Here is a 57671-nt window from a genome sequence, read left to right on the forward strand (position 1 = left end):
CCCGGTTACATTCCGAACCCGGAAGCTAAGCCTTACAGCGCCGATGGTACTGCAGGGGGGACCCTGTGGGAGAGTAGGACACCGCCGAACAAATTTTGAAAAGGGTTGGACCCTGAACTTCGGTTCGGGGTCCAACCCTTTTTTGCTGTGCGTCACTTGAAGTTCACGTTGCGGAACCACCATCCCGAGCATGGGTACTGCTGCAATGCTCAGGGCCGCCGGCGTCGGAGTCGGTGACGAGGTCGTCGTACCGGCCTTCGGGAACGCCGAGGTGGCCGAGGCCGTGGTCCTGGCCGGGGCGCTTCCGGTGTTCGCCGATATAGATCCGGTCACGTACTGCCTGGACGCCTCCGCCGTCGAGGCGGTCGTGACCGCACGGACCGCGGCCGTGGTGGTCGTGCACCGCTTCGGGCGGTTCGCCGACATCGCCCGGCTGCACGGGGTGGGGCAGCGGCACGGGCTGCTCGTGCTGGAGCAGGGCGAGTCCGAGGCGCCGTACGACGAGATCGCTCAGCGTCGGCAGCGGGCCGCCTATCTGGACGCGAAGCTGAAAGGCGTGTGCACGCCCGACGGGGGTGACGGGCACACCTATCAGCAGTACGTCGTGCGCGTGCCCGGGAACGGGCGGCCCGACCGGGATGCCTTCGCGCGCGCCGTGCGTGCCCGGGGGGTGGACTGCAAGGTGCCGGTGAAGACGCCCGTGCACCGGCTGCCCGAGTTCCGGCGGTGCGTGTCGTTGCCGGAGACCGAACGTGCCGCCGACGAGACGCTCACACTGCCCGTGGACGCCGCGCTGACCAAGCGGGACATGCAGCGGATCGTCTCCGCGTGCAACGCGCTGGGCGGGTTGCTCCAGCCCGCCGTCTGAGAATTCGAGCCCCAGGGTGGGCGGTTCGAAGCATGCGCGAATTCAGGGTATGATTTAGCTCGTTGCCGCGAGGGAGACCTCGAAGGCAACAGGCCCCTATAGCTCAGTCGGTAGAGCGTCTCCATGGTAAGGAGAAGGTCAACGGTTCGATTCCGTTTGGGGGCTCCTACAGAAAAAGGCCTCCGCCCTTATGGGCGGGGGCCTTTCTCGTATCCCCTGGACGCTCAGTCCGTGTGGAGGCCCGGGACGCGCATCGCGAGGATCGCCATGTCGTCGGACGGGGCGTCCGAGGCGAAGCGTTCCACGGCGCGCATGATGCGGGCGGCGACCGCGCCTGCAGTCAGGCCCGTGCAGGTCGTCAGGACGTCGCTGAGGCCGTCGTCGCCGAGCATGCGGGTTCCCTCGCGGCGCTCGGTGACGCCGTCCGTGACGCACAGCAGGACGTCGCCGGGGTCGAGCGTGACGGTCTGCTCGTAGAGCTCCAGGTCCTCCATCACGCCCAGCAGCGGCTGGGGTTCGGCGGCCGGTTCGACCGTGCCGTCCTGGCGCAGGCGGAGCGGGAGGGGGTGGCCGGCGCAGACCACCTTCAACTCCGCGCTGCCGTCCTCCTGCGGCCGCAGTTCGCCGTAGAGGAGGGTCAGGAAGCGGCTTCGGGCGCCCTCGTCCAGGATCGCGGAGTTGAGGCGCTCCAGGACCGCCGGGCCGCTGAGGCCCTCGCGGGCCAGGAGGCGCAGGGCGTGGCGGGCGAGGCCCGTGACCGCCGCCGCGTTCGGGCCCGTACCGCAGACGTCGCCGATGGCGAAGCCGTAGGCGCCGTCGCTGATCGGGAAGAGGTCGTAGAAGTCGCCGCCGACCTCGTTGCCCTCGCCGGCCGCGCGGTAGATGACCTCGACCTCCACGCCGTCGATCTGGGGGAGTTCGGGCGGCAGGAGGCTGCGCTGGAGGGCCTGGCTGATGGCCGTGCGCTCCGAGTACAGGCGGGCGTTGTCCAGGGCCAGGGCGGCTCGGCGGGAGAGATCCTCGGCCAGCTCCAGGATCTCCTGGCGGAAATGCTCGTCGGTCGGCTTGCCGAGGGTCAGCATGCCGATCACGCGGTTGCGGGCCACCAGGGGCAGTACGACGGTCTCGCCGCCGACCGCCGAGGCCGTGGCGAGCGTCGGACCGATGCCGGAGCTCGCGCGGGGGAGCGGCTCGCCGAGGCCCAGGCTGCGCATGGAGGTGCGCAGGGCGGCCTGGTGGGCGGCCTCCGCGGGAGCGGACCAGATCCGGGCGCCGGGGGTGGGGACCGGGTCGGGCGGGGCGATCTTCGAGAGCAACGACTTGATGCCGTCGATGAGTTCCTCGTCCTCGTGCAGGACGTACGAGAGGTACGGCTCGGAGGCCTGGTCGGCGATCGTGTAGACCGCGCACCACGTGGCCAGCGTCGGGACCGTCATCTGGGCCATCAGGGCGAGGGTCTGGTCGCGGTCCAGGGTGCCGGCGAGCAGGTCGGAGGCCTCGACGAGGAAGCTCAGCGAGCCCCGGCGCAGGCGCTCCAGTTCGCCGAGGCGGGCCGATTCGACGGCCAACGCGATGCGGTCGGCGGCGAATTGGAGCCGTAGCGCCTCTTCGTTGGAGTATCTGCCGGGGGCCTCCGCCGCGACGCCGAGAGAGCCGGTGAGGCGGCCCTCGACCTTCAGGGGGACCGTCACGACCGAGCGCATGCCGGTGCCGCTGAGCAGCGGGACGGCGCCGGGGACGACCGACAGGTCGTCGTGGACGGCGGGCATGCGCGCGGAGCCGTAGCGGCCGGGGCCCGCCTCGACGGGCACGCGCGCGAAGCGCTGGCGGGCGGAGGGCAGGCCGGTGGAGGCGCGGACCTCCAACTCGGTCTCGTCGTCGGTCGCGAGGAGCAGGAAGGCGGAGTCGCCGTCGAGCATGTCGCGGGCGCGCTCCACCGTGCGCTGCAGGAGGCCGTCGAGATCGTCCGGGGCCGGGGAGCCGATGAACACCTCGAAGGGGTCGGTGCTCTGGCCCTCCCCGGAGCCGGCGTCGGAGGACGGCATCCGCAACGGCGTCTGCAGGACCGCGCGTTCGTGGTCCCGGACGAGGAGACAGACCGTGGAGGGCTCGCCGCCGGTGTCGCGGACCCGGAGATGGGAGGCGTAGACCGGGGTGACCCGGCCGTTGGCGCCGCGGATGCCGTAACTGCCCTCCCAGCGGGACAGTTGCAGGGCTTCCGCGATGCCGGTGCTGGTGCCCGGGGTGTGCGGCCAGGCGGCGAGGTCGGTCAGGGGCTTGCCGGTGACCTGCTCGGCGGGGTAGCCGAAGAGTTCCTCGGCGTCCTCGTTCCACGCCGAGATGGCGCCCGTGCGGTCGATCTGGACGACGGCGACGCGGACGCGGGCGTCGGCGATCGGGAGGAGGTCGGTGGGGAGGGCGGGGCCCGCGGCCCGGGTGCCCACCGGGCGTTCGGGAAGATCGAGCTGGAACCAGACCTGCTTGTGCGTGGGCGTGTACTCGACACCCCACCGGCCGGCCAGGGCCGCGCAGAGCTGGAGGCCGCGGCCGCCCTCCCGGTCGGGGTTGCCCATGCTGACGGACGTGCCCTGGAGGGGGATCTCGCGCTCGGGGTAGTGGTCGGCGACCTCGATCCGGACACCGTCGTCGGCGCGCAGGCACAGGACGTCGGCGGAGGTGCCTGCGTGCACGACGGCGTTGGTCACCAGCTCGCTGGTGAGGACCACCGCGTCGTCGACGATGTCGGCGAAGCCCCAGCCCTGGAGGGTGTCGCGGACGAAGGAGCGGGCGCTCGCGACCGACCGCCCGACGGGCTCGAAGCTGGCGGCCGCGCGCGCGGTGATCACTGAACTCCTCGACCGGTTGTCGACATGCAGGGCTCCGTGGCCGGCCGGCTCCTGCCGCTGATGCGGCAGTCCGCCCGTCGGCCGGGGTTCCGAGGGCTGCTCCCCCGGGATCAGTCCGGTGGTCATGTGTGCGGCCGCCCCTCCGTGCCCGCTCGTTTCCGTGCCACCGCCCGAGCCGGACGGACCGGTGCGGCTGGACAGCCGCATGCAAGGTTACTTACCTTCGCCGTCCACGCGGATGCCGGTCCGCAGTGTTTCCGCCCGGAGGGTGTGCGGACGGTGTGCGAAGCTGCCGAACTGTTATGGCCGGGTTCGGCCGGGGTGAAACACTGGGCAAGCTTGAGGTGAAGGTCCGGTCGGGCGGAGTGGCGTCCGCTCACGGCGGGCAGCAGCCCGTGGTGCGGCCCGGCGCATCCGGCGGAGATACCCAGCAGTAACCGGTACGCCGAGCAGGAGTACCGGGAGCACGGCAGTGATGGTCTACCCCTGCGGGAGGGACACAGTGGAGTCTGGCGCAGCGACGCGGGGCACGAAGACGCGCGCGAAAGGCGGACAGCCCCTGATGAGCCAGCGTAAACCGCGCGGTGGGACCACCACGGTGGACACGGCCTCCTTGAACCGGCTGCTGGCGGCCCTCGTCTCGATGCGGGACGGCAACTTCCGCAAGCGGCTCACGGTCTCCGGCGACGGCGTGATGTCCGAGATCGCGGCCGTCTTCAACGAGGTGGCCGACCGCAATCTGCATCTGACCGGTGAGCTGTCCCGGGTACGGCGCATGGTGGGCCGCGAGGGCAAGCTCACGGAGCGGCTGGAGACGGGCGCCTGCGAGGGCTCCTGGGCGGCCGCCGTCGACAACTCCAACGCCCTGGTCGACGACCTCGTACGGCCCGTCTCCGAGGTCGGCCGGGTGCTGTCCGCGGTGGCCGAGGGTGATCTGTCGCCGCGGATGGAGCTGCGGACCCAGGCCCCGGACGGCACCGCGCATCCGCTGCGCGGGGAGTTCCTGAAGGTCGGCCGTACCGTCAACAATCTGGTCGACCAGCTGTCCACGTTCACCGACGAGGTCACGCGGGTGGCCAGCGAGGTGGGCACCGAGGGCAAGCTGGGCGGACAGGCACGCGTGCGGGGCATGTCGGGTTCGTGGAAGGACCTCACCGACTCCGTCAACACGATGGCGTACCGGCTGACCGCGCAGGTGCGGGACATCGCGCTGGTGACCACGGCGGTCGCCAAGGGCGATCTGTCCCGGAAGGTCACGGTCCATGTGGCCGGCGAGATGCTGGAGCTGAAGAACACCGTCAACACGATGGTGGACCAGCTGTCGTCGTTCTCCTCCGAGGTGACCCGGGTCGCGCGCGAGGTGGGTACCGAGGGCGAGCTCGGCGGGCAGGCACAGGTCCCGGGTGTGGCCGGTGTGTGGAAGGACCTCACCGATTCGGTGAACCTGATGGCCGGCAACCTCACGGCCCAGGTGCGAGGTATCTCACAGGTCACCACGGCGGTCGCCAACGGTGATCTGTCGCAGAAGGTGACCGTGTCGGCGCGCGGTGAGGTCGCGCAGCTCGCGGACACCATCAACCAGATGACCGAGACGCTGCGGATCTTCGCGGACGAGGTCACGCGCGTGGCCAACGAGGTCGGCGCCGAGGGACGGCTGGGCGGCCAGGCCAATGTGCCGGGTGCCGCGGGGACGTGGAAGGACCTGACGGACTCCGTCAACACGGTCTTCCGGAACCTGACGATCCAGGTGCGGGACATCGCCGCGGTGACGACGGCCGTGGCCAACGGCGATCTCTCCCAGAAGGTCACCGTCGACGTGGCCGGCGAGATGCTGGAGCTGAAGAACACCGTCAACGGCATGGTGGACCAGCTCTCCTCCTTCGGTTCCGAGGTCACGCGCGTGGCGCGCGAGGTCGGTGTCGAGGGCGAGCTGGGCGGGCAGGCGCAGGTGCCGGGCGCGGCGGGCACGTGGAAGGACCTGACGGACTCCGTCAACACCGCGTTCCGCAACCTCACCGGCCAGGTCCGCAACATCGCCCAGGTGACGACGGCGGTGGCCAACGGCGATCTGTCGCAGAAGGTCACCGTGGACGTCTCCGGCGAGATGCTCCAGCTGAAGAACACCGTGAACACGATGGTGGACCAGCTGTCGGCCTTCGCCGACCAGGTGACGCGGATGGCCCGGGACGTGGGCACGGAGGGCCGCCTGGGCGGTCAGGCGGTCGTGCCGGGGGTGTCCGGGACCTGGAAGGAACTCACCGACTCCGTCAACTTCATGGGCGGCAACCTCACCTCGCAGGTGCGGCAGATCGCCCAGGTGACCACGGCGGTGGCGCGCGGGGACCTCTCGCAGAAGATCGACGTGGACGCGCGCGGGGAGATCCTGGAGCTGAAGAACACCATCAACACGATGGTCGACCAGCTCTCCGGCTTCGCTGAGCAGGTGACCCGGGTGGCCCGTGAGGTGGGCACCGAGGGGCGGCTGGGCGGTCAGGCGCAGGTGCCCGGTGTGGCCGGTGTGTGGCGTGATCTGACCGACTCCGTGAACGGCATGGCCGGCAACTTCACCGCCCAGGTGCGCAACATCGCGCAGGTCGCCACCGCGGTGGCCCGGGGTGACCTGTCCCAGAAGATCACCGTGGACGCGCGCGGGGAGATCCTGGAGCTGAAGAACACCCTGAACACGATGGTCGACCAGCTCTCCTCCTTCGCGGAGGAGGTCACCCGGGTCGCCCGTGAGGTGGGTACGGAGGGCCAGCTCGGCGGGCAGGCCGAGGTGCAGGGGGTCTCCGGCACCTGGAAGGACCTCACCCAGTCCGTGAACTTCATGGCGAACAACCTGACCATTCAGGTGCGCAACATCGCCGAGGTCACGACCGCGGTGGCCAAGGGCGACCTGTCCAAGAAGATCACCGTGGACGCCAAGGGCGAGATCCTGGAGCTCGTCACCACCGTCAACACGATGGTGGACCAGCTGTCCTCCTTCGCCGAGCAGGTGACCCGGGTGGCCCGTGAGGTGGGCACCGAGGGCATCCTGGGCGGCCAGGCGCACGTGCCGGGCGTCACCGGCATCTGGAAGGACCTCAGCGACAACGTCAACCTGATGGCCAAGAACCTGACCATGCAGGTGCGGAACATCTCCCAGGTCGCGGCGGCGGTCGCCAACGGTGACCTGACCCGGACGGTGACCATCGAGGCGCGCGGCGAGGTCGCGCAGCTCGCGGACACCTTCAACACCATGGTGAAGACGCTGAGTTCGTTCGCCGACCAGGTCACCAAGGTGGCCCGCGAGGTGGGCACGGACGGCATCCTGGGCGGCCAGGCGCGGGTGCCGGGAGTGGCCGGTACCTGGAAGGACCTCACCGAGTCGGTGAACCAGATGGCGTCCAACCTCACCGGTCAGGTGCGGAACATCGCCATGGTCACCACCGCCATCGCCAAGGGCGATCTGACCAAGAAGATCGACATCGACGCGCGGGGCGAGATCCTCGAACTCAAGACGACCATCAACACCATGGTCGACCAGCTCTCCTCCTTCGCCGAGGAGGTCACCCGCGTCGCCCGTGAGGTGGGCACCGAGGGACAGCTGGGCGGCCAGGCACGCGTGCGTGACGTCGACGGCACCTGGCGGGACCTCACCGAGTCCGTGAACGAGATGGCCGGGAACCTCACCCGGCAGGTGCGGGCCATCGCGCGCGTAGCGACCGCGGTGACCCGTGGTGACCTGAACCTGAAGATCGACGTGGACGCCTCCGGCGAGATCCAGGAACTCCAGGACTACATCAACAAGATGATCGCCAACCTGCGCGACACCACGATCGCCAACAAGGAGCAGGACTGGCTCAAGGGCAACCTCGCCCGGATCTCCGCGCTGATGCAGGGCCGCCGCGATCTTCAGGACGTGGCCTCGCTGATCATGAGCGAGCTGACGCCGGTGGTGTCCGCGCAGCACGGCGCGTTCTTCCTGGCGATGCCCGACGCCCACCAGAGCGACGAGGACCAGTACGAGCTGCGGATGCTCGGCTCGTACGGCTACTCGATGGGCTCCATGCCGACTTCGTTCCGGCCGGGGGAGGCGCTGGTGGGGACGGCGGCCCAGGAGAAGCGCACGATCCTGGTGGAGAACGCGCCCAGCGGCTATCTGAAGATCTCCTCCGGGCTCGGCGAGGCACCGCCCGCCCAGGTGATCGTGTTGCCGGTGCTGTTCGAGGGCCAGGTGCTCGGCGTGATCGAGCTGGCCTCCTTCACGCCGTTCACGCAGATCCAGAAGGACTTCCTGAACCAGATCGCGGAGATGATCGCGACCAGCGTCAACACCATCTCCGTCAACACCAAGACCGAGCAGCTGCTGAAGCAGTCCCAGGAGCTGACCGAGCAACTCCAGGAGCGGTCGGCGGAGTTGGAGAACCGGCAGAAGGCCCTCCAGGCGTCCAACGCCGAACTGGAGGAGAAGGCCGAGCTGCTGGCCCAGCAGAACCGTGACATCGAGGTGAAGAACACCGAGATCGAGGAGGCCCGGCAGGTCCTGGAGGAGCGTGCCGAGCAGCTCGCGGTGTCGATGCGCTACAAGAGCGAGTTCCTCGCCAACATGTCGCACGAGCTGCGCACCCCGCTCAACTCGCTGCTGATCCTGGCCAAGCTGCTCGCCGACAACGCCGAGGGCAACCTCTCCCCGAAGCAGGTGGAGTTCGCCGAGACCATTCACGGCGCCGGTTCCGACCTGCTCCAGCTGATCAACGACATCCTGGACCTGTCCAAGGTCGAGGCGGGCAAGATGGACGTCTCCCCGACGCGCATCGCGCTCGTCCAGCTCGTCGACTACGTGGAGGCCACCTTCCGCCCGCTGACCGCGGAGAAGGGCCTGGACCTGTCGGTGCGGGTGTCGCCGGAGCTGCCCGCCACGCTGCACACCGACGAGCAGCGGCTGCTGCAGGTGCTGCGCAATCTGCTCTCCAACGCGGTGAAGTTCACCGACTCCGGATCGGTCGAGCTGGTCATCCGGCCGGCCGGGGCGGATGTGCCGGTGGCGATCCGGGAGCAGCTGCTGGAGGCGGGTTCGCTGCGGGACGCGGACGCCGATCTGATCGCCTTCTCGGTGACCGACACCGGCATCGGCATCGCGGCCAGCAAGATGCGGGTGATCTTCGAGGCGTTCAAGCAGGCCGACGGCACGACCAGCCGCAAGTACGGCGGTACGGGCCTGGGGCTGTCGATCTCCCGGGAGATCGCGCAGCTCCTCGGCGGCGAGATCCACGCGCAGAGCGAACCGGGACGCGGCTCCACCTTCACGCTGTACCTGCCGCTGCACCCGAGCGAGCTGCCGCCGCAGGGTTACCACCAGCAGCCCATGCCCGCCCTGGAGGCCGGCGACCTGGTGGCGTCGGCCGCGGATCCGTCCGAGCTGTCGGACGTGGAGATCGAGACGCCGGCCGAGGTGAAGTCGTACCAGGAGACGCAGAACGGCGCCGCCGCGCTCTTCCGGCGCCGGCGCCACAGGTCCGCGCCCGAACTGGAGCAGCGGCCGCTCCAGCAGGAGCAGCAGTGGCCGACGCTGGAGCAGCAGGCGGCGCCGCAGGTGCGCCGGGGCATCCGGTTCGGCGGGGAGAAGGTGCTGATCGTCGACGACGACATCCGCAACGTCTTCGCGCTGACCAGCGTCCTGGAGCAGCACGGCCTGTCGGTGCTGTACGCCGAGAACGGCCGGGAGGGCATCGAGGTGCTGGAGCAGCACGACGATGTGGCGGTCGTGCTGATGGACATCATGATGCCCGAGATGGACGGGTACGCGACGACCACGGCGATCCGCCGGATGCCGCAGTTCGCCGGGCTGCCGATCATCGCGCTGACCGCCAAGGCGATGAAGGGCGACCGGGAGAAGGCGATCGAGTCGGGCGCCTCCGACTACGTCACCAAGCCGGTCGACCCCGATCACCTGCTGTCGGTGATGGAGCAGTGGATGCGGGAGGCGTGACGGGACCGGCCGGGCTGCGTACGGGCCCGGTGCGCGGGCGGGAGAAGGGCAGGTCGGGAACGTACGGTGGACACACGGAGTTGCTGACTCAGTGTGCTCGACGCCGTGTAGAGGAACGGGATTCGGGGAACCTTCTGGTCTCCCGCTACGTTTCTGCTACGTGCACAGTGACATCACGGTGACAGGGTGTGGCGACAGGCGGGGTGCGGCTACCATGACCGGCACGAGGACGGGCGGCGCAAGGGAGCCGTCCCCTGGGGCGGCACCTACCGGTGCCGCGTCAAGTCCTGCGGACAGGGGAGGCCCCATGCCGGGGCGAGGAGGGCGGGCCATGGTGCAGAAGGCCAAGATCCTCCTGGTCGATGACCGGCCGGAGAATCTGCTCGCGCTGGAGGCGATCCTCTCTGCGCTCGATCAGACCCTGGTGCGGGCATCGTCCGGGGAGGAAGCGCTCAAAGCACTGCTCACGGACGACTTCGCGGTCATTCTGCTGGACGTCCAGATGCCGGGTATGGACGGTTTCGAGACCGCGGCGCACATCAAGCGCCGGGAGCGGACCCGGGACATCCCGATCATCTTCCTCACGGCGATCAATCACGGTCCCCACCACACCTTCCGCGGCTATGCCGCCGGTGCGGTGGACTACATCTCCAAGCCGTTCGACCCGTGGGTGCTGCGGGCGAAGGTCTCGGTCTTCGTCGAGCTGTACATGAAGAACTGCCAGCTCAGGGAGCAGGCGGCGCTGCTGCGGCTCCAGTTGGAGGGCAGCGGCCGGGCTCCGGGCGCCGAGACGAAGGAACCGGCGGGGCTGCTCGCCGAACTGTCGGCGCGGCTCGCGGCGGTCGAGGAGCAGGCCGAGGCGCTGTCCAAGCAGCTCGACGACGAGTCGGCGGACGCGGCGGCGGTCGCCACGGCGGCTCATCTGGAGCGCAAGCTCACCGGACTGCGGCGCGCGCTGGACGCGTTGGAGCCGGGCGCCGGGAACACCTCCTCGGTTTCCTCGCAGAACTGACGCCCGTCCGGGGCGCGTTGGAGATGACCTTTCTGTGAACATGCGTCAGTTCAGCGCCGTCGTCACGGCGACACGAACGGGTGAAGCAGTGGGCACACGTGTCCGCTGTCGTCTCCCCCGGTAATCTCACACCTATGGCCTCACGTCCCTCCGCAGCCAAGAAGCAGCCCGCGAAGAGGGCTGCCGCTCCCGCGAAGGGCCCGGCGAAGAAGACCGCCGCGAACAAGGCCCCCGCGAAGAAGGCGCCCGCCAAGAAGCCCGCGCCCAGGCCGGCCCCCAGCCCCACCGGGGGCATCTACCGGCTGGTGCGGGCCGTCTGGCTCGGGCTCGCGCACGCCGTCGGCGCCGTGTTCCGCGGCATAGGGCAGGGCGCCAAGAACCTCGACCCGGCCCACCGCAAGGACGGCGTCGCCCTGCTGCTACTAGGTCTCGGGCTGATCGTCGCCGCGGGCACCTGGTCCACGTCGCGCGGTCCCGTCGGCGAGCTGGTCGAGATGCTGGTGACCGGCGCCTTCGGCCGGCTGGACCTGCTGGTGCCGATCCTGCTCGCGGTGATCGCCGTACGGTTCATCCGGCACCCGGAGCAGCCCGAGGCCAACGGCAGGATCGTGATCGGCCTGTCCGCCCTGGTCATCGGCGTCCTCGGCCAGGTGCACATCGCCTGCGGCTCGCCCGCCCGCAGCGCCGGCATGCAGGCGATAAGGGACGCCGGCGGCCTCATCGGCTGGAGTGCGGCGACTCCGCTGACGTTCACGATGGGCGAGGTCCTCGCCGTACCGCTGCTGGTGCTGCTCACCGTCTTCGGGCTGCTGGTCGTCACGGCCACCCCGGTCAACGCCATCCCGCAGCGGCTGCGGCTGCTCGGGGTCAGGCTCGGCATCGTCGACGATCCGCGGGCGGAGGAGTTCTACGACGACGACGAGCGCTACGACGACCAGTGGCGCGAGGCGCTGCCCGCGCGCCCCCGGCGGCGCGGACCGTCGCCCGAGGCCTACGACCCCGAAGGCGCCGAACAGGAGGCCCTCTCGCGGCGTCGCGGGCGGCCCCGGCGGTCCGCGGTGCCCCAGCCCGACATGAGCCGCCCCATGGACGCGGTGGACGTCGCCGCCGCTGCCGCCGCCGCGCTGGACGGGGCCGTCCTGCACGGGATGCCGCCCTCGCCGGTCGTCGCCGACCTCACCCAGGGGGTGAGCGCGGGCGACCGCGAGCAGACCACGCCGGCACCGACACCGACGCCCGTCCCGTCCGCGCGGCCCAAGCAGGAGAAGCTGAAGACCGAGGTCGCCGACCTCACCAAGCCCGCGCCCGAGGCCCCCACCGACCTGCCCCCGCGCGCCGAGCAGCTCCAGCTCTCCGGTGACATCACCTACGCGCTGCCCTCGCTCGACCTCCTCACGCGCGGGGGGCCCGGCAAGTCGCGCAGCGCCGCCAATGACGCGGTCGTCGCCTCGCTCACCAACGTCTTCACCGAGTTCAAGGTCGACGCCGCCGTCACCGGCTTCACGCGCGGGCCGACGGTCACCCGCTACGAGGTCGAGCTGGGCCCGGCGGTGAAGGTCGAGCGGATCACCGCGCTGACCAAGAACATCGCGTACGCCGTGGCCAGCCCGGACGTGCGGATCATCTCGCCGATCCCGGGCAAGTCGGCGGTGGGCATCGAGATCCCCAACACCGACCGGGAGATGGTCAACCTCGGTGACGTGCTGCGGCTCGCGGCCGCCGCGGAGGACGACCACCCGATGCTGGTGGCGCTCGGCAAGGACGTCGAGGGCGGCTATGTCATGGCCAACCTCGCGAAGATGCCGCACGTCCTGGTCGCCGGAGCCACCGGTTCCGGTAAGTCGTCGTGCATCAACTGCCTGATCACCTCGATCATGGTCCGGGCGACCCCCGAGGACGTCCGGATGGTCCTCGTCGACCCCAAGCGGGTCGAGCTGACGGCCTATGAGGGCATCCCGCACCTGATCACGCCGATCATCACCAACCCCAAGCGGGCCGCCGAGGCGCTCCAGTGGGTCGTACGAGAGATGGATCTTCGCTACGACGACCTGGCGGCGTACGGATTCCGGCACATCGACGACTTCAACCAGGCCATAAGGGACGGCAAGGTCAAGCCGCCGGAGGGCAGCGAGCGCGAGCTCCAGCCGTATCCGTATCTGCTGGTGATCGTCGACGAGCTCGCCGACCTGATGATGGTCGCGCCGCGGGACGTCGAGGACGCGATCGTGCGGATCACGCAGCTCGCCCGTGCGGCCGGCATCCATCTGGTGCTCGCCACGCAGCGGCCCTCCGTCGATGTGGTCACCGGCCTGATCAAGGCGAACGTGCCCTCGCGGCTCGCTTTCGCCACTTCCTCGCTCGCCGACTCCCGGGTCATCCTCGACCAGCCCGGTGCCGAGAAGCTCATTGGCAAGGGCGACGGGCTCTTCCTGCCGATGGGCGCCAACAAGCCCACCCGTATGCAGGGCGCCTTCGTCACCGAGGCAGAGGTCGCGGCGGTCGTCCAGCACTGCAAGGACCAGATGGCGCCGGTCTTCCGGGACGACGTCACCGTGGGCACCAAGCAGAAGAAGGAGATCGACGAGGACATCGGCGACGACCTCGACCTGCTCTGCCAGGCGGCGGAACTGGTGGTCTCCACCCAGTTCGGGTCGACCTCCATGCTCCAGCGCAAGCTCCGGGTGGGCTTCGCCAAGGCCGGGCGGCTGATGGACCTGATGGAGTCGCGGAACATCGTCGGGCCGAGCGAGGGCTCCAAGGCACGTGACGTTCTTGTGAAGCCTGACGAGCTGGATGGCGTGCTGGCGCAGATCCGCGGGGAGGCTTGAGAAGAGTCCCCCGCGGGCCGGGCCGTCGATGTCGGATCGTGACTCACCCGTAAGGGATCATTGAGCAACCGTTTCCCTTCGACGTACGTCAAGTTGAGGGAAGCGAAACGCTGCTGCCCCACCATCGGTGTGCCGGGCCATACCGATGGCGTACAAAGTGCCGCCGCCCGGTTGCCCCAGGCTTTCATACCCCCCCTAGACTGAACTTCCAGCACAGGTGGCTATACGCTCGAAAGGCGCCCCCGTGTCCATCGGCAACTCCCCTGAAGACGAGCGTCCGTTCGAAGACGTTTCCGACGAAGCCCGCCTCTCCGTCGGCCGAGCTCTCCAGCAGGCGCGTATCGCTGCCGGACTGACCGTCGACGACGTCAGCAACGCCACCCGGGTCCGCCTGCCCATCGTGCACGCCATCGAGGCGGACGACTTCGCCCCGTGCGGCGGGGACGTGTACGCCCGCGGCCACATCAGGACCCTGGCCAGGGCCGTCGCCCTCGACCCCGGCCCGCTGCTCGCCCAGTACGACGCGGACCACGGCGGGCGGCCCGCGCCGACCCCCGCGGCGCCGCTGTTCGAGGCGGAACGCATCCGGCCGGAGCGGCGGGGGCCGAACTGGACCGCGGCGATGGTCGCCGCGATCGTGGCCGTGGTCGGCTTCGTCGGCTTCACCGCGTTCAAGGGCGAGGACGACGGCGGCTCGGCGGCGGTCGCCGAGGGTGCCACGCCCTCGGCCGGCACCTCCGCCACCACCAAGCCCAAGACCGAGAAGCCCGAGGACCCGAAGCCGGAGCCGTCCGACAGCGCCATCGCCGCCGCGCCCCAGGACAAGGTGACGGTCCGGGTCAGCGCCGCCGACGGCGAGAGCTGGATCTCCGCCAAGGACCACACCGGCGGGCTCCTCTTCGACGGCCTGCTCAAGCAGGGCGAGTCCAAGACCTTCCAGGACAGCGAGCGGATCAACCTCGTCCTCGGGGACGCGGGCGCCATCCAGCTCTACGTCAACGGCAAGAAGATCGACGACAAGTGGCAGCCGGGAGCCGTGGAGCGCCTCACCTACACCAAGGGTGACCCCCAGGCCGGCTGAGCACACCGCGCAAAAGGACGGGGTCGGCCAAGATCGGCCAACCCCGTCGACGTGGGGTGTCAGCGAGACAAAGTAGTCTTGAGTCCATGCCTGAACGCCGTACCGTCGCACTCGTCACTCTTGGCTGCGCCCGTAACGAGGTGGACTCGGAGGAGCTCGCAGGCCGCTTGGAGGCGGACGGCTGGGATCTCGTGGAGGACGCCTCCGACGCGGATGTCGCCGTCGTCAACACCTGTGGCTTCGTCGACGCCGCCAAGAAGGACTCCGTCGACGCCCTCCTGGAGGCCAATGACCTCAAGGGCCACGGAAGAACCCAGGCGGTGGTGGCGGTCGGCTGCATGGCCGAGCGGTACGGCAAGGAGCTCGCGGAAGCGCTGCCCGAGGCCGACGGGGTGCTCGGCTTCGACGACTACGCGGTCATCTCCGACCGGCTCCAGACCATCCTGAACGGCGGCATCCACGCCGCGCACACCCCGCGCGACCGGCGCAAACTGCTGCCGATCAGCCCTGCCGAGCGGCAGGAATCGGCCGCCGACGTGGCGCTGCCCGGGCACGCGCCGGCGGACCTTCCGGAAGGGCTCGCGCCCGCCTCCGGCCCGCGCGCCCCCCTGCGCCGCCGGCTCGACGGCGCCCCCGTCGCCTCGGTGAAGCTCGCCTCCGGCTGCGACCGGCGCTGCACCTTCTGCGCCATCCCCTCCTTCCGCGGCTCCTTCATCTCGCGCCGCCCCAGCGACGTGCTCAACGAGACGCGCTGGCTGGCCGAGCAGGGCGTCAAGGAGATCATGCTGGTCTCCGAGAACAACACCTCCTACGGCAAGGACCTCGGCGACATCCGCCTGCTGGAGTCCCTGCTGCCCGAGCTGGCCGCGGTCGACGGCCTGGAGCGGGTGCGGGTCAGCTACCTCCAGCCGGCCGAGATGCGCCCCGGGCTGATCGACGTCCTCACCTCCACCCCCAAGGTCGCGCCCTACTTCGACCTCTCCTTCCAGCACTCCGCGCCCGACGTGCTGCGCGCGATGCGCCGCTTCGGCGACACCGACCGCTTCCTGGAGCTGCTCGACACCATCCGGAGCAAGGCTCCGCAGGCGGGCGTGCGCTCCAACTTCATCGTGGGCTTCCCCGGCGAGTCCGAGGCCGATCTGGCTGAGCTGGAGCGTTTCCTCAACCACGCGCGGCTGGACGCGATCGGCGTGTTCGGCTACTCCGACGAGGAGGGCACCGAAGCGGCGACGTACGACGGCAAGCTGGACGTCGACGTCGTGGCCGAGCGCCTGGCACGCGTCTCCCGGCTGGCCGAGCAGCTCGTCTCGCAGCGGGCCGAGGAACGCCTGGGCGAGACCGTGCGGGTCCTCGTGGAGTCCGTGGACGAGGAGGGCGTGTACGGCCGCGGCGCGCACCAGGCGCCGGAGACGGACGGCCAGGTGCTGCTCACGAGCGGCGAGGGCCTGAGTGTCGGTCGTATGGTCGAGGCGAAGGTGGTCGGCACCGAGGGCGTCGACCTGGTGGCCGAGCCGCTCCAGGGCTCGTTCGTACCCGATGAGGAGGCGGCCAGATGACCGGAGTCCCGGCATCCGCCGCGGGCGGCTCCTCCAAGGCGGCTGCGGCCGCGGCCGCGGTCTCCGGCGAACCCGGGGGCGCGAAGCCCGTGCGGGGCGGGAAGATCGCGGCGGCGGCCGTCAACCAGGCCAGCGTCTGGAACGTCGCCAACCTCCTGACCATGCTCCGGCTGCTGCTCGTGCCCGCGTTCGTCGCGCTGATGCTGGCCGACGGCGGGTATGACCCGGCGTGGCGCTCGTTCGCCTGGGCGGCCTTCGCCGTCGCCATGATCACCGACCTGTTCGACGGTCATCTGGCGCGGACGTACAACCTGGTCACCGACTTCGGGAAGATCGCCGACCCCATCGCGGACAAGGCGATCATGGGGGCGGCGCTGATCTGTCTGTCCGGGCTCGGTGATCTGCCGTGGTGGGTGACCGCGGTGATCCTCGGCCGGGAACTCGGCGTCACCCTGCTGCGTTTTCTCGTCATCCGGTACGGCGTCATCCCGGCGAGCCGGGGCGGCAAGCTCAAGACGCTCACGCAGGGCGTGGCCGTCGGGATGTACATCCTGGCGCTGACGGGATGGCTGGCCACTCTCCGGTTCTGGGTGATGGGTGCGGCGGTCGTGCTGACCGTGGTGACCGGGCTCGACTATGTAAGACAAGCCATTGTGCTGCGCAGGCAGGGCATCGCGGAGCGCAGGGCCGCGCTGGAGGAGGCGGAAGCGTGAATTCCCCCGCCGCTGAAGTGGTGCGACTACTGACTGTGAGGGGCGAGACCCTCGCTGTCGCGGAATCGCTCACTGGTGGCCTTGTTGCGGCGGAGATCACAGCGGCCCCCGGGGCGTCGCAGGCCTTCCGGGGTTCGGTGACCGCCTACGCCACCGAACTCAAGCACCGGGTGCTCGGGGTCGACGCGGGCCTGCTGGAGCGGCGCGGAGCGGTGGATCCGCAGGTGGCGGCTGAGATGGCGGCGGGCGTGCGCAAGGTTCTGGGCGCCGACTGGGGCATCGCGACGACCGGTGTGGCGGGCCCGGAGGAGCAGGACGGGAAGGCCGTGGGAACCGTTTACGTGGCCGTGGACGGGCCCCGCGCGGCGGATTCCGGATCCGCCGGTGGCGGGAAAGTGGCCTCGCTGCGGTTGAACGGCGACCGGGCGGAAATTCGTATGGAGAGTGTACGGAGCGTACTCGCGCTGCTCTTGCAGCAGCTCGCGAGCGAACAGCCAGAGAATGAGCGGGCACAGGATACGGAACAGAACGGGGGGTTTTGATGTTTGCAGCCCTGAGTGAACACGACATCGCTCCCCGCACGGCCGCAGCGCAAGGCGGTACGGTGGGGCGTGAAGGATGCGGCTACGCGGTCCGAGGAGGGAGCCACCGATGATTCTGCTCCGTCGCCTGCTGGGTGACGTGCTGCGTCGGCAGCGCCAGCGCCAGGGCCGTACTCTGCGCGAAGTCTCCTCGTCCGCCCGAGTTTCGCTCGGCTATCTCTCCGAGGTGGAGCGGGGGCAGAAGGAGGCATCCTCCGAGCTGCTCTCCGCCATCTGCGACGCGCTGGACGTACGGATGTCCGAGCTCATGCGGGAAGTGAGCGACGAGCTCGCTCTCGCCGAGCTGGCCCAGTCTGCTGCGGCCACCCCCAGCGAGCCCGTGCCCACGTCGGTCCGACCGATGCTGGGTTCCGTATCGGTGACCGGTGTGCCACCGGAACGGGTGACCATCAAGGCGCCCGCGGAGGCTGTGGACGTGGTCGCCGCGTGAGTCTCACGCGCATGGCGCATTGACCTGATCATGCGCTGAGGACGTGTGCGAAGCCCCGGCCGGGTCTTTTCCAGGAGCACTGGAGAGGCGACGGCCGGGGCTTTCGTGCATCGTGGAGGGCGTGGACTCGGGGCCGGCACACCGAACGGAGCATATGGATGTACGTCGTGAAGAGCCCGCTGTCCGACGCCGACCTGAAGACCGTGTCCGAGGCGCTGCAAGGCGCTCTCGTCGACCTGGTGGACCTCGCCCTGGTGGCGAAGCAGATCCACTGGAACGTGATCGGGCCTCGGTTCCGTTCCGTGCATCTCCAGCTCGACGAGGTCGTGACCACCGCGCGCACGCACTCCGACACCGTCGCCGAGCGGGCGTCGGCGCTGGGTGTCCCGCCGGACGGGCGCGCCGCGACGGTGGCCTCGGCCAGCGGCATCGAGACCACGCCCGAGGGCTGGGTCAAGGACGCGGAAGCCGTGGGCACGATGGTGGACGCGCTCGGCGCGGTGATCACCCGGATGCGGGAGCGCGTCGGGGCGACCGGTGAGGCGGACCCCGTCAGCCAGGACATGTTCATCACCATCACGGCCGAGCTGGAGAAGCACCACTGGATGTTCCAGGCGGAGAACGGCTGACGAGGGCGCTCCCGTGTGCCGTCGGTGCGCCCTGGTAGCGGCCGGGGCGGTGATCTAGCGTCGGGCTGGAGGTGGCGGTCATGGCGGGGATAGCGCGCTGGGGGGCTGCGCTCGGGCTCGGGGCGCTGTGGTGGTGGGCCGTCCTGCGGCTCGCCGTCGCGCCGGACGCCGGAGCGCTGGAGGGCGCGATCGCCGCCGGGGGGTGGGGTCTTAGCCTGCTGCCGGTGCACTGCGTGCCGAAGACGCGGGCCGTGGGCGCGCTGGCCACGGGACGATGGGTACGGGCGTGGCGGACGGCCGGGGTCACCACGGCATCGCCACGCCCCCGTTCGGACGCAGGATCTGACCCGTCGTGAAAGCCGAGGCGTCCGAGGCCAGATACAGCACCGCGTGCGCCACGTCCTCCGGTTCGCCGACCCGGCCCAGGGGTGCGATCCGCGTCATGAGTGCCTCGGTGTGTGCCTGTGCCTGCGTCTGTGCCTGTCTCTGTGTCTGTGCCTCGTCGTCATGGCGGTTCGTCATGGGCGTGCGGATCCAGCCCGGTGCGACGGCGTTGACCCGGATGCCATCGCGGCCGACCTCGGTCGCGAGTGTCTTGGTCAGCTGGACGACGGCCGCCTTGGCGGCGCCGTAGCAGAGCAGTCCGGGGCCGCCGGTGTCGACGGCGCCCGAGGCCATGGTGACGATGCTGCCCCGGACCTGCCGGGCGAGCATCAGGCGGGCGGCCGCCTGGCAGGCGTACAGGACGCCCTTGAAGTTGATGTCCAGGACGCGGTCAAGGTCCGCCTCGGTGGTCTCCAGGACCGGGCTGCTGTGCATGATCCCGGCGATCGCGGCCATGATGTCCAGGCGCTCGCAGGACTCGACCGCCTGCTGGAGCCGGGCGCGGTCCGTGACGTCCAGGGGGTGGAGGTGGGCGGTGCCGCCCTCGTCCTTGATCAGGGCGGCCGTCTCGTCCAGGCCGTGCGGGTCGCGGTCCGCGCAGTGCACGGTGGCGCCGGCCTGGGCGAGCAGCACGGCCGAGGCGCGGCCGATGCCGCTGGCGGCGCCGGTGACGAAGGCGGTGCGTCCGGTGAGGTCGTACGCGCTGACGGCCATGAGGGGACGGTACGAGAGTTTCTGACGGCCCGTCAATTAGCTGTACGGCGGCGATGTCCCGGGGTGGGGGCCGGGCCGCGCTGGCAGCTCGGGCACCAGTAGGTGGGGCGCTCGCGGGAGCCGTCGCCCTGGTTGGCGGAGCGGATGGGGGTGCCGCAGCGCAGACAGGGGCGCGGTGCGCGGCCGTAGACGAAGAGGTCCCGGCCGCGGCGGCCCGTCGTGCTGCGGACGGGGCGGTCGCGGTTGGCCTCCAGGAGCTTCTTGGCGAGCACGGGGAGGTGCGCCGCGCGGTCGGGAGGGAGGGCGCCGACCGGGAGCCAGGGGGTGATGCCGAGGAGGAAGCAGAGCTCGCTCTTGTAGATGTTGCCGATGCCGGCGAGGTTGCGCTGGTCCAGGAGGGCCTCACCGAGGGCGCGGGCGGGGTCCGCCATGAGGTTGGCCAGGGCCTGGTCGGGGTCCCAGTCCGGGCCCAGCAGGTCGGGGCCGAGGTGGCCCACGGCCCGGGACTCCTCGGCGGTACGGATGAGGTCGAGGAGCGGGAGGCGGTAGCCGACGGCCGTGCGGTCGGCGGTGGCGAGGACCGCGCGGATCTGGTGGGCGGGGCCGCCGGTCCAGCGCTCCCGGTGGGCGTACACCCTCCAGGAGCCCTCCATGCCGAGGTGCGAGTGCAGGGTCAGGCCGCCCTCGACGCGGGTGAGGAGGTGCTTGCCGCGCGGGGTGACGTCCAGGACGGTGCGGTCGGCGAGGTCGACCGTGGCGAACTTGGGGACCCTGAAGTCGCTGCGGGTCAGTACCTGGCCCGCGAGGGCTGCGTGCAGGCGCCGGGCGGCCTGCCAGACCGTGTCTCCTTCGGGCATGGGTCAAGGGTGGCATGCGGGGTGGGGGGTGGGGGCGCGTGTGGGTCTGTTGGGCTGGTGGGGGGTGTGGAGTTGTGGAGCGGCGTGCTTGTGCGTGTTCGCTGGGTTGGTGGGGGTTGTGGGGCTGTGGAGGGGCGTGCTCCTGCGTGTCTGCCGGGGCGGTGGTGGATTCGGGGCGGGCTGGTCATGCGCGGAGGCGCAGACCGCGGGGGGTGGCGATGAAGCCCGCTCCTTCCAGGAGGACGCCGAGAGGGGAGGTCAGGGCCGAGGCGCCGTTGACGCGTTCGACAGTGACGGTGCCGAGGGAGCCCGCGCGGGCGGCCGCGGCGAGGGCGTCGGCGGCCGCTTGCAGGCGGGGGTCGTCGGCCGGTGCGTCGTCCGGGGCGGCGGGCCAGGCCAGCAGGGTCTTGCCGCCGCGCTCCATGTACAGGGTCAGCTCGCCGTCGACCAGCACCACCAGTGACCCCGCCTTGCGGCCCGGTTTGTGTCCGGCGCCGGACGGCGGCTCGGGCCAGGGCAGCGCGGCGCCGTAGGCGTTCGCCGGGTCGGCGGCGGCGAGGACGACGGCCCGGGAGTCGGCGGCGGGGCGGGTGCGGTGCGGGGTCGGGGGCGGCGGGAAGTCGCGGGGCGAAATGTACTCGTCCGGTCGGGCCGGTCGGGTGGGGAAGGGCGCGGCACTCTCGTCGAAGTCGTGGCCGGCGAAGGTCTCGGTCTCGAAGGGCGGTGCCGGGAGCGCCTCGTCGCGGTCACGGGCGTTCGACACCGCGCGCAGGCGGTCCACCGCGCCGTCCATCGCGAACTGCGCGGCGCCCAGGCCCTCCACCACATAGCCGCGCCGGGCCTGCCCGCTCTCCTCGAAGACGGACAGGATGCGGTACGTCGCCGAGAAGCCGCCCTCGACGCCTTCCGCGGAGACCGCGCCCCGGGTCACCACGCCGTGCCGGTCGAGGAGGGCGCGGGCCAGGGCATGGGCGCGGACGGTGGGGTCGGGCTCGGGTGCGGGGAGCAGGGACCAGCGGCCCGCGACGGTCGGCGGGCCCGAGCGGGAGGCGGGGCGGGCGGCGGTGGTGAGCGAGCCGTAGCGCCCGCGCGGGACCGTGCGCTTGGCGCGGTGGGCGGTGGAGCCCGCGGTGCGGCCCGAGCCCAGCAGGGAGCGCATCGGCGCCAGGGTGTCGTTCGTCAGCCGGCCCGACCAGGCCAGTTCCCAAATGGTGTCGGCGAGTTGGGGGTCGGTGGCGTCGGGGTGGGTGGTGGCGCGGACCTGGTCGGCGATCTGCCGGAAGAACAGGCCGTAACCGCCGGACAGGGAGTCCAGGACCGACTGGTGGAGCGCGGTCAGCTCCAGAGGGTGGGGCGCGGACACCAACAGGGGGGCCGCGTCCGCCATGTACAGGGAGACCCAGCCGTCCTTTCCCGGCAGGGCACCGGCACCGGCCCACACCACCTCTCCGGCGGCGGTCAGTTCGTCGAGCATCCCGGGGGCGTAGTTCGCCACCCGGGACGGCAGGACCAGCTTCTCCAGGGCGGAGGCGGGCACCGACGCGCCCTGCAACTGCTCGATGGCGCGGACCAGTCCGTCGATGCCGCGCAGTCCGTGTCCCTTGCCGATGTGCTGCCACTGGGGGAGGAACTGGGCGAGCGCGGCGGGCGGCACCGGCTCCAGTTCATGCCGCAGCGCGGCCAGGGAACGGCGCCTGAGGCGGCGCAGCACTGCCGCGTCGCACCACTCCTGGCCGATCCCGGCCGGATGGAACTCGCCCTGGACCACCCTCCCCGCCGCCGCGAGCCGCTGGAGGGCGCCCTCGGTGACGGCCACGCCCAGGCCGAACCGGCCCGCCGCGGCGACCGAGGTGAACGGGCCGTGGGTACGGGCGTACCGCGCGAGGAGGTCGCCCAGCGGGTCCTTCACCGGTTCCGTGAAGGCCTCCGGGACGCCGACCGGCAGCGCCGTACCCAGGGCGTCACGCAGCCGGCCCGCGTCCTCGATCGCCGCCCAGTGCTCGGCGCCCGCGATACGGACCTGGATGGCGCGGCGGGCCCCGGCCAGTTCCCGGGCCCACTGCGGCTCCGCGCCCCGCTCGGCCAGGTCGGCGTCCGTCAGCGGGCCGAGCAGCCGCAGGAGGTCCGCGACGCCCTCGGCGTCCTTCACGCGGCGGTCCTCGGTGCGCCACTGGAGCTCCTGCTCCAGCTCGGTCAGCACCTCGGCGTCGAGCAGTTCGCGCAGCTCCGCCTGGCCGAGCAACTCGGCCAGCAGCCGGGAGTCGAGGGAGAGGGCGGCGGCGCGGCGCTCGGCGAGCGGGGAGTCGCCCTCGTACAGGAACTGGGCGACGTAGCCGAACAGCAGCGAACGGGCGAAGGGGGAGGGCTCGGGGGTGGTGACCTCGACCAGGCGCACCTTGCGGGACTCCAGGTCGCCCATCAGCTCGGTGAGTCCGGGGACGTCGAAGACGTCCTGGAGGCATTCGCGGACCGCCTCCAGGACGATCGGGAACGAACCGAACTCGCTGGCCACCTGGAGCAGTTGCGCGGCGCGCTGGCGCTGCTGCCACAACGGGGTGCGCTTGCCGGGGTTGCGGCGCGGCAGGAGCAGGGCGCGCGCCGCGCACTCCCGGAAGCGGGAGGCGAACAGGGCCGAGCCGCCGACCTGGTCGGTGACGATCTGGTCCACCTCGCCCTTGTCGAAGACGACGTCCGCGGCGCCCACGGGGGCATGGTCGGCGTCGAACTCCGTGCCCGCCTTCATGGGTTCCCGGTCGAGCAGGTCCAGGCCCATCAGGTCGGCGTCCGGCAGGCGCAGCACGATGCCGTCGTCGGCGTGCATGACCTGCGCGTCCATGCCGTACCGCTCGGAGAGCTTGGCGCCGAGCGCCAGGGCCCAGGGGGCGTGCACCTGGGCACCGAACGGGGAGTGCACCACGACGCGCCAGTCGCCGAGCTCGTCGCGGAAGCGCTCCACGACGATGGTGCGGTCGTCGGGGATGTGGCCGCAGGCCTCACGCTGTTCGGCCAGGTAGGACAGGACATTGCCGGCGGCCCAGGTGTCCAGTCCCGCGGCCATGAGGCGCAGCCGGGCGTCCTCCTCGCTGAGCGAGCCGACCTCGCGCAGGAACGCGCCCACCGCGCGGCCCAGTTCGAGCGGGCGGCCCAGCTGGTCGCCCTTCCAGAACGGGAGCCGGCCGGGGACGCCCGGCGCGGGGGAGACCAGGACGCGGTCGCGGGTGATGTCCTCGATGCGCCAGGAACTGGTGCCGAGCGTGAAGACATCGCCCACGCGTGACTCGTAGACCATCTCCTCGTCGAGCTCGCCGACCCGGCCGCCGCCCTTCTTGGGGTCGGACCCGGCGAGGAACACGCCGAACAGGCCGCGGTCGGGGATGGTGCCGCCGGAGGTGACGGCGAGGCGCTGGGCGCCGGGACGGCCGGTGACGGTGCCGGCGACGCGGTCCCACACCACGCGCGGGCGCAGTTCGGCGAAGGCGTCCGAGGGGTAGCGCCCGGCGAGCATGTCCAGGACGGCCGTGAACGCGGACTCGGGGAGCGAGGCGAAGGGGGCGGCCCGGCGGACCATCGCGAGGAGGTCGTCGAACTGCCAGGTGTCCATCGACGTCATGGCGACGATCTGCTGGGCCAGCACGTCCAGGGGGTTGGCCGGGACGCGGAGCGACTCGATGGCGCCGGTGCGCATCCGCTCGGTGACCACGGCCGCCTGCACCAGGTCACCGCGGTACTTCGGGAAGACCACGCCGGTCGAGACCGCGCCCACCTGGTGTCCCGCGCGGCCCACGCGCTGGAGCCCGGAGGCCACGGACGGCGGGGACTCCACCTGGACGACCAGGTCCACCGCGCCCATGTCGATGCCCAGTTCGAGGCTGGAGGTGGCCACCACGGCGGGCAGCCGGCCCGCCTTGAGGTCCTCCTCGACGAGGGCGCGCTGCTCCTTGGAGACCGAGCCGTGGTGAGCGCGCGCGATGACGGGCGGGGCGCCCTGGGCGGCCCCGGAGCCGCCCATCAGCTCGGCGGGCGCGTGGTGTTCGTCCAGCGGCTCGCCGGTGGCGCGCTCGTACGCGATCTCGTTCAGGCGGTTGCACAGGCGCTCCGCCAGCCGGCGGGAGTTGGCGAAGACGATGGTGGAGCGGTGGGACTGGACGAGGTCGGCGATGCGCTCCTCGACATGCGGCCAGATCGACGGGCGCTCCCCGCCTTCAGTGCCCTCGGCGACCGGCGAGCCGCCCAGCTCGCCGAGGTCCTCGACGGGGACCACCACCGACAGGTCGAACTCCTTGCCCGACTTCGGCTGGACGATCTCCACCTTGCGGCGCGGGGAGAGATAGCGGGCGACCTCGTCGACCGGCCGGACCGTGGCGGACAGGCCGATGCGCCGGGCCGGCCTCGGCAGCAGCTCGTCCAGGCGCTCCAGGGAGAGCGCGAGGTGGGCGCCGCGCTTGGTGCCCGCCACGGCGTGCACCTCGTCCAGGATCACCGTCTCGATCCCGGTCAGCGCCTCGCGGGTGGCCGAGGTCAGCATCAGGAACAGCGACTCGGGCGTGGTGATCAGGATGTCCGGGGGACGGGTGGCCAGGGCGCGGCGCTCGGCGGCGGGGGTGTCGCCCGAGCGGATGCCGACCTTGACCTCGGGCTCGGGCAGGCCCAGGCGGACGGATTCCTGGCGGATGCCGGTCAGCGGGGAGCGGAGGTTGCGCTCGACGTCCACGGCCAGGGCCTTCAGCGGCGAGACGTACAGAACGCGGCAGCGCTTCTTGGGGTCGGCGGGCGGAGGGGTCGAGGCCAGCTGGTCCAGGGCGGCCAGGAACGCGGCCAGCGTCTTGCCGGACCCGGTGGGGGCCACCACCAGGACGTCCGAGCCCTCGCCGATGGCCTGCCACGCGCCAGCCTGGGCCGCGGTGGGCGCGGAGAAAGCCCCCGTGAACCAGCCGCGGGTCGCGGGGGAGAAGCCGTCCAGAGCTCGATGTGCGGAGCTGACCATGCGTCCATCCTGCACCCGGCCACTGACAATCGCCCTGACCTGCGCGAACACGGTCGCCAACGGCGCCGGTCGGGGAGCGGTGAGAATGGGGGGCATGGCGGGATCGAGCGAGCGGGCGCGGCACTGGCAGTACGCGGAGCTGCCCGGTGTGGACCTGCTGCGGGCCCGGTACGTCCGCAAGACGTTCGTCCGGCACACCCACGAGCACTTCGTCATCGCCGCCATCGCCGACGGCGTCGAGGTCTTCCACCACCGCGGCTCCGACCAGTACGCGGGTGCCGGAGCGCTCGCGCTGGTCAATCCGGACACCCCGCACACCGGGCGGGCCGGGGTGCCGGAGGGGTGGCGGTACGGGGCGGTGTACCCGTCGCCCGAGGTCGTGGCGGAGATCGCGGCCGAGACCACGGCGATCCGCGGCACGCCCGGATTCGTGTCCCCCGTCCTCGACGATCCCTACGCGGCGTCCCTGGTCCATCAGGTGCTGCGCGCCGCCGACGAGGGCAACGCCCTGGCCGCCGACACCCTCCTGCGGGTCGCCGTGACCCGGCTGCTGCGACTGAACGGCGGCGCCCTGCCGCAGCGCGAGGTGCGCACGGCGGGGGCCCGGATCGCGGCACGCGCGCGGGGCGTGCTCCAGGAGCGGATGGCCGAGCCGCCCACCCTGGAGAAGCTGGCCGGTGAACTGGGCACCAGCCCTTTCGCGCTGCTGCGCGCCTTCCGGGACGCCTATGGGATGCCCCCGTACACCTGGCTCACGGACGCCCGGGTACGGCGGGCGCGCGGGCTGCTGGACACCGGTGTGGCGCCCGCCGAGGCCGCCGTCGCCGTGGGCTTCGCCGACCAGCCGCACCTCAACCGGCACTTCAGCCGGATCGTGGGCGTGCCTCCGGGCGCGTACCAGCGGGAGCGCAAGAACGTACAAGACCGGGGAGGGCGGCTGCTCCTACCGTCCGAGGCGTGGCAGACACAACACTCACAGACACACGGGACAGCGGAGGAAAGCCGGACGCCGCCGTCGTACGGGACGGGCTCGGGGTCGGAGTCGCCGTAGGGCTGTCCGGGTTCGCCTTCGGGGTGACCTCGGCCGGCAGCGGGCTCTCGCTCTGGCAGACCTGTGCGCTCAGCCTTCTGGTGTTCACCGGGGCGTCCCAGTTCGCGCTGGTCGGGGCGCTGGCGGCGGGCGGCGGGCCGATCGCGGCGGCCGCCGGGGCGTTCTTCCTGGGGGTGCGCAACGCCTTCTACGGGCTGCGCCTGTCGCAGGTGCTGGCCCTCCCGCGCGCGGTGCGGCCGTTCGCCGCCCAGTGGGTCATCGACGAGACGGCCGCCGTCGCGCTCGCGCAGCCCACCCGGCGTGCCGCCCGGCTCGGGTTCATGGTGACCGGGCTCAGCCTGTACGTGCTGTGGAACCTCACCACGCTGGCCGGGGCGCTCGGCGCCGAGGCCATCGGGGACACCGACGCGTGGGGTCTCGACGCGGCCGGACCCGCCGTGTTCCTCGCGCTGCTCGCGCCGATGCTGACGAGCACGACCGAGCGTGCCGTCGCCGGGGCCGCGGTCGTCCTGGGGCTCGGGCTGCTGCCCGTCCTGCCGGCCGGGGTGCCGGTGCTGGTGGCCGCGCTGGCGGCTCCTGTCGTGCTGTGGGCCCAGGGGCGGCGCGGGCTGCGGAAGGGGGACCGGTGAACATCTGGATCGCCGTCGCGCTGACCGTCCTCGGCTGTTACGCCGTCAAGCTCGCCGGGCTCCTGGTGCCCGCGGGCGTCCTGGAGCGGCCCCTGGTCCGGCGGCTCGCCGCGCTGCTGCCGGTCGCGCTGCTCGCCGCCCTCACGGCCCAGCAGACCTTCGCCGACGGGCGCGCCCTGGTACTGGACGCCCGGGCGGCGGGGGTCGCCGCGGCGGCTGTGGCGCTGGTGCTGCGGGCGCCGTTCCTGGTGGTCGTGGGGGTGGCTGTGGCGGTTACTGCGGGGGTGCGGGCTCTGGGCTGAGGTGGGGGCGGCGGGTGAGCCGCGCTGGCTGGCCTTGGGGTCGTTGGGCGCGGGGGCGCTTGGCGGGCTGGCTGCGGGCTCTGGGCTCTGGGCTGGCGTCAGGGCACCGGATGGCCCGGGTGCGGGTGGCTGGCCTCGGGGTTACTGGGCGGGCTGGCTGCGGGTCTGGTTCTCGGTGAATCTCAGGGCACCCGGCCCTGGCGGTCCGCGCCCTTCGTCACAACACCGGGTGGTCCGGCTGCGCGAGTGTGGGCCCTTGGTTGACGTCCGGAGACGCGATGGCCCGGGCGCGGGGGTGGGCGCGCGGCGCCAGCGGCCGGCGCCGGTCAGCCCGACGCAGGCCGGAAACGGCCGGGGCGGACGGGCGGTCAGGGCGGCAGCTTGTGCCGGTCGGGGCGGTCGGCGTACGACCGGTCCGACCCCAGGCTCTGGATTCCGCCGGCCGGCGTCAGCGGGACAGCTTGGCTCGGGTGGTGGCCGCCCTCGCTGCCGGGCGGGTGGGCCCTTGGCCGGCGTCGGGTTACCGGATGGTCCGGCCGTCCGAGGCCCTCGGGCGGTCTCCGGTCAGCCGATGGGTCGGCCGTACGCTCTCAGGGTGCGCAGGGCGGTGATGGTCACCAGGGGGCGGGCCTCCAGGGTGGGGGCCGGGGACCAGTTGCGCCAGCGGACGGGCCAGCCGCCGTCGGCCTGCTGGTCGGCGGCGAGGAAGTCCAGTGAGCGGGTCATCTCGTCGTCCGTGAACCACGCGCGTGCCAGCGATCGCGGACTCCTCGCGAAGTCGTGCGGGAAGTGGTGCTCGGTGGGGGCGTAGCCGGGCGCCACCGGATAGGCGGCGAGGTCACCGGGGTCCAGTGCCGCGAGCCGGTGCTGGCGCACCAGGCGGCCGAGCCGGTCCGCGGCCGCCTCCGCGCGCGGGCGGTCCGGCGCGGAGTCCAGGAAGGCCACCGCGGCCTCGATCTCGTACGGATGGGACTTGTCCAGGGACTCCACCGCCTGCCAGCAGAAGTCCGTCGCCCGGAACAGCCAGGCGTGCCACACCTCGTTGCGGTGCAGCACCCCCACCACCGGCGCGGTGGCCAGGAGCTCGCTCGGCGGGTCGTCCACGACCGGGATGAACGGCGCCGCCGGGTAGCCGCGCTGGCTGGGATGGACCGCCGGCAGGGCGCCCTCCGCGGTGGAGACCGACGTCAGATAACGGCAGACGCGCTCCACGCGCTGCCCGCCGCAGCGTCCGACCGCGTCCAGCACCCGCAGCGCGTGCGCGGTGTGCAGCGGCTGGCTGACCGGGCCGCGCAGATCGGGTTCCAGCGCGTGGCCGTAACCGCCGTCGTCATTGCGGTAGGCGTCCAGTGCGGTCTCCACCTGCTCGGCGCCGCCGTGCAGGAAGTCGTGCGCGAAGAGGCGCTGCTCCAGCACGCGCGCGGTGAGCCACACGAACTGCTCGGCGCGGAAGAGCGGGGAGTGCGCCGGGGGCGTCTGGGGGAGTGGGGAAGCTCCGGTTTCGGCCATGCGTCAGACCGTAGGCCGGAAAGCGGTCTCGGCGAGGGGTCCCGGCGAGGGCCCACCCTCAGGGCGGGATACTGATGTCATGAGGTTGACGGTCTTCTGGGAGCGGATGGCGGAGCACTTCGGTTCGGCGGGATACGCCGAGACCTTCGCGCGCGATCACGTGATGTCGGAGCTCGGCGGACGCACCGTGCGTGAGGCGCTGGACTGCGGCTGGGAGGCCAAGGACGTGTGGCGGGTCGTCTGCCAGGTCATGAACGTGCCCCAGGAACAGCGTTGACAGGTCACGAAGATCGCAGGACGGCGTCCGATTGTCGGTGGCGTGGGCGAGACTTGCTCCGTGGCACCCACTGACGACACCGGGCGGCTCGCCCCGCACCCCTCTCCGTTCGGCACGACGCCGCCGGCCAAACCGCCGGCCGACGCCGCGCAGCCGCCCGCGCGCATGCCGCGCTGGCTGCCGCGCGCCATGGTGCTCGCGCTCGCGCTCGTCGGTGCCTTCCAGCTCGGCAGCTGGGCCTTCCACCAGCTCACCGGGCTGCTGATCAACATCGTGATCGCGTTCTTCCTGGCCCTGGCCATCGAGCCCGCGGTGAGCTGGATGGCCGCCCGCGGGATGCGCCGGGGGCTGGCGACCGCGCTGATGTTCCTCGCTGTGATCGGGGTGTCCGCCGGCTTCGTCACCCTCCTCGGCTCGATGCTCGCCGGTCAGATCATCACCATGGTCGAGGAGTTCCCGGCCTATCTCGACTCCGTGATCAACTGGATCAACGCCCACTTCCAGACCGACCTGAAGCGGGTGGACATCCAGGAGGGCCTGCTGCGCTCGGACTGGCTGCGCAACTACGTGCAGAACAGCGCGACCGGTGTCCTCGATGTGTCCGCCCAGGTCATCGGCGGTCTGTTCCAGTTGCTGACGATCACGCTGTTCTCGTTCTACTTCGCCGCGGACGGCCCGCGACTGCGCCGTGCCCTGTGCTCCGTCCTGCCGCCCGCCAAGCAGGCCGAGGTGCTGCGGGCGTGGGAGATCGCGGTGAACAAGACCGGCGGCTATCTGTACTCACGCGGTCTGATGGCACTGATCTCCGGGATATCGCACTACGTCCTGCTCCAGTCGCTGGACGTGCCGTACGCGCCCGTGCTCGCCGTCTGGGTGGGTCTGGTGTCGCAGTTCATCCCGACCATCGGCACCTATCTCGCGGGCGCCCTGCCCATGCTGATCGCCTTCACGGTGGACCCCTGGTACGCGCTGTGGGTCCTGATCTTCGTCGTGCTCTACCAGCAGTTCGAGAACTACGTGCTCCAGCCCAAGCTGACCGCGAAGACCGTCGACGTGCACCCCGCGGTCGCCTTCGGTTCCGTCGTCGCGGGCACCGCTCTGCTGGGGGCGGTGGGTGCCCTGATCGCGATCCCGGCGATCGCCACGCTCCAGGCGTTCCTGGGGGCGTACGTGAAGCGGTACGACGTCACCGACGACCCCCGTGTGCACGGGCACCGGGCGCGCGGGACGGGCGGCCCCGGTCTGCTCACGCGCGCGTGGCGGGTGTGGGCCCGGCAACCGGCAGAGGCCCCCGCCCCGGAGAACGACAAGGGCTGAGCCCTCAGCGCAGCTCGAGCCGTATCAGGATCCGCTCAGCGCAACTCGAGCCCATCAGGATCCGCTCAGCGCAGGTCGAGCCGCATCAGGACCCGAGGATGCCCGGCCAGCACCGAAGTGGTGTCGGCGACGTGGACGAACCCGGCGCGCTCGAAGTTCTTGCGGAGACCGGCGTACGCCATCGTCAGATCGACTCGCGCGTCGCCGTTGTCGAGGGGGTACGCCTCGACGACCGGAGCGCCGTGCGCGCGGGCGAACTCCACGGCGCCCTCGATGAGGGCGTGCGAGATTCCCTGCTTGCGGTGGCCGGGGCGGACCCGGACGCACCACAGTGACCAGACCGGCACCTCGTCGACGTGCGGGATCTTGCGGTTGCGGGCGAAGGAGGTCTCCGCGCGCGGTGCCACGGCGGCCCAGCCGACCGGCTCGTCGCCGTCGTAGGCGATCACGCCGGGAGGAGGGTCGGCCCGGCACAGCTCGGCGACGTACTCGCCACGGGCCGGGCCGCGGAGTTCGTTGTTGAGCCTGGACGGGATCCGGTAGCTCAGACACCAGCAGACGTTGGCTCCGGGCGACTTCGGGCCGAGCACGGCCCGGACATCCTCGAAGACCGACGCGGGACGCACCTCGATGGTCATGACCGCACGATAGAACCGCAGGGCTCGGGGGACCCGGGAGAGCGGTCGGGGCCCTGCGTGGCGCGCTTGACACGTAATTCGAACATCCATTCTTATGGAGGCTCCGGCAAGACGCTCGGCGGGTGGATTGCCCTGGTTTCGACGGGGAAGTGCCCGAGTTATCCACAGGCCGGACGGGCGTCAGGGCGCATTGTCAGTGGCAGGCGTTAGCGTCTTTGACGTGAAGCGATCGACTCAAGCAAATCGGGTGGAACCCATGGCAGGAACCGACCGCGAGAAGGCCCTGGATGCCGCACTCGCACAGATTGAACGGCAATTCGGCAAGGGCGCGGTCATGCGCATGGGCGAGCGGTCGAAGGAGCCCATCGAGGTCATCCCGACCGGGTCGACCGCGCTCGACGTGGCCCTCGGCGTCGGCGGTCTGCCGCGCGGCCGCGTCATCGAGGTCTACGGCCCCGAGTCCTCGGGCAAGACGACCCTGACCCTGCACGCGGTGGCGAACGCGCAGAAGGCCGGCGGCCAGGTCGCGTTCGTGGACGCGGAGCACGCCCTCGACCCCGAGTACGCGCAGAAGCTCGGCGTCGACATCGACAACCTGATCCTGTCCCAGCCGGACAACGGCGAGCAGGCCCTGGAGATCGTGGACATGCTGGTCCGCTCCGGTGCCCTCGACCTCATCGTCATCGACTCCGTCGCGGCGCTCGTGCCGCGCGCGGAGATCGAGGGCGAGATGGGCGACAGCCACGTCGGTCTCCAGGCCCGTCTGATGAGCCAGGCGCTGCGAAAGATCACCAGCGCGCTCAACCAGTCCAAGACGACCGCGATCTTCATCAACCAGCTCCGCGAGAAGATCGGCGTGATGTTCGGCTCCCCGGAGACCACCACCGGTGGCCGGGCGCTGAAGTTCTACGCCTCGGTGCGACTCGACATCCGCCGCATCGAGACGCTGAAGGACGGCACCGACGCGGTCGGCAACCGTACCCGCGTCAAGGTCGTCAAGAACAAGGTCGCGCCGCCCTTCAAGCAGGCCGAGTTCGACATCCTCTACGGCCACGGCATCAGCCGCGAGGGTGGCCTGATCGACATGGGCGTGGAGCACGGCTTCGTCCGCAAGGCCGGTGCCTGGTACACGTACGAGGGCGACCAGCTCGGCCAGGGCAAGGAGAACGCGCGCAACTTCCTGAAGGACAACCCCGACCTGGCCAACGAGATCGAGAAGAAGATCAAGGAGAAGCTGGGCGTCGGTGTGCGTCCGGTGGAGCCGGCCGCCGAGCCGGGCGCGGACGCCGCGGTGTCCGCCGCCCCGGACGACGCCGCCAAGACGGTGCCCGCTCCGGCCGCGGCCAAGGCCACCAAGTCCAAGGCCGCCGCAGCCAAGAGCTGACCCGTGACACGACGAACGGACTGGGCCGAGTACGCCTGCCCCGACCCGCCGGGGGAGTGGCACGGGAGGGGCGTGGGAGGTGCCACCGGGACGGACGGCGCGGCGTACGACGAGGCCGGCGCCCCCGGCCCGGACGGACCGTACGGCGGCGGGCGCCGGGCAGGCGGTGGCCCGGCGTCGGAGGCCGATGAGCTCGCCGGCGGTTCGCGCCGCAGAGCCGGCGGGGCACGTGGCGCGGGCGGCGCCCGGGGGCGTCGTCGGCGCGGTCGCGAAGAGCCGTCCGGTGAGGACGGAGGCACCTCTGCCTCGTCGAGGGCCGAGCAGGGGGAGCCTCCGGGAGACCCGGTGGAGCGGGCACGGGCGATCTGCCTGCGCCTGCTCACCGGGACTCCGCGCACCCGCAAGCAGCTCGCCGACGCCCTGCGCAAGCGGGAGATCCCGGACGAGGCCGCGGAGGAGGTGCTGTCGCGGTTCGAGGAGGTCGGGCTGATCAACGACAGCGCGTTCGCGGACGCCTGGGTGGAGTCCCGGCATCACGGACGGGGGCTGGCCCGGCGGGCGCTCGCCCGGGAGCTGCGCACCAAGGGCGTCGACTCCACACTGATCGACGCGGCCGTCGGCCAGCTGGACTCGGAGCAGGAGGAGGCGACCGCGCGCGAGCTCGTCGACCGCAAGCTCCGGTCCACCCGGGGCCTCGACCGCGACAAGCGCCTGCGCCGACTCGCCGGGATGCTGGCCCGCAAGGGGTATCCCGAGGGGATGGCGCTGCGGGTGGTCCGGCAGGCGCTGGAGGCGGAGGGGGAGGACACGGAGTTCCTGGAGGGCGAGGGATACTGACGCGGGGCACCAGGTGCCTCGCGGAGTGCAGGCGGCGCAGGCTTACCTTGCGTTCCCGGGAGGGTTGAGCGGGCGGACACGGCGCCGCTCTACTGCCCGCCCGACGTCCTGTGAGGCGCACCCCGCCCGGGAGCCGTCACCGGCAGCCCCGCCGCCCGCCAGGCCTGGAACCCGCCGGTCAGATCGGTCGCCCGGTGCAGCCCCAGCCGGTGCAGCGACTCCGCCGCCAGACTGGACGCGTATCCCTCGTTGCAGAACAGCACCACCCGCAGGTCATGGCTGTTCGCCTCCGGCACCTTGTGGCTCCCGCGCGGATCCAGCCGCCACTCCAGCTCATTGCGCTCGATCACCAGCGCCCCCGGGATCACCCCGTCACGCTCCCGCAGCGCCGCGTACCGGATGTCCACCAGCAGCGCCTCACCGGAGCGAGCGGCCTCGTAGGCCTCGCGGGGCCCGACGCGCACGTAGCCCGCGCGCACCCGCTCCAGCAACTCGTCGATGCCCACCGGCCGTTCGGACCCGTTGTCGCTGAAGGACCCGTTGCCGCCGAGGGGCCGTCCGCCGCTCACTGCCAGTCCTCCGGCCGCTCCACCTGCTCCAGACGCAGGATCGGCCCGCTGCGGCTGTAGCGGCGGATCCGGGGCAGCGGCGGATAGTAGGCGTGCACGGAGACCGCGTGCCGGTCGAGGGACTCGTTGAGGACCTCGTGGACATGGTGGTGGCCGAAGGAGCGGCCCTTGCCGGCCGGCAGCCGCCGCTCCCGGTCGACGTCCTCGCTGAGTTCCAGGGTCCTCCAGCCGTCCGTGGGCAGCCGGGCGGCGAGCGAGTTCTCCGTCAGCTCACCGGCCGCCGTCACAAAGGCGCCGACCGAGTCCGCGTGGTCGTGCCAGCCGGTGCCCGAGCCCGGCGGCCAGCCGATCAGCCACGCCTCACTGCCGGCGGGGCCCTCCAGGCGCACCCAGGTGCGGCCCTCGGGGTCGAGCGGGAGCGAGGCGATCAACTCGGCGTCGGCCGCGGTGCGCCGTACGAAATCGAGGAGGTCCGCCTGCGTGGGCGCGGCGGAGGTGGACACGGAAGGGGAGGGGGAGACAGACACGTCGACCGTCCTGATGAGGGTTCGCGGGGAGCGCGCGACGGCACGACGGCGGTGCGCGCGGGTGAGGAGAGATGCGAATTCAGCAGGACCGGGTACACATGCAGCCCGCATAGCGGACGAGGTCCACATGGACCTTCCGCCACAGGTGCACACAGGTGTCGGTCATGATCCGGAGTACACCATGGAGGTGCGGACCGGTCAACTCACCGTCACCATGTGGACGGTGACGCCTTGGGGGCCGCTCAGCGCGACCCCGCCGTGGCCTCCGCCTCGGACGGGACCGGGCCGCCCAGGGTGGCCTCCGCCGCCGCGTACAGGTCGGCCGGGCGCACCCCGCCGAGCGCCGTGACGAGGTGGCCGTCGGGCCGGATGAGCAGGACCGTGTGGGCGGCGGCGCCCGGATAGCTCTCGGCGACCAGCAGCTCCGCCGGATGCGGCAGCGCCGTCACGGCCGCCGCGAGCCGCGGCATGATCCCGGCGGTCACCCAGTGCTTGCGGTCCCACACCCCCGTGCCCGGCGCGATCAGCAGCACCAGCAGCGCCCCCCGGCCGAGCCGGTCCCGCAGCCGTACGAACGAGCCGTCTTCCGCGGTCACCCGTACATCGGCGACCGGCGCGCCCACCGGGGTGTCGAGGGACACCTCGCCCTCCAGGTGCCGGGGCGTGAGCGGCGAGTCGGCGTACGCCCCCGGCGCACCCAGCGCCCCGTGCCCCAAGTGGCCCTCCGCGAGCAGCGCGTCATGGCCCCGGGCCGATCCGGGGACGTACGCCCGCAGGCCCCCGCCGCCGCGCAGCAGCGGGAGCGCCTGGTCGGCGGCGCGCAGCCGGGCGGCGACGACCGCGCGCCGCTCCGTCTGGTAGCTGTCCAGCAGCGCCTCGTGCGGCCCGTGATGCCAGGCCAGCGCCAGCTTCCAGGCGAGGTTGTCGGCGTCCCGGAGCCCTTCGTCGAGCCCGTGCGTGCCGAGCGCCCCGAGCAGATGCGCCGCGTCCCCGGCGAGAAACACCCGCCCGGCCCGCCAGCGCCGGGCCAGCCGGTGGTGCACGGTGTGGACGCCGGTGTCGAGGAGTTCGTACGGCGGTGTCGAGCCGTCCGTCCAGCCCGCGAGCGTCTCCCGGACCCGGGTGACCAGCAGCTCGGGGGTGACCAGGTCCTTGCCCGGCGGGAGCAGCCAGTCCAGGCGCCAGGCCCCGTCCGGCAGCGGGCGCGCGGTGACCTCGCCGGCCGAGGGGCCCGAGGTCCGCCACGGGGGCATCCGGTGCAGCAACGCCTCGTCGGTCCAGGGGAGTTCGGTGCGCAGCGCGGCGACGGCGTACCGTTCGACGGCCGTACGGCCGGGGAAGCGGATGTCCTGGAGCTTGCGCACGGTGGAGCGGGGGCCGTCGCAGCCGACCAGGTAGCTGCCTCGCCACCAGGTGCCCTTGGGGCCGCGGGTGCGGGCGGTGACGCCGGCCGGCTCCTGCTCGATGCCGTCGAGCCGGCTGTCCACGGCGATCCGCACCAGCCGTTCACCGGCCAGTGCCGCGCGCAGGGCGCCGGTCAGGACGTGCTGGGCGATGTGCACGGGCGCCGAGTCGTCGAAGGAGACCTCGCGCATCACCTGCTTGCGCCGCATCGACCGCCATCCGGCCCAACGGCAGCCCGCCTGCCCGACCGGCAGTCCGGTCAGCCGCTCCATCAGGGCGGCGCTGTCCTCGCGCAGCACGACGGTGCGTGCCGGGCGGGGTTCGTCCTTGCCGGGTCCTTCGTCGAGTACGACCGACGGCACCTCCTGACGCGCCAGCGCCAGGGCGAGCGTGAGCCCGACGGGCCCCGCACCGACGATGATCACCGGGTCCACGGCGTGGTGCCCCCTGCCCGCAGAGATGTCCCGGAGGACGCGTGTGAACAGGAGGTTGGAGCAGGGTGCACGATCACAGAACGTATGCAACCCATTGCCGGTGCTTGCGTCAAGTGACGGAGACAGTGGCGATCATGCCACTGCCTCCGTGTCGTTCACGTCATGCTCAGCGTGTCCCTCGGGTCACGTGACCGTGCGTCAGGTGATGCCGCCCTTGCCAGTGCCGGGGGTGCCGATCTCCGCGGCGTTGAGCTCGTCCACGTCCTCCGCACCGAGCACCGCCCCCGTACTGCGCTTGCTGCGCCGCAGCCTCGCCTCCAGCCAGCTCGCGAAGCTGGTCAGGATGAAGTTCAGGACGATGTAGACGACCGCCACCACGATGAAGCTGGGAATGACGTTCGCGTAGTTGGCCGCGAGGGTGCCGCGCGCGTTCAGCAGCTCGGTGAAGCCGAGCATCACGCCGCCCAGCGCGGTGTCCTTCACGATGACGACGAGCTGGCTGACGATGGCCGGGAGCATCGCCGTCACGGCCTGCGGCAGCAGGATGGTGGACATCGTCTGGCCCTTGCGCAGACCGATCGCCTGCGCGGCCTCCGTCTGCCCCTTGGGCAGGGCGAGGATGCCCGCGCGGACGATCTCGGCGAGGACCGAGGCGTTGTAGAGCACCAGGCCGGTGACGACCGCGTAGAGGGGGCGGTCCGCACTGCTGACGTCCGTGTAGCGAGCGTAGAACTCGTTGGCGAACAGCATCAGCAGCAGGACCGGGATCGCCCGGAAGAACTCGACCACGGCGCCGGCCGGCATCCGCACCCAGCGGTGGTCGGACATCCGGGAGATGCCGAAGAAGGCGCCCAGGGGCAGGGCGATGATCATGGCCAGCGTCGCGGCCTTGAGGGTGTCGCCGAGACCGGGCAGCAGATACGTCGTCCAGGCCTCGGACTCGGTGAACGGCTTCCACAGGGACCACTTCAGCTGGCCCTTGTCGTCCATCGTCCGCCAGATCCACCACAGCAACAGGGCGAGCAGGACGACGAAGACGGCCGAGAAGATCAGGTTGCGCCGCTTGGCCTTGGGGCCGGGCGCGTCGTACAGAACCGAAGTCACCGCTTCACCGCCAGTCGCTTGCTCAGCCAGCCGAGGATCAGGCCGGTGGGCAGGGTCAGTACCACGAAACCGAAGGCGAAGACCGCGCCGATGAGCAGCGTCTGAGCCTCGTTCTCGATCATTTCCTTCATCAGCAGGGCCGCCTCGGCCACGCCGATGGTGGCCGCCACCGTGGTGTTCTTGGTCAGCGCGATCAGCACGTTGGCGAGCGGGCCGATGACCGAGCGGAACGCCTGCGGCAGCACGATGAGCGCGAGCACCTGGCTGAAGCTGAAACCGAGGGCACGTGCCGCCTCGGCCTGGCCCACCGGGACGGTGTTGATGCCGGAGCGCAGCGCCTCACAGACGAAGGCGGCCGTGTACGCGACCAGACCGAGGATCGCCAGGCGGAAGCCCTGGGCCTTGAAGTCGTCGGGCGCGCCCATCGTCATCCCGAAGATGTCGGCGAGGCCGAGCGAGGTGAAGACGATGATGACGGTCAGGGGGATGTTCCGGACGAAGTTCACATAGGCGGTTCCGAAGCCGCGCATCAGGGGAACCGGGCTGACCCGCATGGCCGCCAGGAGGGTGCCCCAGACCAGGGAGCCGATGCCGGAGAAAATGGTGAGCTGCACCGTCACCCAGAAGGCGCCGAGCAGGCTCGGGTCGTCATAGTCAGAAAGAAAGTCGAACACGATCTCCCGCGCTTCCGGGTGTGTGGCGAACGTGGTGCACGGGGGCGGTCGTGTCGGGCCGCCGCCGTGCTGACGTGCCGCGCCGCCGCCGTGAGGTCGGGCCGACGGCGGCGGCGCGTGAGGGCGATGTCCGCGTTACTGAACGATGTTCCCGATCTTCGGGGCGGGCTCGTTCTTGTAGTCGGCCGGACCGAAGTTGTCCTTGACGGCCGTCTCCCAGGCGTTGTCGCCGACCATCTTCTCCAGCGCGTCGTTGATCTTGTTCACGGTCTCGGTGTCGCCCTTCTTGACGCCGATGCCGTAGTTCTCGTTGCTCAGCTTCAGGCCGGCGAGCTTGAACTGGCCCTTGTACTGCTCCTGCGCGGCGAAGCCGGCGAGGATCGAGTCATCGGTGGTCACGGCGTCGACGGCGCCGCTCTGCAGACCGGCGATGCACTCCGAGTACGTGCCGTACTCCCTCAGCTGGGCCTTGGGAGCGATCTCGTCCTGGATGTTCTGCGCCGAGGTCGAGCCGACCACCGAGCACAGCTTCTTGCCGTTGAGATCGGTGCCCTCAGTGATGTCCGAGTCCGCCTTGACCAGCAGGTCCTGGTGGGCCAGCAGGTACGGGCCGGCGAAGTCGACCTTCTCCTTGCGCTCGTCGGTGATGGAGTAGGTCGCGGCGATGAAGTCGACGTCGCCACGGGCGAGCGCGTTCTCGCGGTCGGCGCTCTTGGTCTCGATCCACTCGATCTGGTTCGGCTCGTAACCGAGCTCCTTCGCCACGTAGGTGGCGACGTCCACGTCGAAGCCGGAGAAGGAACCGTCGGGCTCCTTCAGGCCCAGACCGGGCTGGTCGTACTTGATACCGATCTTGATCTTGTCGCCGCCGCCCGAGCCGGTGTCGGCGCTGTCGCTGTCCTTGTCGTCGCCGCCACAGGCCGTCGCGGTGAGGGAGAGGACGAGCGCAGCGGCCGCCGCGGCGGTGACCTTGCGGAGCTTCATGGTGAACATCCTTTGTCTGGTGAAGAGATGCGAGCCGTCGGTGCGGTGACGCAGGGCCTGCGAGAGCGCCGGTGCGTCGTCAGTGGTGCAGGATCTTGGACAGGAAGTCCTTGGCACGGTCGCTGCGCGGGTTGCTGAAGAACTGGTCCGGCACAGCCTCTTCGACGATCCGCCCGTCCGCCATGAACACCACACGATTGGCGGCCGAACGGGCAAAGCCCATCTCGTGGGTGACGACGATCATGGTCATGCCGTCCCGGGCGAGCTGCTGCATGACCTCCAGCACCTCGTTGATCATTTCCGGGTCGAGGGCCGAGGTCGGCTCGTCGAAGAGCATGACCTTCGGGTCCATCGCCAGGGCGCGTGCGATGGCCACGCGCTGCTGCTGGCCGCCGGAGAGCTGGGCGGGGTACTTGTCCGCCTGGTTCGCCACACCCACCCGGTCGAGCAGGCCGCGGGCCTTCTCCTCGGCCTGCTTCTTGTCCGCCTTGCGGACCTTGATCTGGCCCAGCATGACGTTCTCGAGCACCGTCTTGTGCGCGAAGAGATTGAACGACTGGAAGACCATGCCGACGTCGGCGCGCAGCCGGGCCAGCTCCTTGCCCTCGTCGGGCAGCGGTTTGCCGTCGATGACGATCGTCCCCGAGTCGATCGTCTCCAGGCGGTTGATGGTGCGGCACAGGGTGGACTTCCCGGACCCGGAGGGCCCGATGACCACGACGACCTCGCCGCGGGCGATCGTCAGGTCGATGTCCTGGAGCACGTGCAACGCGCCGAAATGCTTGTTGACACTCTTCAGGACGACCAGGTCGCCGGTCGCAGCCACGTCTTCCTTGGCCACCGATACTTCGGTCATCGCTCTCAGGCTCCGTCCTCCTCGGTTTCGGAGGACACTAATAACCGTATCCGACCTGCGTCATTAGTCCTGAGGGGAATTTGAGCATCACGATCCGGTAGCAATCAGACACGTGTCGTAGCCCCGGAGACCTGGGCGCGTACCGGGTGGGTAACGACAAGCTCCGCGCAACCGGAACCCACTTGACGGCGTCCTCGTCCATCAGCGTGACTGCCAGGGTGCACGCGCGCGCGTGCACGCTTCGTGTGTAGTGAGGTCACCCGTACGGCCGATGAACAGGAGGGAGACGGGATGCGACTGCTCCTCGTCGAGGACGACAACCATGTCGCCGCCGCCCTGTCCGCGGTCCTGGCCCGGCACGGCTTCGACGTCACGCACGCCCGCAGCGGCGAGGAGGCCCTGCAGGCGCTCGTCCCGGAGGGCGCCGGCTTCGGCGTCGTCCTGCTCGACCTGGGCCTGCCCGACCAGGACGGCTACGAGGTCTGCGGCAAGATCCGCAAGCGCACCAGCACCCCGGTGATCATGGTCACCGCGCGCTCCGACGTCCGCTCCCGCATCCACGGCCTCAACCTCGGTGCCGACGACTACGTGGTCAAGCCGTACGACACCGGTGAGCTGCTCGCCCGGATCCACGCCGTCAGCCGGCGCTCCGTCCACGACGACCCCGCGGCCGGCGGCGACACCGTGCTGCGCCTGGGCCCGGTGCACATCGAACTGCCCACCCGGCAGGTCAGCGTGGACGGCTCGGTCGTCCAGCTGACCCGCAAGGAGTTCGACCTGCTGGCCCTGCTCGCCCAGCGGCCCGGCGTGGTCTTCCGCCGGGAGCAGATCATCAGCGAGGTGTGGCGGACCAGCTGGGAGGGGACCGGACGCACCCTGGAGGTGCATGTGGCGTCCCTGCGGGCCAAGCTGCGGATGCCGGCCCTGATCGAGACCGTGCGCGGGGTCGGCTACCGGCTCGTCGCCCCGGCCGCCTAGCGGGGACGGGTGCGCACACGACTCCTTCCGCTGCTGATCGTTCTGATGGCGGCCGTACTGCTGGCGCTCGGGGTGCCGCTCGCCGTCAGCCTGGCCGCCGCCCAGCAGCAGAAGGTGGTCGTCGACCGCATCGACGACACGGCCTACTTCGCCGCCATGGCCCGGTCCGTCATGGACACTCCCGAGGGCCCGCGCGACGAGGGCCGCACCCTGAGCCGGGAGCTGGAGAGCTACCACGGCGTATACGGCATCCGGGCCGGTGTCTTCCTGCCCGGCGACGCCCCGCTGGCCAACGCCCCGCGGACCTGGTTCCTGCCCGACTCGGGCGAGGTGCGCGACGCCTTCGAGGAGGCGCTGCTCAGCCGGCGCAGCCATGACCCGCGGCAGGTGTGGCCCTGGCAGCGCAACCGCCTGGTCGTCGCCTCACCGGTGGTCCGGGACGGCGATGTCGTCGCGGTCGTCGTCACCGACTCGCCCACCGGGGACATGCGCTCGCGCATCCTGTACGGCTGGCTGGTCATCGCCGCGGGCGAGTTCGCCGCGATGCTGCTCGCCGTCGGCGCCGCGCTGCGGCTCACCGGCTGGGTGCTCAGACCCGTACGCGTCCTGGACGCCACCACCCACGCCATCGCGAGCGGCGCGCTGAAGTCCCGGGTCGCGGCGGCCGGCGGACCGCCGGAACTCCAGCGCCTGGCCCGGTCGTTCAACGAGATGGCGGACAACGTCGAGGGCGTCCTGGAGCAGCAGCGCGCCTTCGTCGCCGACGCCTCGCACCAGCTGCGCAACCCGCTCGCCGCGCTGCTGCTGCGGATCGAGCTGCTCGCCTTCGAACTGCCCGAGGGTAATCAGGAGATCGCCTCGGTCCAGGCCGAGGGCAAGCGTCTCGCCCAGGTCCTGGACGGCCTGCTCGACCTCGCGCTCGCCGAGCACACCGCCGCCGACCTGCGGCTCACCGACATCGGTGCGCTGACCGCCGAGCGGGTCGCCGCCTGGTCGCCGACGGCCGCGGCGAAGGGGGTCGAGCTGGCCGGGGACTGCCCGGCCACCACCGCCTGGGTGGACCCGGTGGCGCTGTCGTCCGCGCTGGACGCGGTGATCGACAACGCCGTGAAGTTCACCCCGCGGGGCGAGCGGGTCGAGGTGGTGGTCGCCTCCAACGGCGACAGCGCGACCGTCGTGGTCGCCGACCGCGGGCCCGGGCTGACCGACGAGGAACTGGTCCGCATCGGCGACCGCTTCTGGCGCAGCGGCCGCCATCAGAACGTCAAGGGCTCCGGCCTGGGCCTGTCCATCTCCCGGGCCCTGCTCTCGGCGGGCGGCGGATCGATCGCGTACGGCCATCACGAGCCGCACGGGCTGAAGGTGACGGTGCGGGTGCCGCGCAGCGAGGCTACGGCTTGACCGAGCGGTAGTAGCGCCGGGCGCCCTCGTGCAGCGGCAGGGGGTCGGTGTAGATCGCGGTGCGTACGTCGACCAGTTGTGCGGAGTGGACGTGGGCACCGATGCCGTCCCGGCTGTCGAGCACGGTCCGGGTCAGCCACTCGGTGAGCCGGGGGTCCAGGTCCTTGCGGGTCACCAGCAGGTTGGAGACGGCCATGGTCGCGACCGTGGAGCCGTTCTGAATCGTCTTGTAGGCCGATTCCGGCATGTTGGTGGCCCGGTAGTAGCGGGTGGCGCCGCCCTGCGCGTGCACCCGGGCGACCATCGAGGACTCGATCGGCACGAACCGGAAGGCGGAGGTCTCGGCCAGCTCCCGCAGCCCGCGCGTGGGCAGGCCGCCGGACCAGAAGAACGCGTCCAGGTCGGAGCCCAGCCGCTTCGGTCCGGTGTCGATGCCGTCGGAGCGGGGCGTGATGTCCTTCGCCGGGTCGATGCCCGCCGCCCGCAGCACCCGGTTGGCGATCAGCCGCACACCCGAGTTCGGCAGCCCTATGGCCACCCGCTTGCCCCGCAGGTCCGCGACGGACTCGATGTCGGAGTCCGGCGGGACGACCAGCTGCACATAGTCGTCGTACAGCCGCGCCACCCCGCGCAGCAGGTCCGCGCCGGTGCCGCCGTCGGTCTCGTACGTGTCCACCGCGTCGGCCGCGGCGATGGTCACGTCGGCGTTCCCGGTTGCCACACTGCGCACGTTCGCCAGTGAGCCGTCGCTCGTCTTCAGCTTGACCGTCAGGCCCGGCATGTCCTTGGCGAGCTCCTTCTGGAGCCGCTCGCCGTACTCGTGGTACACCCCGGCCTCGGTGCCCGTGCTGAAGGTGATCGTCCCGCTCGGCGGGTCCTCGCCCAGCGGCAGCAGCCACCACAGCAGCAGCCCGAGCGCGACGAAGCCGGCGACCGCGCCCTGAAGGGCCCGGCGCCTGCCGACAGAGGGGAACAGCGTGGGCATGCGGCGATACTGCCAGGCCCTTCACCCCCCTGACCAGGGGCGGCGCCGCGCGGCCGCCGCTATACGTCGGCCACCGGGGCCTCCGATTCCTCGTACCGCCGGGATTCCTGCCGCCTGCGCACCGCCGGTCCGCGGTCCGTCCACCACATCGCCACCGGCTCCGTGAACCGTGCCGTCAGCGGGCCGACGATCACCAGGATGAGGACGTAGGCCGTGGCCAGGGGCCCCAGCGACGGCTCGATACCCGCGCTCACCGCCAGCCCCGCGATGACGATGGAGAACTCGCCGCGGGCCACCAGGGCACCGCCCGCGCGCCAGCGGCCCTTGACGGAGATGCCCGCCCGGCGCGCCGCCCAGTACCCCGTGGCGATCTTCGTCGCCGCCGTCACCACCGCGAGCGCGAGGGCGGGCAGCAGGACCGGGGGGATGCTCGCCGGGTTGGTGTGGAGGCCGAAGAAGACGAAGAACACCGCGGCGAACAGGTCCCGCAACGGGCTGAGCAGGGTGTGCGCGCCCTCCGCCACCTCCCCGGACAGGGCGATGCCCACCAGGAAGGCGCCCACCGCCGCGGACACCTGGAGCTGCTGCGCGACGCCCGCGACCAGGATGGTCAGCCCCAGCACCACCAGCAGCAGCTTCTCCGGGTCGTCGCTGGAGACGTAACGGGAGATGACCCGGCCGTAGCGGACCGCGACGAACAGGACGAGTCCCGCCGCCCCCAGCGCGACGGCCAGCGTGACACTGCCCGCCAGCAGGCCCGCCCCGGCGACCAGGGCCGTGACGATGGGCAGGTACACCGCCATCGCCAGGTCCTCCAGGACCAGCACGCTGAGGATCACCGGTGTCTCGCGGTTGCCGATCCGGCCCAGGTCGCCCAGGACCTTCGCGATGACGCCCGAGGAGGAGATCCAGGTGACGCCCGCCAGCACCACGGCAGCCACCGGGCCCCAGCCGAGCAGGAGGGCCGCCAGCGCGCCCGGGACGGCGTTGAGCGCGCAGTCGACGAGGCCGGCGGGGTAGTGGGCCTTGAGGTTGGTGACGAGATCGCCGGCCGTGTACTCCAGGCCCAGCATCAGCAGCAGCAGGATGACGCCGATCTCCGCGCCCGCGGCGATGAACTCCTCGCTGGCCCCGAGCGGCAGCAGCCCGCCCTCGCCGAAGGCCAGCCCCGCGAGCAGGTACAGCGGGATCGGCGAGAGCCGGAAGCGGGCGGCGGCCCGGCCGAGCAGACCCAGACCGAGGATGATCGAACCGAACTCGATCAGCAGGATGCCGGAGTGCACCGGTTCACTCCCGCCCGAGTATCGACGCGGCGGCGTCCACACCCTCGCGGGTGCCGATGACGATCAGGGTGTCGCCGCCCACCAGCCGGAAGTCCGGCGCCGGGGACGGGATCGCCTCGGCCCGGCGCAGCACCGCCACCACGGAGGCGCCCGTCTCGGTGCGCATCCGGGTGTCGCCGAGCAGCCGGCCGTTCCAGCGCGAGGTCGCGGCCACCTCGATCCGCTCGGCGACCAGGCCCAGATCGGTGGTGTAGAGCAGGCTCGCGCTGTGGTGGGACGGCTTGAGGGCGTCGATCAGCGAGTCCGCCTCGGAGCCGGTCAGCCGCAGCGACTGCAGGCACGAGTCGGGATCGTCGGCCCGGTACACGTTCACCGTGCGGCCGCCGTCGCGGTGTGCCACCACGGACAGATGGCGGTGTTCCCGTGTCACGAGGTCGTACTGGACCCCGATGCCGGGCAGCGGCGTCCGCTTCAGGCGTGGAGCTGACACGTTTGTTCCCCTTGCCGTTCGTGATCGTTTCGATGGCTCGGTCGGCATGCTGCCAGGCCCCCGTACGGTGGCGATATGGGTGTCGTCACGGATATACGCGATCGGACTCGAGCATCGAGGCTGGTGACGGCCATGCCCCGGAGAGCCGGAAGGAGCCGGAACGCGCCCGTGTCCCTGTTCTGGCGGATCTTCTCGCTCAACGCCGCGGGCCTGGTGGTGGCCGCGGCCCTGCTGCTCGGTCCGGTCAGCGTCTCGACACCCGTGCTGCCGGCCGAGGCCCTGGTCGTCGTCGCGGGCCTCGCGCTGCTGCTGGTCGCCAACGCCCTGGTGCTGCGTCTCGGCCTCGCCCCGCTGCACCGGCTCGGCCGCGCCATGGCCGCCGCCGACCTGCTGCGGCCCGGGGCCCGCGCGGTGGTCGCGGGACCGGCCGAGGCGGCCGAGCTGATCACGACGTACAACACGATGCTCGACCGGTTGCAGAGCGAGCGGGCCGCCGGGGCCGCCCGCGCGCTGTCCGCGCAGGAGCGGGAGCGCCACCGGATCGCGCGGGAGCTGCACGACGAGGTCGGCCAGACCCTGACCGCCGTGCTGCTCCAGCTCAAGCGGGTCGCCGACCGGGTGCCCGCGGAACTGCGCGAGGACGTCGGCCAGGCGCAGGAGGCGACCCGGGCCGGCCTCGACGAGATCCGGCGCATCGCCCGCCGGCTGCGCCCCGGCGTCCTGGAGGAACTCGGCCTGGTCAGCGCCCTGCGTTCGCTCGCCGCCGAGTTCACCACGCACGGCCTGACCGTCCGCCACCACGTGCCCGCCGAGGCGCCCCCGCTCACCGAGGAGTCCGAACTCGTGCTCTACCGGGTCGCCCAGGAGGGCCTGACCAACACCGCCCGCCACGCCGGCGCCGACCGCGCGGAGATCACGCTCCACGCCCTCTCCTACGGCGTCGAACTCGTCGTACGCGACAACGGCAAGGGCGTCGGGGATTGCCCCGAGGGCGCCGGAATCCGCGGGATGCGGGAGCGGGCGCTGCTGGTGGGGGCGGAGCTGGCCGTGGGGCCGGGACCGGACGGCGGTACCGAGATACGGCTGCGGGTGCCGGCCGGGGCCGCGGGAGGCCGCTGATGCCGATCCGGGTGCCGGCCAGGGCTGCGGGAGGCCGCTGATGCCGATCCGGGTGCTCCTGGCCGACGACCACACCCTCGTGCGCCGGGGCGTGCGGCTCATCCTGGACGGCGAACCGGACCTGGAGGTCGTCGCCGAGGCCGCCGACGGTGCCGAGGCGGTCGCGCTGGCCCGGTCCCGCGAGGTCGATCTCGCGGTGCTGGACATCGCCATGCCCCGCATGACCGGCCTGCAGGCGGCCAGGGAACTCTCCCGGCGACTGCCGGACCTGCGGATCCTGATCCTCACCATGTACGACAACGAGCAGTACTTCTTCGAGGCGCTGAAGGCGGGCGCGGGCGGGTACGTCCTCAAGTCCGTTGCCGACCGCGATCTCGTCGAGGCCTGCCGGGCGGCCGTACGCGACGAACCGTTCATCTACCCCGGGGCCGAACGCGCCCTGGTGCGCTCGTACCTGGAGCGGCTGCACGGCGGTGACCGGCTGCCGGAACGGCCCGTGACCGAGCGCGAGGAGGAGATCCTCAAGCTGGTCGCCGAGGGGCACACCTCCAAGGAGATCGGCGAGCTGCTCTTCATCAGCGCGAAGACCGTCGAGCGGCACCGGGCCAACCTGCTGCAGAAGCTGGGCGTGCGGGACCGCCTGGAGCTGACGCGGTACGCGATCCGGGCCGGGCTGATCGAGCCCTGAGGCGGCGGCCGGGAAGGGCGCTCCCGGCGCGCCCTTACCCTTGTGCCATGAGCAGCATCGACCGGAGCCACGCCGTGGACGTCAAGCGAACGTATGAGGTGCGCACCTACGGGTGCCAGATGAACGTCCACGACTCCGAGCGATTGTCCGGACTGCTCGAGGAGGCCGGTTACGTCCGCGCCCCCGAGGATGCCGACGGTGATGCCGACGTCGTCGTCTTCAACACCTGCGCCGTCCGTGAGAACGCCGACAACCGGCTCTACGGCAACCTCGGACGCCTCGCGCCGAGGAAGGCCTCGCGGCCCGGGATGCAGATCGCGGTCGGCGGCTGCCTGGCGCAGAAGGACCGCGACACCATCGTGAAGAAGGCGCCCTGGGTGGACGTCGTCTTCGGCACGCACAACATCGGCAAGCTGCCCGTCCTGCTGGAGCGCGCCCGCGTGCAGGAGGAGGCACAGGTCGAGATCGCCGAGTCGCTGGAGGCGTTCCCGTCGACCCTGCCGACCCGGCGCGAGAGCGCCTACGCGGCCTGGGTGTCGATCTCGGTCGGCTGCAACAACACCTGCACCTTCTGCATCGTCCCGGCCCTGCGCGGCAAGGAGAAGGACCGCCGCCCCGGCGACGTCCTCGCCGAGGTCGAGGTGCTGGTCGCCGAGGGCGTCTCCGAGATCACGCTGCTCGGGCAGAACGTCAACGCCTACGGCAGCGACATCGGCGACCGCGAGGCGTTCAGCAAGCTGCTGCGGGCCTGCGGGAAGATCGAGGGCCTGGAGCGGGTCCGGTTCACCTCCCCGCACCCCCGCGACTTCACGGACGACGTGATCGCGGCGATGGCGGAGACCCCGAACGTGATGCCGCAGCTGCACATGCCGCTCCAGTCCGGTTCGGACACCGTCCTGAAGGCGATGCGCCGCTCGTACCGGCAGGACCGTTACCTCGGGATCATCGAGAACGTGCGGGCCGCGATCCCGCACGCCGCGATCACCACCGACATCATCGTGGGCTTCCCCGGCGAGACCGAGGAGGACTTCGAGCAGACGATGCACGTGGTCCGCGAGGCCCGCTTCGCCCAGGCGTTCACCTTCCAGTACTCCAAGCGCCCCGGCACCCCGGCCGCGACCATGGAGAACCAGATCCCCAAGGAGGTCGTCCAGGCGCGCTACGAGCGTCTCGTCGCCCTTCAGGAGGAGATCTCCTGGGAGGAGAACAAGAAGCAGGTCGGCCGCACGCTGGAGCTGATGGTCGCGGAGGGCGAGGGCCGCAAGGACGGCGCCACCCACCGCCTCTCCGGCCGCGCCGCCGACAACCGCCTGGTCCACTTCACCAAGCCGGACCAGGAGGTCCGCCCCGGTGACGTGGTCACGGTCGATATCACCTACGCCGCCCCCCACCACCTCCTGGCCGAGGGCGACGTCCTCTCCGTGCGCCGCACGCGCGCGGGCGACGCCTGGCAGAAGCGCACCGCCGCGGCGGCGGCCGAGCCGGCGGGCGTGATGCTGGGCCTGCCGACGATCGGCGCCCCGGAGCCACTGCCGGCGACCACCGGAGGCTGCGCCCTCGGCTGACGGCTGGAGTGGGGCGGACCTCGGCTGCGCCTGCGGGGGCGGGGTGGGCGTCGGTTGTCGGCTGCGGTGGGGCGGGTCCGGTTGTCGGCTGGGGTAGCGGGTAGCGCTGGCCTCGACTGATGAGCGGGGTTCGCGCGGGCCTGTGCTGCGCCTGCGGTGGGGTGGGCCCGGTTGTCGGCTGGGGTAGGGCTGGCCTGGACTGATGAGCGGGGTTCGCGCGGGCCTGTGCTGCGCCTGCGGTGGGGTGGGCCCGGTTGTCGGCTGGGGTAGCGCGTACCTCGACTGATGAGCGGGATTCGCGCGGGCCTGTACTGCGCTGCGGTGGGGCGGGCCTCCGCTGACGGTTGGGGTAGCGCGTGCCTCCACTGATGACCGTGGTGGCGCAGTCCTCGGCTGACGCCCGGGGTTCGCGCGGGCCTCGACTGCGCCTGCAGTGGCCCGGGGCCTCGACTGACGCCCGGGGTTCGCGCGGGCCTCGGCTGACGTCCGCGGTCGGGCGGGGTTACGCTGCCGATCATGCTTGTCGCCGCCGCCGTCTGTCCCTGTCCGCCCCTGCTCGTGCCCGAGGTCGCCTCGGCGGCGGCGCCCGAGCTGGACGCCGCGCGTGCCGCGTGCGCGGACGCGCTCGGGGTGCTGGCCGCCGCGCGGCCCGACCGGCTGCTGGTCGTCGGGCCCGCCGAGGCGGAGGGGCGCGGGACGTTCCCGGCGGGGTCGCGGGGCTCCTTCCGGGGCTTCGGCGTGGAAGTCGACGTACAGCTGGGAACGGCGGCCGGGTCCGGGCGTGAGCTGCCGGCGTCGCTGGCGGTGGCGGCGTGGCTGCTGGAGCGGGTCGGATGGGCCGATGCCCCGGTCGAGGGACTGGGGGTGGGGGAACCTCTGGCCGCCGAGCGGTGTATCGAAGTGGGAAGGGAGATCGCCGCGGGCCCGGACCGGGTGGCGATGCTGGTGATGGGCGACGCCAGCGCCTGTCGCACGCTCAAGGCACCCGGCTACCTCGACGAGCGCGCGGAACCCTTCGACGCCGCCGTCGCGCGGGCGCTGGGCGCGGCGGACCTGGGCGCGCTCAGGGGGCTGGACGCCGAGCTGGCGTCCGAGCTCAAGGCGTCCGGCCGGGCGCCCTGGCAAGTTCTCGCGGGCGCCGCGGAGGGTGCCGGGCTGTCCGGGGCGCTGCTGTACGAGAGCGCGCCGTACGGCGTGGGGTATCTCGTCGCGACCTGGTCGTAGCGCCTGCACGACGGCGGACGGCCGGGAGCGGGTCTGCTCCGCGGCCGTCCGTCGTTGTGCCGTGTCGCCTTGATCAGGTGGTCGGAGGCGGCGTGCCGGGCGGGGTGCTCGGCGGCGTGTGCGGCGGGGGGTTCGGCGGGGAGTACGGCGATGTGGCGCCGCCGCCCGTGCCAGTGCCTGTGCCGGTGCCCGAGCCAGTGGCTGTGCCAGTGGCCGTGCCCATGCCCGTGCCGTCCTCGTCCTTGTGCGCGAGTCGGTCCACGGCGCCCTTGGCCTTGCCCGAGCCCTTCTGGATCTTGTCGCTGTACTTGCCCTTGGTCTTCTCGTCGACGACCTTGGCAGCCTTGTCCAGGCCGTGCTGGACCTTGTCGCCGTGCTGCTGGGCGAGGTCGGTCACCTTGCCCTTGGCAGGTCCGAGCTTGGCCTTCAAATTGTCCAGGAGACCCATCGTTCGCCTTCCCACGCGGGATCGTCAGCTGCGGGCGCCCTCGCCGGCCTCTCGCTCGGCCGCCTCGTCGGCGGACTGCTGCTTGGGGATCTCGACGCCGTCCGCGGACTCGGACCCGACGGCCGCCGTCGTCTCCTGCGGAGCCCGGGCCTCGGTCCCGGCCGGCTCCTTCGCCCCGGTGGCCTCTTCCGGCTGAGCCGCCTCTTCCGCCTCGGTCCCGGCCGCACTGGTGTCGGCCCCTGCCTCGGCGGCCGACGCCTCCTGCGACGTCTTCGACCTCCGAAGAAGCCGTGCCAAAACGCCCATATCAACTCCATACGTTACTCGTGCGGGCGAAATCCCGCGTCGTCCGGTGCGTCCGTTTGCGTCGCCCGGATCGCCGCATCTCGGGGACCGGCGGCGCGAACCACGCATCTGGCAACGACGCCGGATCCGCCCCGTCACGTAACTCGTTCGAGGCCACCCCGTGAGGTTTGCGAGACTGGGTCGGTGAGCAGCACACCTCCCGCCCCCCGCGTCATCGCCGTCGTCGGCCCCACTGCGGCCGGAAAGTCCGATCTGGGCGTCTTCCTCGCCCAGCGGCTCGGCGGCGAGGTCGTCAACGCCGACTCCATGCAGCTGTACCGAGGGATGGACATCGGCACCGCCAAGCTGACGCCCGAGGAGCGGTCCGGCGTCCCGCACCACCTGCTGGACATCTGGGACGTCACCGTCACCGCCTCGGTCGCCGAGTACCAGCGGCTCGCCCGGGAGCGGATCGACGCGCTGCTCGCCGAAGGGCGCTGGCCGATCCTGGTCGGCGGCTCCGGCCTGTACGTCCGTGGCGCCGTCGACAACCTGGAGTTCCCCGGCACCGACCCCGAGGTCCGGGCGCGCCTGGAGGAGGAGCTGACGCTGCGCGGTGCGGGCGCGCTGCACGCCCGCCTGGCGGCCGCCGACCCGGACGCCGCGCACGCGATCCTGCCCAGCAACGGCCGCCGTATCGTCCGCGCCCTCGAGGTGATCGAGATCACCGGCCAGCCCTTCACCGCCAACCTCCCGGGCCACGACTCGGTCTACGACACGGTGCAGATCGGCGTCGACGTCGCCCGGCCCGAACTCGACGAGCGCATCGCCCGCCGGGTCGACCGGATGTGGGACGCGGGACTCGTCGAGGAGGTGCGCGCACTGGAGGCGCAAGGGTTGCGCGAGGGGCGTACGGCCTCGCGCGCGCTCGGCTACCAGCAGGTCCTCGCGGCGCTCGCCGGTGAGTGCACCCTGGACGAGGCCCGCGCCGAGACCGTACGAGCCACCAAACGCTTCGCGCGCCGCCAGGATTCATGGTTCAGGCGCGACCCCCGGGTGCACTGGCTGAGTGGGGCTGCGGCGGATCTCACAGAACTTCCGCACCTCGCACTGGCGTTGGTCGAACGACCGGTTACAGCCTGATCACGTCCTGGCATCGGGACGCTCCGGCCGTCATCGCGGCCTCCGGCGCCGTGCCATCATCGAGCTTCGATCGACCAAGTGGAGTCCGAGTTGGGAGGGCGCGTGGCGATGGAGGCCGGCCCTCGCGACACCGCACAAGGCACCGAACCCGTCACCAGTGACCGGGGCGAACCGGAGCAGGACGGCGACCGTCTGAGCCCGGACGGCCCCGACGACACAGAGGGCGGCGTGACCGCCGACGGCCCCGAGCCGGAGGAGATGTTCACCGGCGGCCCCGAGGTCGAGGTCGAGCTGCGCCCGCAGCGCCGACTGCGCATCTGGCAGCTCGCCCCCATCGTGTCGCTGGCCGCGGTCGGCTCCCTGATGTTCGCCTTCCCGCTCGCCTTCGACTTCGGCGACAGCGGCGCGGTGATCGCCATGCTGGGCCTGCTGATCTGCTCGTGCGCCGCGGGCTGGGGCATGATGGCGGCCCGCCGCGTGGGGTACACCTGGCCCGGCCTGCCGCAGCGCGGCTCCGGCAGGCGCCCGGACTGGCGGGTGGTGCTGGCGTACGTGCTCGTCGTGGCCGTGGTCGTGGTACTGGCCGTGTGGCGCGTGGCAAGACTGCGCTGACCGGGTTTCGGGCACTGTCGGTGGCGCCCCGTACGATCGAGGCATGAGCACGCGGATCGCCTTCCTCAAGGGTCACGGCACCGAGAACGACTTCGTGATCGTCCCGGACCCCGAGAACGCCATCGACCTGCCCCCCTCGGCCGTCGCCGCCCTGTGCGACCGGCGCGCGGGCATCGGCGGTGACGGCCTGCTGCACGTCGTGCGGTCCGCCGCCCACCCCGAGGCGAAGGACATGGCGGCCGAGGCCGAGTGGTTCATGGACTACCGCAACGGCGACGGCTCCATCGCCGAGATGTGCGGCAACGGCGTCCGCGTCTTCGCCCGCTACCTCCAGCGCGCCGGACACGTCACCGAGGGAGACCTCGCGATCGCCACGCGCGGGGGCGTCAAGCGCGTGCGCCTCGCCCAGGACGGGGACGTCACGGTCGGCATGGGCAAGGCGCTCCTGCCCGAGGGCGACGTCACGGTGAGCGTCGGCGAGCGCAGCTGGCCCGCGTGGAACGTGAACATGGGCAACCCGCACGCCGTGGCCTTCGTGGAGGATCTCGCGCACGCCGGCGACCTGCGCTCCGCGCCGCCGTTCCGCCCCGCGTCGGCCTACCCGGACGGGGTGAACGTCGAGTTCGTCGTGGACCGCGGCCACCGGCACGTCGCCCTGCGCGTGCACGAGCGCGGCGCCGGTGAGACCCGCTCGTGCGGCACGGGCGCGTGCGCGGTCGCCGTGGCCGCGGCCCGCCGGGACGGCGCCGACCCCGCCGTCACCGGTACCCCGGCGACGTACACCGTCGATGTGCCCGGCGGCACCCTGGTGATCACCGAGCGGCCCGACGGCGAGATCGAGATGACCGGACCCGCGGTGATCGTCGCCGAGGGCACCATCGACGCCGGCTGGCTGGAGACGCTCGCCCGTTGAGCCGGGCAACGACTTGATGTCGGTGTGCCGGGCATCCGGTCGGCGCGGGCGCTCCTTCCCGGTCGCCCGGTCGAGGATCGAAACCCCGGTCGGCCGCAGGTCGCGGGGTTCGAAACCGTAAACCTGCGAACCTTCGCTCGAATGGGTGATCCGTTTCACGCTCGGCGAGAGGCGGTCAGCCGGGCGTGATGGGCTCGGTAGCATCAAGCACCGGCCCGGACGGGGGACCGTTGCACAGTCCCGTGAGCCGTGTCCGCCATGGGGCACCCCGTCCGCCGGTCCACGCAGCCGGAGGTGCCCATGAGTGCGGAGGCCACGAACCCCGCGACGCCAGGCCCGGTGACCGCCGGGCCCACCGCGCGCTGGCGGGCACGGATCGACCTGCGGCGCCTGGGCCGGGCCGCACTGCTCGGTCCGGCCGCCCGGGACCGGCTGCCCGACGCCATCGGCCATGTCGCCGAGGCGCACCGCGCCCACCACCCCGACGCCGACCTCGAACCCCTGCGCCGCGCCTATGTGCTGGCCGAGTCCTCGCACCGGGGCCAGATGCGCAAGAGCGGCGAGCCGTACATCACGCACCCCCTCGCCGTGACCCTGATCCTCGCCGAACTCGGCGCCGAGACCACCGCGTTGACCGCCTCCCTGCTCCACGACACCGTCGAGGACACCGAGGTGACGCTCGATCAGGTCGGCGAGCAGTTCGGCGCGGAGGTGCGCTTCCTCGTCGACGGCGTGACCAAACTGGAGAAGGTCGACTACGGCGCCGCCGCCGAGCCGGAGACCTTCCGCAAGATGCTCGTCGCCACCGGCAACGACGTCCGCGTGATGTCGATCAAACTCGCCGACCGGCTGCACAACATGCGCACCCTCGGCGTGATGCGCCCCGAGAAACAGGCCCGGATCGCCAAGGTGACCCGGGACGTCCTCATCCCGCTCGCCGAACGGCTCGGCGTCCAGGCGCTCAAGACCGAGCTGGAGGACCTGGTCTTCGCGATCCTGCATCCCGAGGAGTACGAGCACACCCGGGAGTTGATCGTCGACAACGCCTCCCGTACGGACGATCCGCTCGCCGAGGTCGCCGACGAGATGCGCACGGTCCTGCGGGACGCCGACATCCAGGCCGAAGTCCTCATCCGGCCGCGGCACTTCGTCTCCGTGCACCGGGTGGCCCGCAAACGCGGCCGGCTGCGCGGCGCCGACTTCGGACGGCTGCTGGTGCTGGTCGGCGAGGACGCGGACTGTTACGGCGTCCTGGGCGAGCTGCACACCTGTATGACGCCGGTGGTCTCGGAGTTCAAGGACTTCATCGCCGTACCGAAGTTCAACCTCTACCAGTCCCTGCACACGGCGGTGGCCCGCGAGGACGGCCAGGTCGTCGAGGTCCTCATCCGCACCCACCAGATGCACAAGGTGGCGGAGGCCGGTGTGATCGCCCTCGGCAACCCCTACGCGCCCTCCTCCGACGAGCCCGTCGACGGCGAGCGCGCGGACCCGACCCGGCCCGGCTGGCTCTCCCGCCTCCTCGACTGGCAGGAGGCGGCCCCCGACCCCGACACCTTCTGGTCCACCCTCCGCGAGGATCTCGCCCAGGACCGCGAGATCACCGTGTTCCGCCCCGACGGCGGCACGCTCGGCCTGCCCGAGGGCGCGACCTGCGTGGACGCCGCCTACGCGCAGTACGGCGAGGACGCGCACGCCTGCATCGGCGCCCGGGTGAACGGCCGGCTGGCGACCCTGAGCACGGTGCTCAGGGACGGCGACACCGTCCAGCTCCTCATGGGACAGGACCCCGCCTCCGAGCCCTCCAGGGAGTGGCTGGAGCACGCCCACACCCCCGCGGCCCGCATCGCCATCCAGCGCTGGCTGGCCGCCCATCCCTCGCACGAGGACCAGGCCAGCCGCGCCGACGCCGACGCGACGGCCCCCCGCCCCACCACGGAGGCCCTGTCCACGGAGGGGTCGCCGACCGCCCGGCCGGCGGCGAACGTCGTGGCCGACCAGCCGGACGCGACGGTCCGCCTGGCCGGCTGCTGCACTCCGGTGCCGCCGGACGGGATCACGGGGTTCGCGGTCCGCGGGGGAACGGTGACCGTGCACCGGGTCGAATGCGCGGCGGTGGCCCGCATGAAGAGCACGGGCCGCGCGGAGATCGGGGTGCGCTGGGGCGACACGACGGAGGTCCGGGTGACGCTGGTAGCCGAATCGTTCGTCCGCCCCCATCTCCTGGCCGACCTGACCGAAGCGATGGCCCAGGAGGGCGCGGAGATCGTCTCGGCCACCGTCGAACCCCCCACCCAGCAACGGGTCCGCCACACCTACACGGTCCAGCTCCCGGACGCCGGACATCTCCCGGCGCTGATGCGGGCGATGCGGAATGTGGGCGGGGTCTATGACGTGAGCCGGACGCAGACCCAGCCGGGGATGTCCTAGGGCGCCGCTGAACCCCAACCCGTTCGGGTGGGCCGATCGCGCGTCGCCGCCGTCCCGCACGCCCCCGCTGGTAGCCGTGGTCCATGCCGCACACCCCCCGCAAGGCCACCGCCCTTCTCGCCTCGGCCGTCACCGTCTGCATCCTCGCCGCCGCCGCCCCCGCCGAGCCCCTCGGCATCGGCGACCGCCTCTTCCCCCACCTCGGCAACCCCGGCTACGACGTGGCGTCGTACGACCTCTCCTTCACCTATCCCGGCAGCAACAGCAAACCGCTCCCGTCGGTCACCACCATCGACGCCTGGACGACGACCCCCCTGGACCGCGTCAACCTGGACTTCGCCCACGGCGACGTGGAGTCCGTGGAGCTGGACGGCGAACCGGCCGCCTTCAGCACCGCGGGCGAGGACCTCGTGGTCACCCCCGACGAACCCCTGCCCGCCGGCAGCTGGATGCGGATCACCGTGCGGCACACCAGCGACCCCAGGCCGGCCGAGAACCGGGACGGAGGCTGGCTGCGCACCGCCGACGGCCTGGCGATGGCCAACCAGGCCGACGCCGCCCACCTGGTGTTCCCCGGCAACGACCACCCCTCCGACAAGGCCATGTTCACCATCAGGGTGACCGCCCCGAACGGCTACACGGCGGTCGCCAACGGCCTGCCCACCGACATCGACCGCTCACACGCGGCGACGACCTGGACGTACCGCACCCAGCACCCCATGGCCACCGAGCTCGCCCAGGTCTCCATCGGCCGCTCCACCGTCCTGCGCCGCACCGGCCCGCACGGCCTGCCCGTCCGTGACGTGGTCCCCACCAAGCACCGCGAGCAGCTGGAACCGTGGCTGCGGAAGACGCCCGACCAGATCTCCTGGATGGAGGAGAAGGTCGGCCGCTACCCCTTCGAGACGTACGGCGTGCTCATCGCGGACGTGGACACCGGCTTCGAACTGGAGACACAGACCCTCTCCCTGTTCGAGAAGGCCCTATTCACCGACCGCGGCTTCCCCGCCTGGTACGTGGATTCGATCATGGTCCATGAGCTGGCCCACCAGTGGTTCGGCAACAGCGTCAGCCCTCGCACCTGGTCCGACCTGTGGCTCAACGAAGGGCATGCCACCTGGTACGAGGCCCTGTACGCGGAGGAGAAGGCCGGCCGCCCCCTGGCGGCGCGGATGAAGGCCGCGTACGGCGCCTCCGACCGCTGGCGCGCCGCCGGCGGCCCCCCGGCCGCGCCCAAGGTCCCCAAGGCCGGCCAGAAGATCGGCATCTTCCGCCCGAACGTCTACGACGGCGCGGCGCTCGTCCTGTACGCCCTGCGCCAGGAGATCGGCCACCCGGCCTTCGAGCGCCTGGAACGCGCCTGGGTCACCCGGCACCGGGACGGCGTCGCCACCACAGACGACTTCGTCGCGCTCGCGTCCGAGATGACCGGACGTGACCTCAGCGGCTTCCTCCAGCCCTGGCTGTACGGCGAGACGACCCCGCCCATGCCCGGCCACCCGGACTGGAAGCCGGTCGCACCCGCGAAAGCACCCGCCGCTTCCCCTGTGCGATAAGCCGATGACGAGACGCCTCGTCCCGTGCGAACATCTTCAGGTCGGCGCGGGCACGAGGCCGGGGCCGCAGGCGGTTCCACGGGAATCTCCCGGGGCACTCGTACGTTGTGCACTATGACTGCCGTACACGAATCCTCAACGACGTAAGGATCCAATGACCTCCTCTTCTTCCCCTTCCCAGGACTCGCAGCGCCTCGCGCACACCTACCCCGACGGTCTTCGGGCCGATGCCCTGATGGAAGAGGACGTCGCCTGGAGCCACGAGATCGACGGAGAGCGGGACGGCGACCAGTTCGACCGCTCCGAGCGCGCGGCTCTGCGCCGCGTCGCGGGCCTCTCCACCGAGCTCGAGGACGTCACCGAGGTCGAGTACCGCCAGCTCAGGCTCGAGCGGGTCGTGCTCGTCGGTGTCTGGACCACGGGGACGGTACAGGACTCGGAGAACTCCCTCGCCGAGCTCGCCGCCCTCGCGGAGACCGCGGGCGCGCTCGTGCTCGACGGCGTGATCCAGCGCCGCGACAAGCCGGACGCGGCCACCTTCATCGGCTCCGGCAAGGCTCTCGAACTGCGCGACATCGTC

The 57671-nt window shown here is 71.6% G+C and carries 49 protein-coding genes, 1 tRNA gene and 1 rRNA gene (1 of these 51 running past the window's edge); 32 read left to right on the top strand and 19 right to left on the bottom strand.

The window, feature by feature from the left end; all coding sequences use genetic code 11:
- The 3 genes from rrf to ACFYW5_RS33775 all read left to right on the top strand — a co-directional run.
- Positions 1-90, top strand: a 5S ribosomal RNA gene (gene rrf, locus ACFYW5_RS33765); the annotation flags it as partial.
- A gap of 115 nt (positions 91-205) precedes the next feature.
- Positions 206-868, top strand: a complete 663-nt coding sequence (locus ACFYW5_RS33770) for a DegT/DnrJ/EryC1/StrS family aminotransferase (RefSeq protein ID WP_389421011.1) — start codon at positions 206-208, stop codon at positions 866-868.
- Between the two features lie 92 nt (positions 869-960).
- Positions 961-1033 (top strand) — tRNA-Thr (locus tag ACFYW5_RS33775).
- A gap of 59 nt (positions 1034-1092) precedes the next feature.
- Here the strand turns inward: ACFYW5_RS33775 and ACFYW5_RS33780 are convergent.
- The gene (locus tag ACFYW5_RS33780; RefSeq protein WP_389420954.1) at positions 1093-3840 is read right to left on the bottom strand and encodes a SpoIIE family protein phosphatase; all 2748 of its coding nucleotides are present in this window, start codon (positions 3838-3840) and stop codon (positions 1093-1095) included.
- Between the two features lie 436 nt (positions 3841-4276).
- On the opposite strand from ACFYW5_RS33780, the gene ACFYW5_RS33785 reads away from it, so the two are divergent.
- The 10 genes from ACFYW5_RS33785 to ACFYW5_RS33830 all read left to right on the top strand — a co-directional run bounded on the left by ACFYW5_RS33785 (position 4277) and on the right by ACFYW5_RS33830 (position 18892).
- Positions 4277-9685: a HAMP domain-containing protein gene (locus ACFYW5_RS33785; RefSeq protein WP_389420955.1), complete on the top strand. Its 5409-nt coding sequence runs from the start codon at positions 4277-4279 to the stop codon at positions 9683-9685.
- Between the two features lie 331 nt (positions 9686-10016).
- Entirely contained in the window at positions 10017-10697 is a 681-nt protein-coding gene (locus ACFYW5_RS33790; RefSeq protein WP_389420956.1) for a two-component system response regulator, read from the top strand.
- Positions 10698-10831: 134 nt separating this feature from the next.
- Positions 10832-13525, top strand: coding sequence for a DNA translocase FtsK (locus tag ACFYW5_RS33795; RefSeq protein ID WP_389420957.1), 2694 nt, complete (start codon positions 10832-10834; stop codon positions 13523-13525).
- Between the two features lie 244 nt (positions 13526-13769).
- Positions 13770-14606, top strand: coding sequence for a helix-turn-helix domain-containing protein (locus ACFYW5_RS33800; RefSeq protein WP_389420958.1), 837 nt, complete (start codon positions 13770-13772; stop codon positions 14604-14606).
- A gap of 86 nt (positions 14607-14692) precedes the next feature.
- A complete protein-coding gene (gene rimO / locus ACFYW5_RS33805) occupies positions 14693-16162 on the top strand; it encodes a 30S ribosomal protein S12 methylthiotransferase RimO (protein WP_389420959.1) in 1470 nt (489 codons plus the stop codon).
- Positions 16159-16875, top strand: a complete 717-nt coding sequence (gene pgsA, locus ACFYW5_RS33810; RefSeq protein WP_389420960.1) for a CDP-diacylglycerol--glycerol-3-phosphate 3-phosphatidyltransferase — start codon at positions 16159-16161, stop codon at positions 16873-16875. Before rimO ends, pgsA begins: the two co-directional genes overlap by 4 nt.
- Complete coding sequence (locus ACFYW5_RS33815; RefSeq protein ID WP_389420961.1) at positions 16872-17417, top strand: CinA family protein; 546 nt, start codon at positions 16872-16874, stop codon at positions 17415-17417. The genes pgsA and ACFYW5_RS33815 overlap by 4 nt, the downstream gene beginning before the upstream one ends.
- Before the next feature lie 109 nt (positions 17418-17526).
- Positions 17527-17907: a helix-turn-helix domain-containing protein gene (locus tag ACFYW5_RS33820; protein WP_015657463.1), complete on the top strand. Its 381-nt coding sequence runs from the start codon at positions 17527-17529 to the stop codon at positions 17905-17907.
- A 158-nt stretch (positions 17908-18065) separates the two neighbouring features.
- The gene (locus tag ACFYW5_RS33825; RefSeq protein ID WP_389420962.1) at positions 18066-18536 is read left to right on the top strand and encodes a Dps family protein; all 471 of its coding nucleotides are present in this window, start codon (positions 18066-18068) and stop codon (positions 18534-18536) included.
- An 80-nt stretch (positions 18537-18616) separates the two neighbouring features.
- The gene (locus tag ACFYW5_RS33830) at positions 18617-18892 is read left to right on the top strand and encodes a hypothetical protein (RefSeq protein ID WP_389420963.1); all 276 of its coding nucleotides are present in this window, start codon (positions 18617-18619) and stop codon (positions 18890-18892) included.
- On the opposite strand, the gene ACFYW5_RS33835 is transcribed toward ACFYW5_RS33830, so the two are convergent.
- The 3 genes from ACFYW5_RS33835 to ACFYW5_RS33845 form a co-directional block, all read right to left on the bottom strand.
- On the bottom strand, positions 18840-19634 hold the full coding sequence (locus tag ACFYW5_RS33835) for an SDR family NAD(P)-dependent oxidoreductase (RefSeq protein WP_389420964.1): 795 nt from the start codon (positions 19632-19634) through the stop codon (positions 18840-18842). The genes ACFYW5_RS33830 and ACFYW5_RS33835 overlap by 53 nt on opposite strands.
- 32 nt (positions 19635-19666) lie before the next feature.
- Positions 19667-20491, bottom strand: coding sequence for a DNA-formamidopyrimidine glycosylase family protein (locus ACFYW5_RS33840; protein ID WP_389420965.1), 825 nt, complete (start codon positions 20489-20491; stop codon positions 19667-19669).
- A 184-nt stretch (positions 20492-20675) separates the two neighbouring features.
- A complete protein-coding gene (locus ACFYW5_RS33845) occupies positions 20676-25475 on the bottom strand; it encodes an ATP-dependent helicase (protein WP_389420966.1) in 4800 nt (1599 codons plus the stop codon).
- Positions 25476-25569: 94 nt separating this feature from the next.
- On the opposite strand from ACFYW5_RS33845, the gene ACFYW5_RS33850 reads away from it, so the two are divergent.
- Genes ACFYW5_RS33850 through ACFYW5_RS33860 form a run of 3 tightly spaced genes read left to right on the top strand, consistent with a single transcriptional unit; the run spans position 25570 to position 27457 of the window.
- The gene (locus tag ACFYW5_RS33850; RefSeq protein WP_389420967.1) at positions 25570-26526 is read left to right on the top strand and encodes an AraC family transcriptional regulator; all 957 of its coding nucleotides are present in this window, start codon (positions 25570-25572) and stop codon (positions 26524-26526) included.
- Positions 26433-27155 (top strand): AzlC family ABC transporter permease, encoded by a 723-nt coding sequence (locus ACFYW5_RS33855; protein WP_389420968.1) that lies wholly within the window; start codon positions 26433-26435, stop codon positions 27153-27155. Before ACFYW5_RS33850 ends, ACFYW5_RS33855 begins: the two co-directional genes overlap by 94 nt.
- Positions 27152-27457, top strand: a complete 306-nt coding sequence (locus ACFYW5_RS33860; RefSeq protein ID WP_389420969.1) for an AzlD domain-containing protein — start codon at positions 27152-27154, stop codon at positions 27455-27457. Before ACFYW5_RS33855 ends, ACFYW5_RS33860 begins: the two co-directional genes overlap by 4 nt.
- A 564-nt stretch (positions 27458-28021) precedes the next feature.
- On the opposite strand, the gene ACFYW5_RS33865 is transcribed toward ACFYW5_RS33860, so the two are convergent.
- Positions 28022-28966 (bottom strand): hypothetical protein, encoded by a 945-nt coding sequence (locus ACFYW5_RS33865; RefSeq protein WP_389420970.1) that lies wholly within the window; start codon positions 28964-28966, stop codon positions 28022-28024.
- Between the two features lie 79 nt (positions 28967-29045).
- Here ACFYW5_RS33865 and ACFYW5_RS33870 point away from each other — a divergent pair, with 79 nt between their 5' ends.
- Positions 29046-29243, top strand: coding sequence for a DUF3046 domain-containing protein (locus ACFYW5_RS33870; RefSeq protein WP_389420971.1), 198 nt, complete (start codon positions 29046-29048; stop codon positions 29241-29243).
- Between the two features lie 60 nt (positions 29244-29303).
- Positions 29304-30560, top strand: coding sequence for an AI-2E family transporter (locus tag ACFYW5_RS33875; RefSeq protein ID WP_389420972.1), 1257 nt, complete (start codon positions 29304-29306; stop codon positions 30558-30560).
- A gap of 65 nt (positions 30561-30625) precedes the next feature.
- Here the strand turns inward: ACFYW5_RS33875 and ACFYW5_RS33880 are convergent, their stop codons facing one another.
- A complete protein-coding gene (locus tag ACFYW5_RS33880; protein WP_389420973.1) occupies positions 30626-31198 on the bottom strand; it encodes a GNAT family N-acetyltransferase in 573 nt (190 codons plus the stop codon).
- A 256-nt stretch (positions 31199-31454) separates the two neighbouring features.
- Here ACFYW5_RS33880 and recA point away from each other — a divergent pair, with 256 nt between their 5' ends.
- Positions 31455-32582, top strand: a complete 1128-nt coding sequence (recA, locus tag ACFYW5_RS33885) for a recombinase RecA (RefSeq protein ID WP_389420974.1) — start codon at positions 31455-31457, stop codon at positions 32580-32582.
- A gap of 3 nt (positions 32583-32585) precedes the next feature.
- Positions 32586-33419, top strand: a complete 834-nt coding sequence (recX, locus tag ACFYW5_RS33890; RefSeq protein WP_389420975.1) for a recombination regulator RecX — start codon at positions 32586-32588, stop codon at positions 33417-33419.
- 89 nt (positions 33420-33508) lie between these two features.
- Here the strand turns inward: recX and ACFYW5_RS33895 are convergent, their stop codons facing one another.
- From ACFYW5_RS33895 to ACFYW5_RS33930, 8 genes are all read right to left on the bottom strand, one after another.
- Positions 33509-33988: a rhodanese-like domain-containing protein gene (locus tag ACFYW5_RS33895; RefSeq protein WP_389420976.1), complete on the bottom strand. Its 480-nt coding sequence runs from the start codon at positions 33986-33988 to the stop codon at positions 33509-33511.
- The gene (locus tag ACFYW5_RS33900) at positions 33985-34515 is read right to left on the bottom strand and encodes a cysteine dioxygenase (protein WP_389420977.1); all 531 of its coding nucleotides are present in this window, start codon (positions 34513-34515) and stop codon (positions 33985-33987) included. Before ACFYW5_RS33900 ends, ACFYW5_RS33895 begins: the two co-directional genes overlap by 4 nt.
- Before the next feature lie 79 nt (positions 34516-34594).
- Entirely contained in the window at positions 34595-34681 is an 87-nt protein-coding gene (locus ACFYW5_RS33905; protein WP_351985706.1) for a putative leader peptide, read from the bottom strand.
- Positions 34682-34757: 76 nt separating this feature from the next.
- Positions 34758-36353: an FAD-dependent monooxygenase gene (locus tag ACFYW5_RS33910; protein WP_389420978.1), complete on the bottom strand. Its 1596-nt coding sequence runs from the start codon at positions 36351-36353 to the stop codon at positions 34758-34760.
- 198 nt (positions 36354-36551) lie between these two features.
- Complete coding sequence (locus tag ACFYW5_RS33915) at positions 36552-37457, bottom strand: amino acid ABC transporter permease (RefSeq protein WP_389420979.1); 906 nt, start codon at positions 37455-37457, stop codon at positions 36552-36554.
- Entirely contained in the window at positions 37454-38131 is a 678-nt protein-coding gene (locus ACFYW5_RS33920; protein ID WP_389420980.1) for an amino acid ABC transporter permease, read from the bottom strand. The genes ACFYW5_RS33915 and ACFYW5_RS33920 overlap by 4 nt, the downstream gene beginning before the upstream one ends.
- Before the next feature lie 135 nt (positions 38132-38266).
- On the bottom strand, positions 38267-39115 hold the full coding sequence (locus ACFYW5_RS33925) for a glutamate ABC transporter substrate-binding protein (protein WP_389420981.1): 849 nt from the start codon (positions 39113-39115) through the stop codon (positions 38267-38269).
- 79 nt (positions 39116-39194) lie between these two features.
- Positions 39195-39971 (bottom strand): amino acid ABC transporter ATP-binding protein, encoded by a 777-nt coding sequence (locus tag ACFYW5_RS33930; protein WP_389420982.1) that lies wholly within the window; start codon positions 39969-39971, stop codon positions 39195-39197.
- A gap of 291 nt (positions 39972-40262) precedes the next feature.
- Between ACFYW5_RS33930 and ACFYW5_RS33935 the strand changes: the two genes are divergently transcribed.
- Together ACFYW5_RS33935 and ACFYW5_RS33940 are read left to right on the top strand one after the other, a co-directional pair.
- A complete protein-coding gene (locus ACFYW5_RS33935; RefSeq protein WP_389420983.1) occupies positions 40263-40949 on the top strand; it encodes a response regulator transcription factor in 687 nt (228 codons plus the stop codon).
- 9 nt (positions 40950-40958) lie between these two features.
- Positions 40959-42350, top strand: coding sequence for a sensor histidine kinase (locus ACFYW5_RS33940; RefSeq protein ID WP_389420984.1), 1392 nt, complete (start codon positions 40959-40961; stop codon positions 42348-42350).
- Here ACFYW5_RS33940 and ACFYW5_RS33945 read toward each other — a convergent pair.
- Genes ACFYW5_RS33945 through ACFYW5_RS33955 form a run of 3 tightly spaced genes read right to left on the bottom strand, consistent with a single transcriptional unit; the run spans position 42340 to position 45108 of the window.
- Positions 42340-43335, bottom strand: a complete 996-nt coding sequence (locus tag ACFYW5_RS33945) for a TAXI family TRAP transporter solute-binding subunit (protein WP_389420985.1) — start codon at positions 43333-43335, stop codon at positions 42340-42342. The two genes, ACFYW5_RS33940 and ACFYW5_RS33945, sit on opposite strands and share 11 nt — an antisense overlap.
- Before the next feature lie 59 nt (positions 43336-43394).
- Positions 43395-44618, bottom strand: coding sequence for a cation:proton antiporter (locus ACFYW5_RS33950; protein ID WP_389420986.1), 1224 nt, complete (start codon positions 44616-44618; stop codon positions 43395-43397).
- Between the two features lie 4 nt (positions 44619-44622).
- Positions 44623-45108, bottom strand: a complete 486-nt coding sequence (locus ACFYW5_RS33955; RefSeq protein ID WP_389420987.1) for a cation:proton antiporter regulatory subunit — start codon at positions 45106-45108, stop codon at positions 44623-44625.
- Between the two features lie 168 nt (positions 45109-45276).
- Here ACFYW5_RS33955 and ACFYW5_RS33960 point away from each other — a divergent pair, with 168 nt between their 5' ends.
- The 4 genes from ACFYW5_RS33960 (at position 45277) to ACFYW5_RS33975 (ending at position 49704) form a co-directional block, all read left to right on the top strand.
- Complete coding sequence (locus tag ACFYW5_RS33960) at positions 45277-46227, top strand: sensor histidine kinase (protein WP_389420988.1); 951 nt, start codon at positions 45277-45279, stop codon at positions 46225-46227.
- A 40-nt stretch (positions 46228-46267) separates the two neighbouring features.
- A complete protein-coding gene (locus tag ACFYW5_RS33965; RefSeq protein ID WP_389420989.1) occupies positions 46268-46915 on the top strand; it encodes a response regulator in 648 nt (215 codons plus the stop codon).
- Positions 46916-46962: 47 nt separating this feature from the next.
- On the top strand, positions 46963-48480 hold the full coding sequence (gene miaB, locus ACFYW5_RS33970) for a tRNA (N6-isopentenyl adenosine(37)-C2)-methylthiotransferase MiaB (RefSeq protein ID WP_389420990.1): 1518 nt from the start codon (positions 46963-46965) through the stop codon (positions 48478-48480).
- A gap of 516 nt (positions 48481-48996) precedes the next feature.
- Complete coding sequence (locus ACFYW5_RS33975; RefSeq protein WP_389420991.1) at positions 48997-49704, top strand: class III extradiol dioxygenase subunit B-like domain-containing protein; 708 nt, start codon at positions 48997-48999, stop codon at positions 49702-49704.
- Positions 49705-49777: 73 nt separating this feature from the next.
- Here the strand turns inward: ACFYW5_RS33975 and ACFYW5_RS33980 are convergent, their stop codons facing one another.
- Both ACFYW5_RS33980 and ACFYW5_RS33985 read right to left on the bottom strand, forming a co-directional pair.
- Entirely contained in the window at positions 49778-50152 is a 375-nt protein-coding gene (locus ACFYW5_RS33980) for an antitoxin (RefSeq protein ID WP_389420992.1), read from the bottom strand.
- Between the two features lie 24 nt (positions 50153-50176).
- The gene (locus ACFYW5_RS33985; protein ID WP_389420993.1) at positions 50177-50458 is read right to left on the bottom strand and encodes a hypothetical protein; all 282 of its coding nucleotides are present in this window, start codon (positions 50456-50458) and stop codon (positions 50177-50179) included.
- A 183-nt stretch (positions 50459-50641) separates the two neighbouring features.
- On the opposite strand from ACFYW5_RS33985, the gene miaA reads away from it, so the two are divergent.
- The 6 genes from miaA to hflX form a co-directional block, all read left to right on the top strand.
- The gene (gene miaA, locus ACFYW5_RS33990) at positions 50642-51580 is read left to right on the top strand and encodes a tRNA (adenosine(37)-N6)-dimethylallyltransferase MiaA (RefSeq protein ID WP_389420994.1); all 939 of its coding nucleotides are present in this window, start codon (positions 50642-50644) and stop codon (positions 51578-51580) included.
- Positions 51581-51688: 108 nt separating this feature from the next.
- Positions 51689-52192, top strand: coding sequence for a hypothetical protein (locus ACFYW5_RS33995; protein WP_389421012.1), 504 nt, complete (start codon positions 51689-51691; stop codon positions 52190-52192).
- Between the two features lie 43 nt (positions 52193-52235).
- Positions 52236-53105 (top strand): diaminopimelate epimerase, encoded by an 870-nt coding sequence (gene dapF / locus ACFYW5_RS34000; protein ID WP_389420995.1) that lies wholly within the window; start codon positions 52236-52238, stop codon positions 53103-53105.
- A 300-nt stretch (positions 53106-53405) separates the two neighbouring features.
- Positions 53406-55535: a RelA/SpoT family protein gene (locus tag ACFYW5_RS34005; protein WP_389420996.1), complete on the top strand. Its 2130-nt coding sequence runs from the start codon at positions 53406-53408 to the stop codon at positions 55533-55535.
- Between the two features lie 83 nt (positions 55536-55618).
- Positions 55619-57091 carry a M1 family metallopeptidase gene (locus ACFYW5_RS34010; protein WP_389420997.1) on the top strand — a complete coding sequence of 491 codons (1473 nt, stop codon included), beginning with the start codon at positions 55619-55621 and terminating at the stop codon, positions 57089-57091.
- A 154-nt stretch (positions 57092-57245) separates the two neighbouring features.
- Positions 57246-57671, top strand: partial view of a GTPase HflX gene (hflX, locus tag ACFYW5_RS34015; protein ID WP_389420998.1) — the 5' portion only. Its footprint extends 1068 nt past the window's final position; the window shows 426 of its 1494 coding nt (coding positions 1-426); its start codon is at positions 57246-57248; the stop codon falls past the right edge of the window.

This window comes from Streptomyces sp. NPDC002779, assembly GCF_042888685.1.
In the GTDB taxonomy this organism is placed as follows: Bacteria; Actinomycetota; Actinomycetes; order Streptomycetales; family Streptomycetaceae; genus Streptomyces.

Coding starts and splice junctions, on each gene's coding strand:
- ACFYW5_RS33770 (WP_389421011.1), top strand. CDS start 206: ATGCTCAGGGCCGCCGGCGTCGGAGTCGGTGACGAGGTCGTCGTACCG.
- ACFYW5_RS33780 (WP_389420954.1), bottom strand. CDS start 3,840: ATGACCACCGGACTGATCCCGGGGGAGCAGCCCTCGGAACCCCGGCCG.
- ACFYW5_RS33785 (WP_389420955.1), top strand. CDS start 4,277: ATGAGCCAGCGTAAACCGCGCGGTGGGACCACCACGGTGGACACGGCC.
- ACFYW5_RS33790 (WP_389420956.1), top strand. CDS start 10,017: ATGGTGCAGAAGGCCAAGATCCTCCTGGTCGATGACCGGCCGGAGAAT.
- ACFYW5_RS33795 (WP_389420957.1), top strand. CDS start 10,832: ATGGCCTCACGTCCCTCCGCAGCCAAGAAGCAGCCCGCGAAGAGGGCT.
- rimO (WP_389420959.1), top strand. CDS start 14,693: ATGCCTGAACGCCGTACCGTCGCACTCGTCACTCTTGGCTGCGCCCGT.
- pgsA (WP_389420960.1), top strand. CDS start 16,159: ATGACCGGAGTCCCGGCATCCGCCGCGGGCGGCTCCTCCAAGGCGGCT.
- ACFYW5_RS33820 (WP_015657463.1), top strand. CDS start 17,527: ATGATTCTGCTCCGTCGCCTGCTGGGTGACGTGCTGCGTCGGCAGCGC.
- ACFYW5_RS33825 (WP_389420962.1), top strand. CDS start 18,066: ATGTACGTCGTGAAGAGCCCGCTGTCCGACGCCGACCTGAAGACCGTG.
- ACFYW5_RS33830 (WP_389420963.1), top strand. CDS start 18,617: ATGGCGGGGATAGCGCGCTGGGGGGCTGCGCTCGGGCTCGGGGCGCTG.
- ACFYW5_RS33835 (WP_389420964.1), bottom strand. CDS start 19,634: ATGGCCGTCAGCGCGTACGACCTCACCGGACGCACCGCCTTCGTCACC.
- ACFYW5_RS33840 (WP_389420965.1), bottom strand. CDS start 20,491: ATGCCCGAAGGAGACACGGTCTGGCAGGCCGCCCGGCGCCTGCACGCA.
- ACFYW5_RS33845 (WP_389420966.1), bottom strand. CDS start 25,475: ATGGTCAGCTCCGCACATCGAGCTCTGGACGGCTTCTCCCCCGCGACC.
- ACFYW5_RS33850 (WP_389420967.1), top strand. CDS start 25,570: ATGGCGGGATCGAGCGAGCGGGCGCGGCACTGGCAGTACGCGGAGCTG.
- ACFYW5_RS33865 (WP_389420970.1), bottom strand. CDS start 28,966: ATGGCCGAAACCGGAGCTTCCCCACTCCCCCAGACGCCCCCGGCGCAC.
- ACFYW5_RS33870 (WP_389420971.1), top strand. CDS start 29,046: ATGAGGTTGACGGTCTTCTGGGAGCGGATGGCGGAGCACTTCGGTTCG.
- ACFYW5_RS33880 (WP_389420973.1), bottom strand. CDS start 31,198: ATGACCATCGAGGTGCGTCCCGCGTCGGTCTTCGAGGATGTCCGGGCC.
- recA (WP_389420974.1), top strand. CDS start 31,455: ATGGCAGGAACCGACCGCGAGAAGGCCCTGGATGCCGCACTCGCACAG.
- ACFYW5_RS33905 (WP_351985706.1), bottom strand. CDS start 34,681: ATGACCGACACCTGTGTGCACCTGTGGCGGAAGGTCCATGTGGACCTC.
- ACFYW5_RS33925 (WP_389420981.1), bottom strand. CDS start 39,115: ATGAAGCTCCGCAAGGTCACCGCCGCGGCGGCCGCTGCGCTCGTCCTC.
- ACFYW5_RS33930 (WP_389420982.1), bottom strand. CDS start 39,971: ATGACCGAAGTATCGGTGGCCAAGGAAGACGTGGCTGCGACCGGCGAC.
- ACFYW5_RS33935 (WP_389420983.1), top strand. CDS start 40,263: ATGCGACTGCTCCTCGTCGAGGACGACAACCATGTCGCCGCCGCCCTG.
- ACFYW5_RS33945 (WP_389420985.1), bottom strand. CDS start 43,335: ATGCCCACGCTGTTCCCCTCTGTCGGCAGGCGCCGGGCCCTTCAGGGC.
- ACFYW5_RS33965 (WP_389420989.1), top strand. CDS start 46,268: ATGCCGATCCGGGTGCTCCTGGCCGACGACCACACCCTCGTGCGCCGG.
- miaB (WP_389420990.1), top strand. CDS start 46,963: ATGAGCAGCATCGACCGGAGCCACGCCGTGGACGTCAAGCGAACGTAT.
- ACFYW5_RS33975 (WP_389420991.1), top strand. CDS start 48,997: ATGCTTGTCGCCGCCGCCGTCTGTCCCTGTCCGCCCCTGCTCGTGCCC.
- ACFYW5_RS33980 (WP_389420992.1), bottom strand. CDS start 50,152: ATGGGTCTCCTGGACAATTTGAAGGCCAAGCTCGGACCTGCCAAGGGC.
- ACFYW5_RS33985 (WP_389420993.1), bottom strand. CDS start 50,458: ATGGGCGTTTTGGCACGGCTTCTTCGGAGGTCGAAGACGTCGCAGGAG.
- ACFYW5_RS33995 (WP_389421012.1), top strand. CDS start 51,689: ATGGAGGCCGGCCCTCGCGACACCGCACAAGGCACCGAACCCGTCACC.
- dapF (WP_389420995.1), top strand. CDS start 52,236: ATGAGCACGCGGATCGCCTTCCTCAAGGGTCACGGCACCGAGAACGAC.
- ACFYW5_RS34005 (WP_389420996.1), top strand. CDS start 53,406: ATGAGTGCGGAGGCCACGAACCCCGCGACGCCAGGCCCGGTGACCGCC.
- ACFYW5_RS34010 (WP_389420997.1), top strand. CDS start 55,619: ATGCCGCACACCCCCCGCAAGGCCACCGCCCTTCTCGCCTCGGCCGTC.